Source organism: Rhodoluna sp. (genome assembly GCF_044239955.1).
Lineage (GTDB): Bacteria > Actinomycetota > Actinomycetes > Actinomycetales > Microbacteriaceae > Rhodoluna.
The window spans coordinates 1-55,438 of sequence record NZ_JBIIAL010000008.1 but is presented as its reverse complement, the minus strand read 5'-3'; the positions used below and the strand labels follow the sequence as shown (position 1 = coordinate 55,438).

Annotated in this window: 57 protein-coding genes, 2 tRNA genes and 2 pseudogenes; 16 read left to right on the top strand and 45 right to left on the bottom strand. The window is 49.6% G+C overall.

Translation table 11 applies throughout. The features are described 5' to 3' along the window. A pseudogene (locus AC9UFE_RS04300) lies at positions 1–243 on the top strand (sodium:proton antiporter); the annotation flags it as partial. A 5-nt stretch (positions 244–248) separates the two neighbouring features. Here AC9UFE_RS04300 and AC9UFE_RS04295 read toward each other — a convergent pair. Beyond that, a complete protein-coding gene (locus AC9UFE_RS04295; protein ID WP_509545971.1) occupies positions 249–707 on the bottom strand; it encodes a hypothetical protein in 459 nt (152 codons plus the stop codon). Next, positions 700–888, bottom strand: coding sequence for a helix-turn-helix transcriptional regulator (locus AC9UFE_RS04290; protein WP_509545969.1), 189 nt, complete (start codon positions 886–888; stop codon positions 700–702). Before AC9UFE_RS04290 ends, AC9UFE_RS04295 begins: the two co-directional genes overlap by 8 nt. A gap of 128 nt (positions 889–1,016) precedes the next feature. Here AC9UFE_RS04290 and AC9UFE_RS04285 point away from each other — a divergent pair, with 128 nt between their 5' ends. Continuing rightward, positions 1,017–2,537 (top strand): succinic semialdehyde dehydrogenase, encoded by a 1,521-nt coding sequence (locus tag AC9UFE_RS04285; protein ID WP_509545967.1) that lies wholly within the window; start codon positions 1,017–1,019, stop codon positions 2,535–2,537. Here the strand turns inward: AC9UFE_RS04285 and AC9UFE_RS04280 are convergent. Beyond that, positions 2,534–2,878 carry a twin-arginine translocase TatA/TatE family subunit gene (locus AC9UFE_RS04280; protein WP_509545965.1) on the bottom strand — a complete coding sequence of 115 codons (345 nt, stop codon included), beginning with the start codon at positions 2,876–2,878 and terminating at the stop codon, positions 2,534–2,536. The two genes, AC9UFE_RS04285 and AC9UFE_RS04280, sit on opposite strands and share 4 nt — an antisense overlap. Positions 2,879–2,950: 72 nt before the next feature. Between AC9UFE_RS04280 and AC9UFE_RS04275 the strand changes: the two genes are divergently transcribed. After that, the gene (locus tag AC9UFE_RS04275; RefSeq protein WP_509545963.1) at positions 2,951–3,589 is read left to right on the top strand and encodes an O-methyltransferase; all 639 of its coding nucleotides are present in this window, start codon (positions 2,951–2,953) and stop codon (positions 3,587–3,589) included. Here AC9UFE_RS04275 and AC9UFE_RS04270 read toward each other — a convergent pair whose 3' ends face one another. Continuing rightward, positions 3,590–3,796: a DUF3117 domain-containing protein gene (locus AC9UFE_RS04270; RefSeq protein WP_509545961.1), complete on the bottom strand. Its 207-nt coding sequence runs from the start codon at positions 3,794–3,796 to the stop codon at positions 3,590–3,592. It lies immediately after the preceding gene. A gap of 47 nt (positions 3,797–3,843) precedes the next feature. After that, a complete protein-coding gene (dapE, locus tag AC9UFE_RS04265) occupies positions 3,844–4,929 on the bottom strand; it encodes a succinyl-diaminopimelate desuccinylase (RefSeq protein WP_509545959.1) in 1,086 nt (361 codons plus the stop codon). Positions 4,930–4,959: 30 nt separating this feature from the next. Here dapE and dapD point away from each other — a divergent pair, with 30 nt between their 5' ends. Continuing rightward, complete coding sequence (gene dapD, locus AC9UFE_RS04260; RefSeq protein ID WP_509545957.1) at positions 4,960–5,904, top strand: 2,3,4,5-tetrahydropyridine-2,6-dicarboxylate N-succinyltransferase; 945 nt, start codon at positions 4,960–4,962, stop codon at positions 5,902–5,904. Position 5,905: 1 nt separating this feature from the next. Here dapD and AC9UFE_RS04255 read toward each other — a convergent pair whose 3' ends face one another. After that, a complete protein-coding gene (locus AC9UFE_RS04255; protein ID WP_509545955.1) occupies positions 5,906–6,877 on the bottom strand; it encodes a thiamine-phosphate kinase in 972 nt (323 codons plus the stop codon). Positions 6,878–6,901: 24 nt separating this feature from the next. Between AC9UFE_RS04255 and AC9UFE_RS04250 the strand changes: the two genes are divergently transcribed. After that, on the top strand, positions 6,902–7,354 hold the full coding sequence (locus AC9UFE_RS04250; protein WP_509545953.1) for a DUF3515 family protein: 453 nt from the start codon (positions 6,902–6,904) through the stop codon (positions 7,352–7,354). On the opposite strand, the gene AC9UFE_RS04245 is transcribed toward AC9UFE_RS04250, so the two are convergent. From AC9UFE_RS04245 to leuC, 7 genes are read right to left on the bottom strand one after another with little or no spacing between them, the layout of a single operon-like run. Then, positions 7,351–8,886: a Mur ligase family protein gene (locus AC9UFE_RS04245; RefSeq protein ID WP_509545951.1), complete on the bottom strand. Its 1,536-nt coding sequence runs from the start codon at positions 8,884–8,886 to the stop codon at positions 7,351–7,353. The genes AC9UFE_RS04250 and AC9UFE_RS04245 overlap by 4 nt on opposite strands. Positions 8,887–8,944: 58 nt before the next feature. Continuing rightward, a complete protein-coding gene (locus AC9UFE_RS04240) occupies positions 8,945–10,036 on the bottom strand; it encodes a D-alanine--D-alanine ligase family protein (protein ID WP_509545948.1) in 1,092 nt (363 codons plus the stop codon). A gap of 4 nt (positions 10,037–10,040) precedes the next feature. Next, complete coding sequence (locus tag AC9UFE_RS04235; protein WP_509545946.1) at positions 10,041–11,039, bottom strand: NAD(P)H-dependent glycerol-3-phosphate dehydrogenase; 999 nt, start codon at positions 11,037–11,039, stop codon at positions 10,041–10,043. Continuing rightward, positions 11,036–11,836 carry a lysophospholipid acyltransferase family protein gene (locus AC9UFE_RS04230; RefSeq protein WP_509545944.1) on the bottom strand — a complete coding sequence of 267 codons (801 nt, stop codon included), beginning with the start codon at positions 11,834–11,836 and terminating at the stop codon, positions 11,036–11,038. Before AC9UFE_RS04230 ends, AC9UFE_RS04235 begins: the two co-directional genes overlap by 4 nt. Positions 11,837–11,838: 2 nt before the next feature. Then, positions 11,839–13,152: a UDP-N-acetylglucosamine 1-carboxyvinyltransferase gene (gene murA / locus AC9UFE_RS04225; protein ID WP_509545942.1), complete on the bottom strand. Its 1,314-nt coding sequence runs from the start codon at positions 13,150–13,152 to the stop codon at positions 11,839–11,841. Continuing rightward, a complete protein-coding gene (gene leuD, locus AC9UFE_RS04220; protein ID WP_509545940.1) occupies positions 13,152–13,754 on the bottom strand; it encodes a 3-isopropylmalate dehydratase small subunit in 603 nt (200 codons plus the stop codon). The genes murA and leuD overlap by 1 nt, the downstream gene beginning before the upstream one ends. After that, positions 13,754–15,181, bottom strand: a complete 1,428-nt coding sequence (gene leuC, locus AC9UFE_RS04215; protein ID WP_509545938.1) for a 3-isopropylmalate dehydratase large subunit — start codon at positions 15,179–15,181, stop codon at positions 13,754–13,756. The genes leuD and leuC overlap by 1 nt, the downstream gene beginning before the upstream one ends. A 57-nt stretch (positions 15,182–15,238) precedes the next feature. Between leuC and AC9UFE_RS04210 the strand changes: the two genes are divergently transcribed. Next, complete coding sequence (locus AC9UFE_RS04210) at positions 15,239–16,519, top strand: MFS transporter (RefSeq protein ID WP_509545936.1); 1,281 nt, start codon at positions 15,239–15,241, stop codon at positions 16,517–16,519. A 56-nt stretch (positions 16,520–16,575) separates the two neighbouring features. Here AC9UFE_RS04210 and AC9UFE_RS04205 read toward each other — a convergent pair. Then, positions 16,576–16,648 (bottom strand) — tRNA-Glu (locus AC9UFE_RS04205). Between the two features lie 48 nt (positions 16,649–16,696). Continuing rightward, positions 16,697–17,593 carry a diacylglycerol/lipid kinase family protein gene (locus AC9UFE_RS04200; protein ID WP_509545934.1) on the bottom strand — a complete coding sequence of 299 codons (897 nt, stop codon included), beginning with the start codon at positions 17,591–17,593 and terminating at the stop codon, positions 16,697–16,699. A gap of 90 nt (positions 17,594–17,683) precedes the next feature. Here AC9UFE_RS04200 and AC9UFE_RS04195 point away from each other — a divergent pair, with 90 nt between their 5' ends. Continuing rightward, a complete protein-coding gene (locus AC9UFE_RS04195) occupies positions 17,684–18,319 on the top strand; it encodes an MBL fold metallo-hydrolase (RefSeq protein WP_509545932.1) in 636 nt (211 codons plus the stop codon). A gap of 4 nt (positions 18,320–18,323) precedes the next feature. Here AC9UFE_RS04195 and AC9UFE_RS04190 read toward each other — a convergent pair. The 6 genes from AC9UFE_RS04190 to AC9UFE_RS04165 form a co-directional block, all read right to left on the bottom strand. Next, positions 18,324–18,395 (bottom strand) — tRNA-Gln (locus AC9UFE_RS04190). A gap of 47 nt (positions 18,396–18,442) precedes the next feature. After that, positions 18,443–19,948 carry a glutamate--tRNA ligase gene (gene gltX / locus AC9UFE_RS04185; protein WP_509545930.1) on the bottom strand — a complete coding sequence of 502 codons (1,506 nt, stop codon included), beginning with the start codon at positions 19,946–19,948 and terminating at the stop codon, positions 18,443–18,445. Between the two features lie 12 nt (positions 19,949–19,960). Beyond that, on the bottom strand, positions 19,961–20,716 hold the full coding sequence (locus AC9UFE_RS04180; RefSeq protein WP_509545928.1) for a fumarylacetoacetate hydrolase family protein: 756 nt from the start codon (positions 20,714–20,716) through the stop codon (positions 19,961–19,963). Beyond that, a complete protein-coding gene (locus AC9UFE_RS04175; RefSeq protein WP_509545926.1) occupies positions 20,713–21,804 on the bottom strand; it encodes a branched-chain amino acid aminotransferase in 1,092 nt (363 codons plus the stop codon). The genes AC9UFE_RS04180 and AC9UFE_RS04175 overlap by 4 nt, the downstream gene beginning before the upstream one ends. A gap of 2 nt (positions 21,805–21,806) precedes the next feature. Beyond that, positions 21,807–22,835, bottom strand: coding sequence for a 3-isopropylmalate dehydrogenase (locus AC9UFE_RS04170; protein ID WP_509545973.1), 1,029 nt, complete (start codon positions 22,833–22,835; stop codon positions 21,807–21,809). Positions 22,836–22,900: 65 nt separating this feature from the next. Then, positions 22,901–23,161 (bottom strand): helix-hairpin-helix domain-containing protein, encoded by a 261-nt coding sequence (locus AC9UFE_RS04165; RefSeq protein ID WP_509545924.1) that lies wholly within the window; start codon positions 23,159–23,161, stop codon positions 22,901–22,903. 152 nt (positions 23,162–23,313) lie between these two features. Between AC9UFE_RS04165 and AC9UFE_RS04160 the strand changes: the two genes are divergently transcribed. Next, a complete protein-coding gene (locus AC9UFE_RS04160) occupies positions 23,314–23,883 on the top strand; it encodes a hypothetical protein (protein ID WP_509545922.1) in 570 nt (189 codons plus the stop codon). Between the two features lie 108 nt (positions 23,884–23,991). On the opposite strand, the gene AC9UFE_RS04155 is transcribed toward AC9UFE_RS04160, so the two are convergent. From AC9UFE_RS04155 to AC9UFE_RS04130, 6 genes are all read right to left on the bottom strand, one after another. Beyond that, a complete protein-coding gene (locus tag AC9UFE_RS04155) occupies positions 23,992–24,816 on the bottom strand; it encodes a S1C family serine protease (RefSeq protein ID WP_509545920.1) in 825 nt (274 codons plus the stop codon). 18 nt (positions 24,817–24,834) lie between these two features. Then, a complete protein-coding gene (locus AC9UFE_RS04150; protein WP_509545918.1) occupies positions 24,835–26,067 on the bottom strand; it encodes an OmpA family protein in 1,233 nt (410 codons plus the stop codon). An 8-nt stretch (positions 26,068–26,075) separates the two neighbouring features. Continuing rightward, complete coding sequence (locus AC9UFE_RS04145; protein ID WP_509545916.1) at positions 26,076–27,377, bottom strand: hypothetical protein; 1,302 nt, start codon at positions 27,375–27,377, stop codon at positions 26,076–26,078. After that, on the bottom strand, positions 27,374–27,829 hold the full coding sequence (locus AC9UFE_RS04140; protein WP_509545914.1) for a hypothetical protein: 456 nt from the start codon (positions 27,827–27,829) through the stop codon (positions 27,374–27,376). The genes AC9UFE_RS04145 and AC9UFE_RS04140 overlap by 4 nt, the downstream gene beginning before the upstream one ends. 273 nt (positions 27,830–28,102) lie before the next feature. Continuing rightward, positions 28,103–28,711 carry a class I SAM-dependent methyltransferase gene (locus tag AC9UFE_RS04135; RefSeq protein WP_509545912.1) on the bottom strand — a complete coding sequence of 203 codons (609 nt, stop codon included), beginning with the start codon at positions 28,709–28,711 and terminating at the stop codon, positions 28,103–28,105. A 28-nt stretch (positions 28,712–28,739) separates the two neighbouring features. Continuing rightward, complete coding sequence (locus AC9UFE_RS04130; protein ID WP_509545910.1) at positions 28,740–29,111, bottom strand: rhodanese-like domain-containing protein; 372 nt, start codon at positions 29,109–29,111, stop codon at positions 28,740–28,742. 71 nt (positions 29,112–29,182) lie between these two features. On the opposite strand from AC9UFE_RS04130, the gene AC9UFE_RS04125 reads away from it, so the two are divergent. Both AC9UFE_RS04125 and AC9UFE_RS04120 read left to right on the top strand, forming a co-directional pair. Beyond that, positions 29,183–29,440, top strand: a complete 258-nt coding sequence (locus AC9UFE_RS04125) for a metal-sensitive transcriptional regulator (RefSeq protein WP_509545908.1) — start codon at positions 29,183–29,185, stop codon at positions 29,438–29,440. 43 nt (positions 29,441–29,483) lie between these two features. After that, a complete protein-coding gene (locus tag AC9UFE_RS04120; protein WP_509545906.1) occupies positions 29,484–31,127 on the top strand; it encodes an FAD-dependent oxidoreductase in 1,644 nt (547 codons plus the stop codon). An 18-nt stretch (positions 31,128–31,145) separates the two neighbouring features. On the opposite strand, the gene AC9UFE_RS04115 is transcribed toward AC9UFE_RS04120, so the two are convergent. The 3 genes from AC9UFE_RS04115 to serA all read right to left on the bottom strand — a co-directional run bounded on the left by AC9UFE_RS04115 (position 31,146) and on the right by serA (position 33,565). Continuing rightward, a complete protein-coding gene (locus tag AC9UFE_RS04115; RefSeq protein WP_509545904.1) occupies positions 31,146–31,529 on the bottom strand; it encodes a type II toxin-antitoxin system VapC family toxin in 384 nt (127 codons plus the stop codon). After that, the gene (locus AC9UFE_RS04110) at positions 31,529–31,888 is read right to left on the bottom strand and encodes a type II toxin-antitoxin system Phd/YefM family antitoxin (protein WP_509545902.1); all 360 of its coding nucleotides are present in this window, start codon (positions 31,886–31,888) and stop codon (positions 31,529–31,531) included. The genes AC9UFE_RS04115 and AC9UFE_RS04110 overlap by 1 nt, the downstream gene beginning before the upstream one ends. Before the next feature lie 84 nt (positions 31,889–31,972). Next, entirely contained in the window at positions 31,973–33,565 is a 1,593-nt protein-coding gene (serA, locus tag AC9UFE_RS04105; RefSeq protein WP_509545900.1) for a phosphoglycerate dehydrogenase, read from the bottom strand. A gap of 133 nt (positions 33,566–33,698) precedes the next feature. Between serA and AC9UFE_RS04100 the strand changes: the two genes are divergently transcribed. After that, complete coding sequence (locus AC9UFE_RS04100; protein ID WP_509545898.1) at positions 33,699–35,099, top strand: cytochrome P450; 1,401 nt, start codon at positions 33,699–33,701, stop codon at positions 35,097–35,099. Positions 35,100–35,130: 31 nt separating this feature from the next. On the opposite strand, the gene AC9UFE_RS04095 is transcribed toward AC9UFE_RS04100, so the two are convergent. Further along, entirely contained in the window at positions 35,131–35,250 is a 120-nt protein-coding gene (locus AC9UFE_RS04095) for a DUF8730 family Cys-rich protein (protein WP_509523397.1), read from the bottom strand. A 362-nt stretch (positions 35,251–35,612) separates the two neighbouring features. Here AC9UFE_RS04095 and AC9UFE_RS04090 point away from each other — a divergent pair, with 362 nt between their 5' ends. Together AC9UFE_RS04090 and AC9UFE_RS04085 are read left to right on the top strand one after the other, a co-directional pair. Further along, positions 35,613–36,323, top strand: a complete 711-nt coding sequence (locus AC9UFE_RS04090; RefSeq protein WP_509545896.1) for a hypothetical protein — start codon at positions 35,613–35,615, stop codon at positions 36,321–36,323. A 296-nt stretch (positions 36,324–36,619) separates the two neighbouring features. Then, positions 36,620–37,522 (top strand): ion transporter, encoded by a 903-nt coding sequence (locus AC9UFE_RS04085; protein WP_509545894.1) that lies wholly within the window; start codon positions 36,620–36,622, stop codon positions 37,520–37,522. 127 nt (positions 37,523–37,649) lie between these two features. On the opposite strand, the gene AC9UFE_RS04080 is transcribed toward AC9UFE_RS04085, so the two are convergent. Then, positions 37,650–37,895, bottom strand: a complete 246-nt coding sequence (locus tag AC9UFE_RS04080) for a hypothetical protein (protein WP_509545892.1) — start codon at positions 37,893–37,895, stop codon at positions 37,650–37,652. A 316-nt stretch (positions 37,896–38,211) separates the two neighbouring features. On the opposite strand from AC9UFE_RS04080, the gene AC9UFE_RS04075 reads away from it, so the two are divergent. Further along, the gene (locus AC9UFE_RS04075) at positions 38,212–38,550 is read left to right on the top strand and encodes a hypothetical protein (RefSeq protein ID WP_509545890.1); all 339 of its coding nucleotides are present in this window, start codon (positions 38,212–38,214) and stop codon (positions 38,548–38,550) included. Between the two features lie 161 nt (positions 38,551–38,711). On the opposite strand, the gene iolD is transcribed toward AC9UFE_RS04075, so the two are convergent. The 6 genes from iolD to AC9UFE_RS04045 are packed head-to-tail and all read right to left on the bottom strand — an operon-like array spanning position 38,712 to position 45,374. Next, positions 38,712–40,562: a 3D-(3,5/4)-trihydroxycyclohexane-1,2-dione acylhydrolase (decyclizing) gene (iolD, locus tag AC9UFE_RS04070; protein WP_509545888.1), complete on the bottom strand. Its 1,851-nt coding sequence runs from the start codon at positions 40,560–40,562 to the stop codon at positions 38,712–38,714. After that, positions 40,563–41,738, bottom strand: coding sequence for a Gfo/Idh/MocA family protein (locus AC9UFE_RS04065; RefSeq protein WP_509545886.1), 1,176 nt, complete (start codon positions 41,736–41,738; stop codon positions 40,563–40,565). Positions 41,739–41,741: 3 nt separating this feature from the next. Next, positions 41,742–42,629, bottom strand: coding sequence for a 5-deoxy-glucuronate isomerase (iolB, locus tag AC9UFE_RS04060; RefSeq protein ID WP_509545884.1), 888 nt, complete (start codon positions 42,627–42,629; stop codon positions 41,742–41,744). Further along, positions 42,629–43,534, bottom strand: a complete 906-nt coding sequence (locus AC9UFE_RS04055; protein ID WP_509545882.1) for a Cgl0159 family (beta/alpha)8-fold protein — start codon at positions 43,532–43,534, stop codon at positions 42,629–42,631. Before AC9UFE_RS04055 ends, iolB begins: the two co-directional genes overlap by 1 nt. Further along, a complete protein-coding gene (gene iolC, locus AC9UFE_RS04050) occupies positions 43,531–44,463 on the bottom strand; it encodes a 5-dehydro-2-deoxygluconokinase (protein ID WP_509545880.1) in 933 nt (310 codons plus the stop codon). The genes AC9UFE_RS04055 and iolC overlap by 4 nt, the downstream gene beginning before the upstream one ends. Positions 44,464–44,471: 8 nt before the next feature. Beyond that, the gene (locus AC9UFE_RS04045; RefSeq protein ID WP_509545878.1) at positions 44,472–45,374 is read right to left on the bottom strand and encodes a TIM barrel protein; all 903 of its coding nucleotides are present in this window, start codon (positions 45,372–45,374) and stop codon (positions 44,472–44,474) included. Positions 45,375–45,462: 88 nt separating this feature from the next. Here AC9UFE_RS04045 and AC9UFE_RS04040 point away from each other — a divergent pair, with 88 nt between their 5' ends. Together AC9UFE_RS04040 and AC9UFE_RS04035 are read left to right on the top strand one after the other, a co-directional pair. Next, the gene (locus AC9UFE_RS04040) at positions 45,463–46,455 is read left to right on the top strand and encodes a Gfo/Idh/MocA family protein (protein ID WP_509545876.1); all 993 of its coding nucleotides are present in this window, start codon (positions 45,463–45,465) and stop codon (positions 46,453–46,455) included. Between the two features lie 5 nt (positions 46,456–46,460). After that, positions 46,461–47,459 (top strand): LacI family DNA-binding transcriptional regulator, encoded by a 999-nt coding sequence (locus AC9UFE_RS04035; protein ID WP_509545874.1) that lies wholly within the window; start codon positions 46,461–46,463, stop codon positions 47,457–47,459. A 2-nt stretch (positions 47,460–47,461) separates the two neighbouring features. On the opposite strand, the gene AC9UFE_RS04030 is transcribed toward AC9UFE_RS04035, so the two are convergent. The 7 genes and pseudogenes from AC9UFE_RS04030 to ilvD all read right to left on the bottom strand — a co-directional run bounded on the left by AC9UFE_RS04030 (position 47,462) and on the right by ilvD (position 55,343). Beyond that, positions 47,462–49,315, bottom strand: coding sequence for an acetoacetate--CoA ligase (locus AC9UFE_RS04030; RefSeq protein WP_509545872.1), 1,854 nt, complete (start codon positions 49,313–49,315; stop codon positions 47,462–47,464). Between the two features lie 129 nt (positions 49,316–49,444). Beyond that, complete coding sequence (locus tag AC9UFE_RS04025) at positions 49,445–49,738, bottom strand: DUF2752 domain-containing protein (RefSeq protein WP_509545870.1); 294 nt, start codon at positions 49,736–49,738, stop codon at positions 49,445–49,447. 40 nt (positions 49,739–49,778) lie between these two features. Further along, positions 49,779–50,156 carry a TM2 domain-containing protein gene (locus tag AC9UFE_RS04020; protein ID WP_509545868.1) on the bottom strand — a complete coding sequence of 126 codons (378 nt, stop codon included), beginning with the start codon at positions 50,154–50,156 and terminating at the stop codon, positions 49,779–49,781. Positions 50,157–50,236: 80 nt separating this feature from the next. Further along, positions 50,237–51,292, bottom strand: a pseudogene (gene ilvC, locus AC9UFE_RS04015) (ketol-acid reductoisomerase); the annotation flags it as partial. A gap of 17 nt (positions 51,293–51,309) precedes the next feature. Further along, positions 51,310–51,816 carry an acetolactate synthase small subunit gene (ilvN, locus tag AC9UFE_RS04010; protein WP_509523375.1) on the bottom strand — a complete coding sequence of 169 codons (507 nt, stop codon included), beginning with the start codon at positions 51,814–51,816 and terminating at the stop codon, positions 51,310–51,312. Positions 51,817–51,818: 2 nt separating this feature from the next. Beyond that, the gene (locus AC9UFE_RS04005; protein ID WP_509545866.1) at positions 51,819–53,567 is read right to left on the bottom strand and encodes an acetolactate synthase large subunit; all 1,749 of its coding nucleotides are present in this window, start codon (positions 53,565–53,567) and stop codon (positions 51,819–51,821) included. 84 nt (positions 53,568–53,651) lie between these two features. Beyond that, positions 53,652–55,343 (bottom strand): dihydroxy-acid dehydratase, encoded by a 1,692-nt coding sequence (ilvD, locus tag AC9UFE_RS04000; RefSeq protein ID WP_509545864.1) that lies wholly within the window; start codon positions 55,341–55,343, stop codon positions 53,652–53,654. Positions 55,344–55,438: the final 95 nt, after the last annotated feature.

Here is a 55,438-nt window from a genome sequence, read left to right as displayed (position 1 = left end):
TTTGGCAAGGGTGGCGGCGAGCTAGTTGCTAAGTCCTTGAGTGAGCTTTCTGGAGTCAACGTTCCCTTGATTGGTCAAGTGCCGATTTCGGTAGCTCTTAGAGAAGGATCTGACGCAGGAAAACCACTGTTGGCACAAAAATCCTTAGACGCAGCCAGCATAACAATTGAGCACATTGCTTTGAAGATTGCTGCTGAGAGTAGGGGTCTGGTAGGAAAGAAGCTTCCTTTCTCTACTTCGTAGAGACCCTAGTCTCTGTTACTCGCCCAGCTTAGAAAACCCGCAGAAGTTGTGTACACCGCAAGAATTGCCCAGAGCGAAACAAATGCGCCAACTAGTAAACCAAAAGCCAGCTCCGTACTTAGCCCAAAAAGATTTAGCGAGCCAGACAAGAATCCGGTCAGTGCTAAGGCGCAAATCACTCCTGAGAGCACGCTGAACTTGATTGCTATTGTGGAGGACCTCCGCAAGATAAGAAGCTCCCTTTCATCCCCTGGCTCGAACTCTGACAGCCGGTCAAACTCTGTTGCAGACCTACCTTTCGAGAATGCATAGATGAGCAATAGAACAAGACTTACGGACGCAAGAATAGATGCGATGATTGCATCTCCTGCTAACAGAAATAGGCCGCTAGCTGCTAGGCAGATTCCTAAAATTGTGTAGTTGAATCCAGAAAGCCTAAAGTTCAGTAATTTCTTGTTATTCATAAAAGAGCTCCTCAATTCTTAGGTTAAATATTTTTGCCAACCGAAAAGCAAGTTCCAATGAAGCTGAGTATCTTCCCACTTCAAGCGAGTTGATGGTTTGGCGAGAGACTTCAGCAAGTTCGGCAAGTTCGGCTTGACTTATTCCCTTTGCTAATCGTTCTCGACGCAGGTTACTTTTCATACTGTAAAGCTAACTTGACATACAATTTTTGTCAAGTTAGCTTTACACGTGATTTTTCGCGTCCCACTCGGCGCTTTGCCAGACAAGACGTGCAGGCCCAAGCTAACTAGTTTCGTAGACTGATTAGCATGAGCGAATACAGCATCCCGAGCCTTTTATCCCACCTTCCGGAATCTTCCGATCAGGTCACAATTGTGAACCCGGCAACCGGCAAAAAAATCTACGACCTGCCGCAACTTAGCGTTGGCCAGGTAGCAAAGGCAGTTGCCGACGCGAAACTTGCTCAGCCATCATTTGCCGCTATGCCAGTAAAAGAACGTGCTGCAGCGCTTTTTAGATTGCACGATTTGCTTCTAAACAACCAAGACAAGTTGATGGATCTATTGCAGCTTGAAACCGGCAAGGCAAGATCTCACGCCTTCGAGGAAGTTGCTGGTTCTCTCGGATCGACTCGTTACTTTGCCAAGATTGCTCCCAAGGTTCTAAAAAAGACGACCACCAACTCAGGTGTCCCATTTGTTACAAGGTCCTATGTCACTTACTCTCCAGTTGGAGTCGTTGGAGTCATTACCCCGTGGAACTACCCGCTCGCCCTTCAGATGCTAGATGTCTTACCGGCTCTTGCAGCAGGTAACACCGTGGTGCAAAAAGCTGATAACCAAACTGCACTAGTTTCGCTCTATGCCAGAAAGCTAGCTATTGAAGCAGGTTTTCCAGAAAGCGCCTGGACCATCGTGGTTGGCGATGGCGCGAGTGTTGGCAATGCCATCACTGACTCGGTTGACTACGTTGCCTTCACGGGCTCTACTAAGACCGGAAAGATAGTTGCTGAGCGAGCTGCGAAAAGACTCATTGGTTACTCACTTGAACTTGGTGGCAAGAACCCGCTAATTATTCTTCCAGGTGCAAAACTTGGCGACGCTGCCGAAAAGGTAATTGCTGGAGCCTTTGGAAACTCTGGCCAGCTTTGCGTTTCTATTGAGCGCGTCTATGTTCCAAACAGCCAAAAGGCTGCTTTCGAGGCTGAGCTTGCAACCCGCGTGAACTCACTCCAAATTGGTAAAAGCGATAACTTCCAGATGGATATGGGAACCCTCACTGGTGTAAACCAACTAAAGCGCGTCGAAGAATATGTCTCAGACGCAGTAAGCAAGGGAGCCAAAGTACTAGCTGGCGCAAAGTCGCTTCCAGAGCTTGGTCCTTACTTCTACGCACCAACAGTTATGACCAACATCAAGCCCGAAATGAGATTAGCTCGCGAAGAAGTATTCGGTCCCTTTATTGCAGTTGTCGGTTACGACAGCATTGATGAAGCGGTTGAGCTAGCAAATGACACAGAGTTCGGTCTGAACGCTTCGGTAGTAGGGCCAGTGAAACTTGCAGAGAAGGTTGCCAATCGCTTGATGGCGGGATCGGTCAACATCAACGAGGGTTTCCGAGCCTCGATGGCATCGATTGATTCGCCCATGGGTGGCATGAAGCAATCCGGTGTTGGAAGAAGAAATGGCCACTACGGTTTGCTTCGCTTCACCGAAGCTAGAACCGTTGGAATTGCTACCGGTTTGTTGAATTTCCCATCGAGGGCCAAGCAATACAACAAGATGGCGCCTTTGATGAACGCTCTGGCGAAAGTGATGAAGAAGCTCTAGGTCGCTTCTGAATCAAAGGGGGCAACTTCGCCCGCAGCTAACCTTGGCTGCACGCGGGTAATTGGCTTATTCAAAGTCGCAATTGGGCTTGGGGTGTCGGTTTCCGCTAGGGCTTCCCGAATGATTCTTCGAGGATCGTATTTTCTTGGATCGAGTTTTTTCCAGTCGAGCTCTTCACCGATTTCAGCTTGCAACTGACCTTTGGCACCATCGGCCATTTTCTTTAAAGACTTAATGAAGTTCGCCAACTGTTTGGCGTAGTGTGGCAATTTTTCTGGGCCCAGCACAAAAACTGCTATCAACCCAAGAATTAATAGCTTTTCGCCCGATAGTCCAAACACCCATATAGGCTACCTCGTTGGCTGCGTCTATTTCAGCCCTGGCAGCTCTAAGCTTTGAGATTAGGAGAGAACATGGTCGACAAGATATCAAGCTGGAAGTTCACCGAAGACTTTGTTTCGGAGTCGCCAGCCATTATCGAAGCTCGGGCCAGGGCCGAAGAATTAGGAATTGAGTGCGTAACTCCTAGCGTTGGTTCTCACCTAGCCTTGATTGCCTCGGCTCTTGGAGCCAAAGCGATCGTTGAGGCCGGAACCGGTGCCGGGGTTTCGGGATTGTGGATCTTGAGCGCCTCAGAGGATTCGGTTTTAGCAACCATTGATTCTCACCCAGAGTTTCAGCTAGCGGCCAAGATGGCTTTCAAGGATGCCAGAATTTCACCTCTTCGAACCAGAGTTATCTCCGGTAAGGCAACCGAGGTTATGTCCAACATGGCCGATGCGGCCTATGACCTTGTTTTCTTGGACGCCGAAAGAGGTGACCTGGAAGATCAACTAAGGCAAGCGTCGCGCCTGCTTCGCCCAGGTGGTGTGGTGGCAATTTCTCATGCGCTTTGGCGAGATCGGGTTCCAGATCCTGCGATGCGCGATGAGGCGACAATTATTTATCGCGATATCTTGAGATTCTTTTCTACCCAGCAGGATTTCATATCTGCTTTATCGCCGGTAGGCGATGGCTTGATGATGGCAAGCAAAAGGGTTACTTCTTCTTAACTACGCCTTCGAGGACTCTGTGGAGGCTCTTGGCTTTTTCTTAACTACGCCTTCGAGGACTCTGTGGAGGCTCTTGGCTTCTTCTTCGTTTACCGAAACAACTAAACGTCCGCCACCTTCTAGAGGAACCCTCAAGATAATTAGACCGCGAGGTTCACGTTCTGCTTCCATTGGTCCATCGCCGGTGCGAGGCTTCATTGCTGCCATTTTTACTCCTTGAAATACTTTGGCCGGTGGGCCAAGTTTCAAGTTTATCAAAGATTTGAGGTCAGAAAATTTCTCAGTCCACTCTCACAGGCGTATATCTGGCTAGCTGGCAGGGATTCGTCATCGGCGTGAGCTTTGTTGGGGTCTCCAGGTCCGTAATTCACCGCTGGAATGCCCAGCTCACTGAATCTGGCAACATCAGTCCAGCCATACTTTGGGTGCACTGATTTGCCAACTGCAGCGACAAATGCCTTGGCCTCGGGGCTTTGTAGTCCTGGTCGTGCACCCGGTGCACTATCAACAACGTTAATCTCGCAACCAGTAAACAGGCTCTTTACGTATTCACCTGCTTGGGTCTCAGACTTTGAAGGTGCGAAGCGGTAGTTCACCGTCAAAGTTGCTTTATCCGCAATCACGTTTGTGGCGATACCCCCGTTCACCAAAACAGCATTCAAGCTCTCCTTGTATACCAAGCCATCAACTTCCACTTCTGAAGGTTCAAAACTCGATAAAAACTCCAAAGCGGCCCCAAGCTTATGGATAGCATTTTCACCCATCCAGGGTCTTGCAGAATGCGCCTTCTTACCAGAAAAGACCAGCTCAGCACGCAAGGTTCCATTGCAGCCACCCTCGACAATCGAACCAGTAGGCTCGCACAGCACCGCAAAGCCACCCTTGATCAAATCCGGATGATTTCGAACTAGCCTTCCAAGGCCATTCTTGGAAGCCTCAACTTCTTCATTGTCGTAAAACACCCAAGTGACATCAACAGCTGGTTCAGCTACGGTCGCGGCGAGCTTGAGCATAACTGCAACGCCTGCTTTCATGTCAACCGAGCCACGACCCCAGATAACCTGCTCGCGCTCAAAAGACATCAGTTTGGTTGGAAGGATATTAGCTACCGGAACCGTGTCGATGTGTCCTGCAATAATCACTCTTTTGGATCTACCGAGATTGGTGGAAGCTACCAACGCGTCGCCGTCTCTAACCACGCTCAGGTGGCCAAAAGATCTAAGGGCCGCTTCGATTGCGTCAGCAATCTCGCGCTCATTACCCGAAACCGATTCGATATCACACAGCTCGCGAGTGAGCTCGGCAACGTCAGAATTGAGATTTAGGTTCGCGCTGGACACAATCCAGAGCCTAGCTTGTAATCTTGGATGATGAGCGAAGAAATCACCAGGGCATGGGGCCATGGCCTGGCAACCAAAGATGCCGAAGGAAACATCTTGGATGTTTGGTTTCCAGACCCAAAACTCGGCCCCGCTCCAAAAACCGATGAACTCTGGGTTGTGCCAAAAGAACTTGATGCTCTGGTCGGATCTGACCCCAGAAGAGAAATCGAAACCCAGGTTGTTAGAACTGAGATTGACCTCTCCCAGCCTGTTAGCTCAACCGAGGATGCGTATCTCAGACTTCACCTGCTGTCTCACCTGCTGGTAAAACCAAACACCATAAGCCTTGAAGGTCTCATTGGCGCTATGCCAATTGTTGCCTTCACCTCGATTGGATCGGTCGCGCTAAACGATCTAGACAGGTTGCGCCCCGCGCTAACTAAAGCGGGGGTGGTTATCCACGCGATCGATAAGTTCCCAAGGCTCGTTGATTACGTAACCCCGAATAAGGTAAGAATTGCCGATGCCTCCAGGGTACGGTTAGGCGCTTACCTTTCTCCCGGGACTACCGTTATGCACGAAGGCTTTGTGAACTTTAACGCGGGGACCCTAGGTGCATCGATGGTCGAGGGAAGAATCTCCCAAGGGGTGGTGGTTGGCGATGGATCTGACATTGGAGGCGGAGCCTCGATTATGGGAACGCTTTCTGGTGGAGGAAAACAACTTGTTAGCATCGGAAAGCGTGCCCTGCTCGGGGCAAACTCTGGAATTGGAATCTCAATCGGTAACGACTGCGTTGTAGAAGCGGGTCTTTATGTAACCGCGGGCACTAAGTTGACACTTATTGTCGAAGGCAAAGAACAAGATCTAAAAGCTGTTGAGCTTTCCGGTATTGACAATTTGTTGTTCAGGCGAAACTCCATGACCGGAAGAGTTGAGGCTCTTGTTCGATCAGGAGCTGGAGTAGAGCTAAACAAGGATCTGCATCCATAAGCTATTTGCCAGTAATCGAATCCCAGCCCTTTGCTTCGAGTGGCACACCATCTAGATAAAGCTTGGCTTCACCAGCTCTAACAACCCCGATGGCCTTGAAAGCTCTTGGCAAAACTGCATCGTTAGAAAAAGTTGCAACCAGCGCGTGATCTTCACCGCCGTGTAAGACCCAAGTCTTTGGGTCCACAGCTAATCCCAATGCTGGAAGCTCAAGCATGGCTTCGAAGCCTTGAAGCTCTTTTGCAGAAAGCTCGATAGCAACATTTGATGCTTTACATATGCGAAGCAGGTCCACACTTAGCCCGTCAGAAAGATCAAGCATGCTGGTAGCACCAGCAATCGAAGCCTCGATGCCCTGTTGGATTGGTGGCTCTGGTCGCAGGTGATACGAAACCCAGTCATCGTAAGAATTAATCAGGTCTTTGTTTTCTGATTGCAGTAGCGCCAAACCACAGGAGGATTTTCCCAGCGTGCCGGCCACTGCAACAATGTCGCCAGCCTTGGCACCCGATCTAAGCACCGGGCTTCTACCTTCCATGCTGCCGTGCACGGTTACCGAAACAACTACCTGGTCTCCTGCGGCAAGATCGCCGCCAACTACTCCGGCTCCTGGAGCTAGCTGCTTGCAGGCAGCATCCAGCCCATCGGCAAAGCCTTCTAACCAGGAGATCTTGGTGGTTTTTGGAACCACGAGGGCAACAACCAAGGCGGTTGGCTTGGCTCCCATGGCGGCGATGTCAGCCAGATTGGTAGCTACGGCTTTGTATCCAAGATCAAAAGAGCTTGACCAATCCAATCTGAAGTCATGATTTTCAATCAAGGTGTCGGTGGAGACTACAAATGATTGATCGGCAACAATAACGGCCGCGTCATCTCCGGATCCAACCAAGACGTGGGTACTCGGGGTTAGGCGCGCCACTGTGCGCCTAAGGCTTTCTAGCTCGCCGAGCTCTTCTAAAGTTTGGTCGCTCACAAATCAAAGGTAGCCTTAATAGCGATGCGAAAAAACCACCTACTTCTTCTAACCGCTTCGGTGCTGGTCCTTTCAGGCTGCGCTCCGGTGGTTCCACTGGAGCCTGCGGAGCAGGCTAATAATCCTGAGTGTGCAGAGATTATTGTTCGCTTGCCCGATGAGCTAGCGGGATTAGACAAAAGAAGAGTCAACGCCCAATCTACCGCTGCCTGGGGTGAGCCGGCAGCTGTGATCTTGCGCTGCGGGTTAGAGCCGGTTGAGGTAAGTGCTCTGATTTGCGTAACCGCGTCAGACATCGACTGGTTACTGGATGAATCAGAAGCTCCAAATTACCGTTTCATTAGCTACGCGAGATCTCCAGCAACCGAGGTAATTGTTGATTCAACTGTTGTTGCCGGGGTTACAGTTTTGGATGAGCTAGCAGCATCTATCGGCGTCCTGGATGCAACCAAGCGCTGCACCGAAGTAACTAACTAGGACCAGCCGTGCTCTTTTAGAGCTTCCCTTGCTTGCTGCCTGGCAGAAGAAGAAACTCGAGTTCCATTTACTTCCCTATAGTCCTGATGACCAGGTCCCGCCCATAAAATCGCATCTCCGCTAGTTGCAAGCGATACCGCTTTTCTAATGGCCGCCTCTGGTGGCGAGATGTTGTAAAGCTCTCGCTTTGGGTAAGCAGTCCTGGCAAAGCCTTCAAGCGAGGCCCTAATCGAATCTGGGTCTTCGTCTCTTGAGTGATAGTCGGTGATCACTACGATGTCTGACCCGGCAGCGGCGATTTCGGCCATGGATTGTCTTTTTGTGGTGTCACGATTACCGGCGGCACCAAAGACCATAATCAATTTGCCGTCGGTGACTTTTCTAACGGCTTCCAAAGTTTGCAAGAATGCATCGGGGCTGTGACCAAAGTCAACATACAAAGTTGGCCCGGTATCGCCACCAACTCTTTCAATTCGGCCAGGAAGATAAGCATCGATGCCATTCGCTATTGCCTTGGCAATCCTTCCGGCATCAAAGCCTGCTTCAACAAGCATCACAATAGCTAGAGCTGCGTTAGCGACCATGTGCTTTCCAAGTAGTGGCACGCGGGAACGAATAGTCACTCCATCTGGTCCTGCCAAAACAAAAGAAGTAAACATCGGGTTTTCTGCTGTGACCGCAACGTGCCAGTTTGCCTCCACTCCCAGTTCGCTGGTGAGAGTAACAGTTGGCACCTCAGATTTTTCAACAACTTCCTTGCCAAATATGGAATCTAGACAAATTACAGCCTTCTTGGCGCGCTGCTTGGTGAATAGATCAGCCTTGGCGGCTAGGTAGCGCTGCATGTCCCCGTAGTCATCTAGGTGATCGTGACTCAAGTTAGTAAAGCCCGCAACATCAAATACCAAGCCATCGACCCGGTGGTGAGTCAGTGCTTGTGCGGAAACTTCGATGCCGGCGGCAGTAACTTTTCTTTCGCGCATCCTTGCCAGTAGCGCATGCATCTCGGTAGCTTCTGGGGTGGTCAGCTTGCTAGTAATTACCTCACCCGCGATGTGACGCTCGGCTGTGGAAGAAAAACCTGTAGTTTCCCCAAGCTGCCTCAAGATCGCATCCAGTAGGTAGGTGGTGGATGTCTTGCCGTTAGTACCGGTTGTTCCAAAAAGAATAGGCATCTTGTCAGGTTGGTTTCCATACACAAAGGCAGCTAATTCACCCAAGCGAATCCTCGGGTTTTCAACTAGTAACACCGGAACTGATAGGTCTTTGGTGTGAGTAAGTCCTGCGGTATCCGTTGCGATTGCAACTGCGCCTAGGGAAATCGCTTTGGAGATGTATTCTGCTCCGTGAGTTTTGGCCCCAGGCATCGCAACGAACAAATCACCTGGCTGGCAGTCAGCTGTATTCATGGTGATGCCGGTCAAGCTAACATCTTCCGAAGGTGTGGCCAAACCAAAGTGATTAGCTAAGGCGGAGAGTGAAACAGGCGCGTTGTTTTCTGGCCGGAGAGTTTTTGGCAGTTGCTGATTCACTTGCCTAATTTACCATTGCAAAGAATTAGCAGGAGGGATTTGATTGAAAGACCTAGCTCTAGTGAGCTGGATCTATCAGGGCAAGTGAAATCAGCTCATCAATTAGATCCTTATAGGAAAGACCTGACTCCTGCCAGCACCTAGGGAACATAGAGATTGATGTAAAGCCAGGCATGGTGTTGATTTCATTCACCATAAATCCCTTCTCGGTCAAAAAGAAATCAACCCTAGCTAGTCCCTTGCAACCCAAAGCCTTGAAGGCTTTTCTTGCCAGCTGCTGCATCTTGGCTAGCTCTTCAGAAGAAATATCGGCTGGGCAAATCAAGGTGGCTGCATCGCTATCTACATACTTGGCCTCGAAGTCATAAAACTCTCGACCCCGAACTTTGATTTCACCGGCAACCGAAACCCTAAGGGCTCCGCCATCCAAAGAATCCAGCACACCGCACTCGATCTCGCGGCCAGCTACGCCGACTTCAATAATCACTTTGTCGTCGTGCTTGAATGCTTCGGTAAGGGCTGCTGGAACATCTTTCATCGAATCCACTTTGCTGATTCCAACCGAGGAACCAGATCTAGCCGGCTTCACAAAATACGGCAGCTTGCCTAAATCTTTAATGCGAGCAAGTGCAGACTCAGGGTTATTGACCATGTCCGCTGCGGTGACAACAGCGTAATCAGGGCTTGGGATGCCAGCGGCTTTGAATAGCGCTTTACTGAATTCCTTGTCCATCGCAGCCGCAGAGCCTAGAACACCATTACCAACATATGGAACACCAACTAGTTCCAAAAATCCCTGCATCGTGCCATCTTCACCGAAGGGTCCATGAAGAAGTGGCATCACAACATCAATTACCCCAAGAGATGATTCTTTGCCCGATGAATCTGCTTCAAATAGCTCACAAGAACCATCCATTGCAAATCGAATGGTTGAGCCTTCAGGCTCAATTGTCTTTAGCCCGTTGGTAAGACTCAGCGACGAAGGGTCGCCAGTAAAGGGCACAAATACGCCATCTCGAGTAATGCCCACTGGAACAACTTCATACTTTGAAGAATCAATAGCGCTTAAAACTCCAGAAGCCGTTGCCACCGAGATCGAGTGCTCGTTGGACTTACCGCCAAACAAGACAGCAACGCGAATTTTTGCCATGCTCTTATTCTCCCTGTGGGGTGTCGCTCATGTGAGTTAGGTGGGGTGCGATGTCCTTCGGGTCCATCTTGCCCTCAATTACAAGCTCCACCTGCTCAACAATTGGCATGGCGATGTTCTTTGCCCTTGCTAGTTCCAGAACGGTGGAAACTGAAACCAGAGCCTCTGCTGTTTGAGAAAGCTTTTCCATAACTTCCTTCTTGGAAAAACCCTGCCCCAGCATTTCGCCGGCCTTGTGGTTTCTAGACAAAGGAGACTCGCTGGTTGCAATTAGGTCTCCGAGGCCTGCAAGACCCACCATGGTCTCAGGCTTTGCCCCGAAGGCTGAAGCAAATCTTGAAATCTCCGACAAACCTCTGGTCATAATCGAAGCCTTGGTGTTTTGCCCGTAGCCAACCCCGTTGACGATTCCAATTGCAACAGCAATCAAGTTCTTCAATATTCCACCGAACTCGGTTCCAATCACGTCGTTGTTCGTAAATGTAGTGAAGTAAGAATTTGTGGAAGCTTTGGCTACCGCCATAGCGGAGGCTGCAGAACTAGAAGCCGCCACTGAAGCCGCTGGCTGCTCGGCCGCGATCTCTAGCGCCAAGTTAGGACCCGAGACCACAACTACGCGATCTTCGCTAATACCGCATTCTTCTATTACCTGACTCATCCGATAACCAGTTTTTTGCTCGACGCCCTTCATTAAAGAAACCACAATCGCATCATGGGGGATGAACTTCCCCCATTGCTCTAAGTTCGCTCGCAAGCTCTGCGATGGAACAGAGATGTAAACCTGGCTAGCACCAGATAAAACAAGCTCAACGTTAGTTGAAGCAATAATGCTTGCTGGCAGGTTCACACCAGGCAGGTAAGCATTGTTTCGGTGCGAGCTATTGATTTCTGAAGCTAGCTCTTCACGTCTTGACCACAGCATCACCTCAGAGCCGCCGTCGGCGAGCACTTTAGAAAAAGTTGTCCCCCAACTTCCAGCTCCAATTACGGCTATCTTGGTCACGGCTTTGATGCCTTCTTAGCTGCCTTTTCAAAGTTTCCAGTTACGGTTTGCCCCATAGCTACAGGATCCCAAAGTGTTGCTGGTGCTTTTTCGCCACGCAGCCGCTCGACTAAAGAAGTAATTCTTCGCATTACATGTTCGGTGGCTTCCAAAAGCTCCTCTGGAGATAAGTCTGGTTTCCGGTATTTGGCTAGATCGATTTCGTCCCCAACGAGGATCTGAACTTTCTTCCAAAAACCAGGACGGAACTTGCTGCTGTACCGACCCATGATTTGCTCGCTACCCCAGTGAGCAATTGGATACACCGGCACACCGCTATCAAGAGCTAGCCGAATCGCTCCGGTCTTACCTCGCATTGGCCAAAGATTTGGCTCTCTAGTCAGAGTTCCCTCAGGGTAAATACAAATGGTGTGACCTGCTTGCAAGTACATATTGGCAATTTTGAATGAGTCATCGTTTCGCTGACCGCCTTTTCTAAACACAGGAATCTGGCCACCGGCCAACAGTACCTTTCCAACTAGTGGAATTTTAAAAAGTGCCTCCTTGGCAAAAAAGTGCGGTCCACGCTTCAAGATTATGTAAATGAAATACGCAACTGCCAAACCATCAACATTGGTGGCGTGATTTGGGGTCAGAATGTAAGCACCCTTTTTTGGTAGCTTCTCCATGCCAGTTACCTCAACCTTGAAAATCAGGCGAAGAATTGGTGCTAGAAAAAAAGCAATTATCCGAATAGTTAGGGTGTTCTCATTCGAAGTTACCTTCGGCATCGGAATCAGCTTTTGCTTTTTGGCCATGCCTACTCCGCGTAACTAAAGTCGGCCCCAAGATCTGAGAGCTTGTCAATAAAGTGCTCGTAACCACGTGAAATAAGTTGCGCGTTGCTCACATTGGAAACCCCCTTTGCGGTCAAAGCTGCAACCATGTGGCTAAAGCCACCGCGTAGATCCGGTACCACGATGTCCGCGCCGTGCAAAGAAGTTGGTCCTGAAACAACGGCCGAGTGGTAAAAGTTCATCTGACCAAAACGGCAGGGGTTACCGCCAAGGCACTCCCTGTAAATCTGAATCTGGGCACCCATCTTCACCAGAGCATCGGTGAAACCAAAACGGTTCTCGTACACAGTCTCGTGAACAATCGAAAGACCTTTAGCTTGGGTAAGGGCAACGACAAGAGGTTGCTGCCAGTCAGTCATAAAACCTGGGTGAACATCGGTTTCAATAACTACCGGGTGAAGATCTGCTCCCTTTTGGTAGAAACGAATTCCGTCGTCTTCGATGTCAAAACCACCGCCAACTTTCCTAAACACGTTTAGGAAAGTTGTCATTTCAATCTGCCTTGCTCCACCGACAAAAATATTGCCTCCGGTGGTCAATGCCGCAGCTGCCCAAGAGGCGGCTTCATTGCGATCAAAAAGTGCGCGGTGGGTGTAGCCACTTAGGCTCTCGACTCCCTCAATGCGGATAGTTCTATCGGTATCAACCGAGATGATGGCACCCATCTTCTGCAAGATGGCAATTAGGTCCATAATCTCTGGCTCAATAGCAGCGCCGGATAACTCAGTTAGGCCCTTAGCTCGAACCGAAGTTAGTAACACCTGCTCGGTAGCTCCAACACTCGGGTAGGGAAGCGATAACTTAGCTCCGTGCAGCCCGTTAGGGGCGCTCAACCTGGTTCCGTTTTGAGACTTTTCGATTACCGCACCGAAGCTGCGCAATACATCCAAATGGAAATCAACTGGGCGGTCACCGATGTGACATCCACCAAGGTCTGGAATAAAGGCTTCGCCTAACTGGTGTAGTAGCGGACCACAAAACAAGATTGGGATACGAGATGATCCTGCGTGGGCATCGATGTCGACCATGCGAGCTTGCTTGACGCCTCTTGGATCCAATTCCATAACTCCGGCGTCATTGAAGTTGATTGATACGCCATGCAGTTCAAGCAATCTTGAAACAACTTCAACGTCGCTGATCTTTGGAACATCTTTTAGAACGCTTGGGGAATCCGCTAGCAGGGCTGCAACCATCGCCTTGGTAACCAGGTTCTTAGCTCCCTTAAGGTCGACTCGACCCGAGAGCGGCTTTCCGCCGTTTACGGTTATGACGCTCATTAGATTCCCTTGGCTGGCAAAGTTAGTGGTTTCCACGCCTCGCGTGAGGACTCGTAGGAAGTGATTGCTCCCTCGTCCCTCAAACTTAGTGCAATGTCGTCTAGCCCTTCCATTAATCGCCACTTGGTATAGGCGTCAATGGCAAAAGAAACAGTCAAATCCCCAACAGACAGCGTCTGATTCGGCAAATCCACACTGGCCGATACTCCAGGATCAGTATCAATCAAGTCCCAAATTTGCTTGGTCTCGTCCTCGGTTATAACCCCAGTAATCAGCCCTTGCTTACCACTGTTACCTGTAAATATGTCGGCAAACTTTGCCGAGAATACCGCCTTGAATCCCCAATCGCGGAGCGCCCAGACGGCGTGCTCTCTAGAAGATCCAGTTCCAAAATCAGGCCCCGCAATCAAAACCTCACCATTTTGAAAAACAGGCTGGTTCAAAACAAAATCAGGCTCAGCTTTCCAAGAAGCAAACAGAGCATCTTCAAAACCGGTTTTGGTAATGCGCTTCAAATAGCTTGCCGGAATGATCTGATCCGTATCAACATTGGATCGCTTCAGTGGAACTGCAACACCAGAAAAAGTAGAAATCTTTTCCATTAGGCCATCACCTCGAGATCTGCAGGAGAAGATAGCGTCCCGCGAATAGCGGTAGCTGCAGCAACAAGTGGTGAAACAAGGTGAGTTCTAGCACCTTTACCCTGGCGACCTTCAAAGTTACGATTCGAAGTCGAAGCGGCCCGCTCGCCTGCGGCGAGCTGGTCTGGGTTCATACCCAAACACATAGAACAACCAGCAAAGCGCCACTCGGCACCAAAGTCTTTGAATATCTTGTCAAGGCCCTCTTCTTCGGCCTGGATACGAACCTTTTGTGATCCAGGGACCACCATCATGCGAATGCCATCGGCTTTTTTCTTACCCTCAATGATTGCTGCTGCGGCACGAAGGTCCTCGATTCGAGAGTTGGTGCAAGAGCCCAAAAATACAGTGTCGACTCGGATATCTTTCATCTTGGTTCCAGGCTTTAGATCCATGTACTCAAGTGCTCTAAGCGCTGCTGCCTTTTCATTCGGGTCCAAGATGTCTTCTGGATTAGGAACGCTATCCAGCAATGAAACGCCTTGACCTGGGTTTGTTCCCCAGGTAACAAAAGGATCCAGCGTATCCGCGTCCAAGAATACTTCCGCATCAAACTTGGCTCCCTCATCGGTAGGCAAAGTCTTCCAGTAAGAAACCGCATCGTCCCAGTCTTTTCCGGTTGGAGCGTGTGGGCGGCCCTTTAGATACGCAAACGTTGTTTCATCCGGAGCCACCATGCCTGCTCTAGCTCCTGCCTCGATAGACATGTTGCAGATGGTCATGCGAGCTTCCATAGAAAGCGCTCTGATTGCACTGCCGCGATACTCAAGCACATAGCCTTGGCCACCACCGGTTGAGATCTTGGCGATAACGGCCAAGATGATGTCCTTGGAGGTAACCCCAGGACGTAAGGTTCCCTCAACGTTGATTGCCATAGTTTTGAATGGCTTCAAAGGGAGGGTCTGGGTGGCAAGCACGTGCTCTACCTCGCTGGTTCCAATACCCATCGCGAGCGCCCCGAAAGCGCCATGGGTAGAAGTATGAGAGTCACCACAAACCACCGTGATACCCGGCATGGTCAAACCAAGCTGGGGGCCAACCACGTGAACTATGCCCTGGTTCTTATCCCCCAGTGAATGCAACCTGATGCCGAATTCGGCAGCGTTTTTGCGTAATGCCTCGATCTGGGTGCGAGATGTGAGGTCCGCAATTGGCTTGTCGATGTCGATAGTTGGCGTGTTGTGATCTTCGGTGGCAATGGTGAGATCTGGCCTTCTTACCTTCCGGCCAGCAAGGCGTAAACCATCAAAAGCCTGTGGAGAGGTAACTTCGTGCACCAAATGCAGGTCTATATAAAGAAGGTCTGGCGCACCATCTTCGCCCTTGGCGACAAGATGGCTGTTCCAAAGCTTTTCCGCCAATGTAAGCGGTGTGGAATTACCCGACATGCCTCACCTTTGATTTGTTGAAGCTCCAGTTTACCTTTGAGCAGGTAGATTGGGCAGGTGAGTATTTCAGGCCTAGATGACCTGCAAAAACGCACCGTTAGGACCTTAGCCCTAGGCCAAATACTCAGCGGATTCGGCCTCGGATCAACGCTTTCTATTGGCGCCCTACTAGCCGCTGAGCTATCTGGCACTGTGGCTTGGTCGGGGGCAGCTGCGACCTTCTCGACGCTTGGAACGGCCATCTGGGCTATACCTTTATCTCGGATCGCTTTTGCTAAAGGTAGAAGATATTCCCTTGGTCTTGGAGCTGCGCTCGCGATCACCGGAGCGACACTTATTATTACTGCTACCAGCTTGAAACTCTTCCCGCTACTTCTTGTTGCGTTGTTTTTTATGGGTGCAGGTTCTGCCGCGAGCTTGCAAGCTCGCTTTGCAGCAACCGATATTCCAGTTGATAAAAAAGTCGGTAAGGACCTCTCGCTAGTTGTTTGGGCTACCACTATTGGTGCCGTGACTGGGCCAAATTTGTTTGGCCCCGGAGAAGTAGTTGGCCAGTGGCTCGGGCTACCGGAGCTAACCGGGCCTTTTGTCTTCACCATCATTGCCCAGATGTCAGCTACCGCCGTGTTCTGGTTCGGCCTTCGGCCAGATCCACTACTGGTTGCAAAACAAATTGACGCTCAAAACGTGAAAAAGCGCCCCAAGCTTTCTATTGCCAGCGCACTTGGCACCTTGGCTAAGTTCCCAGTTGCTGGCTACGCAATTGTTTCAATTGCCCTATCTCACATGACCATGGTGGCGGTGATGAGCATGACCCCGGTCCATGTCACCAGCCACGGTGGCTCTTTGGTCTTTGTTGGCTTTGTAATTAGCCTTCACATTTTGGGCATGTATGCCTTTGCACCACTGTTTGGAATCTTGAGCGACAAGATTGGGCCAACCAGAACTATCTTGGCTGGCCAGGTCATCTTTGTTGCAGCGCTACTGATTGCAGGTCTTGGCTCCGAACAAGAGCACCTGGTAACAATTGGGCTGTTCCTTTTGGGTCTTGGCTGGTCCGCCGCCACGGTCGCAGGTTCTGCGCTTTTGGTAGTTAGTGTTCCAACAGATCAAAAGACCAACGTTCAAGGTCTTAGCGACTCGATACAGAATCTTGCCGGTGCTACCGGCGGAGCAGTAGCTGGCTCGATTGTTGCCCTGTCTTTGTTTACTGGCTTGAACATGGCTGCCTTGGCGCCAGTTGCCCTTATTGTTGTGCTCTCAGTCTGGATAACCCGCTACCGAACCAAGCACCCGGAAACTCAAGGAACACACCAGCTTCCAATTCCTTTGGATTAATTCATCCAGAAATGGAGAATTCGCCCCCGAGATTTTGTCATCAGAGGCGAATTTCGTGACCCCAGCGGGATTCGAACCCGCGCCGCTGCCGTGAGAGGGCAGTGTCCTAGGCCGCTAAACGATGGGGCCGTAAGCAACCTTTCGATTATGCCACACCATACCTTGAGGCAACAGTCCCTATAAAGCGGGAGCAATCACCATTAGCGCTGCTGGCACCAAGGTCGCCGTGAATGGAGCCTGCCCAACATACTCACCATCGGAATAGATAGGCATTCCATCAGCAGCAATTTCAACTTTTGTTGCCTCTAGTAGCTCAACTGCAGGGTCAGTAACGTGTGTTCCTTTATAAACCCGAGGGAAAATCTTTACCAGCTTGAAGCGGGTGATTTTGTTCAAGATCAATAAATCCAACTTGGCATCAGTTACCGATGCTTCTGGGACCACCAACATTCCCCCACCAAAGACTCCGGAGTTACTAACCACACAAAGCATCGCTTCGAAATCCTTTGCAACGCCATCAATCTTTGAGCGATACTTAATCGCCTTGAAGCTAGCCAGTTCCAGCAGCATAGCTAGGTAATACTTCATCGGTCCCGCAGGCCAGCTCATGCGGTTAGCCCTCGCGTTGACCAGTGCATCAAAGCCCGCCGAGGCTGAACCAATAGCCCAGGTCTTTCCTAGGCTGTGTTCAATCTCGATGGCATCGATGGGCTTTGGGTAAAAAAGATTATCCAGAATCAACCTCGTGCTTCCAGCTGGATCATCCATCGACATGCCAAAGATGCCAGCTGAGTCATTGCCGGTTCCGGCAGGAACAATCGCCATAGGAACTTTAGTATTTGCACACACATTCACCCCAAGGTGAGCCATGCCATCGCCACCAACTAAAACAAGTAAGTCAATTACCCCATTGGCAATTGCCACCTTTATTCCTTGCTTGGCTGCCTCGTAACTTTCAGCAGATAGGTCGATTACTTCGTGCGAGGAGGTAGCTAGAACAGTCCGAACACTCTCACCAGCCACAGCACCCTTATTGCCTCCGGCTGTTGGATTGATAACCAATCCCACTCGCATAAAACACCTTTGTTAGTCGGCAAAATAGCCGATAGAGCGAAAGCTTAGCGACAAGTTCCTCCTTTCCGGCAACGCCATACAATAAACAACATGAAGATCACCAAGCACGGCCACGCCTGCCTCGAGGTTGAGATCGACTCCCAAACCCTAGTCATTGACCCAGGTTCTTATACCGAGGAGCTAACAGGTCTTGGCAATGTGGTTGCTGTCGTGATTACCCATAAACATGACGACCACTGCGACGAGGCCAAGATAGCCAAAATCAAAAAAGAGAACCCTGATGTCCAGATCTTTGGAACCAGCGAGGTTGCCGCAAGTCTAGAGGGATTGAAGGTAACAACCGTCTATCACGGCGATTACTACGAGGTTGGATCTTTCAAGCTGGAGTTCTTTGGTGACATGCACCAGATCATCCACCAAAGCATTCCACTAATTCAAAATACGGCAGTCTTGGTCAACGGAGATCTCTACTACGCAGGAGATAGCTATACCCCGCCAGATGTAAAGGTAAAAGTACTTGCCTGCCCAACCAGCGCACCCTGGCTAAAAATCGGTGACGTGATGGATTACATCAAAGAAGTAAAGCCTGCTATTTGTTTTCCAACCCATAATGCTCTTTTGAGCCAATTGGGCCACGACCTAAATAACTCGCGAGTAAAGCAAGTCACTGAAGAAAATGGTGGGGAGTTCAAATACTTGGAGCTTGGCCAAAGCCTAGAAATCTAACTTGCTGGGGTACCTGGACTCGAACCAAGAACAAATGAACCAGAATCATCCGTGTTGCCAATTACACCATACCCCAAGGGATTTACGTGGGCCCTGGCCCAGATTCCAATACTAGCTTGCGCTCTAGCTGCGGGCAAATAGTTCTAAACGAGCAAGGGTTTCAGCCTTGCCAAGAATCTCCATCGACTCAAATAGTGGTGGAGAAACTTTTCTTCCAGAAATTGCGGTTCTAAGAGGTCCAAAAGCGTTTCTCGGTTTTTCACCCATCGATTCAACTAGAACTTGAGTCATCAAATCGTGAAGTGCATCAGTAGTAAAACTCTCAAGGACCTGCAGCGCTTCTAGCGCTGCAGCAACTATCGCCTTGGCGTTCTCAGGCAACGCTTTTTTGGCATCTTCTTCAATTTCAATATTGCTGCTTGGCACAAACAAGAAAGAAAGCATGTCAACGGATTCACCCAAGACTGTTATGCGCTCTTGAATCAGCGGCGCCGCCTTGGCAAGAATTGCTAGCTCAGCTTCGGTTGCAGGATTAGAAAGCACGTTACCAGCCTGCAAATAAGGAACCAGACGCCTCTGGAAGTCTTCAGGTGAAAGCTGCCTGATGTGGGTTGCGTTTATGGCCTCTGCTTTTTTGAGATCAAACCTGGCTGGGTTTGGGTTCACATCAACAACATCAAACGCCTTGGCCATTTCAGCGAGGCTAAAGATGTCCTCATCAGCCGAGATACCCCAACCAAGTAGGGCTAGGTAGTTGAGCAGTCCTTCGGGGATAAAGCCGCGGTCTTTGTGGTGGAACAGATTGCTTTCTGGATCGCGCTTGGAAAGCTTTTTGTTTCCCTCCCCCATCACATAAGGCAAGTGACCAAATTGTGGGATGAAAGTTGTGATTCCAGCTGCGACCATCGCGTTGTAAAGAGCGATTTGTCTCGGAGTTGAAGACAGCAAGTCTTCACCGCGAAGCACATGGGTCACACCCATCAGCGCATCATCAACCGGGTTCACCAGTGTGTAAAGGGCTTGGCCGTTTGGGCGAACTACAACAAAGTCGGGAAAAGATCCTGCTGGGAAAGTGATCTCCCCTCGAACCAGGTCGGTAAAAGAAATATCCGTATCTGGAACCCTAAGTCTTAGAGCGGGGGTTCTTCCCTCAGCCAAATACTTGTCTTTGGTGGCCTGATCTAGATCACGCTCTGAGTTGTCGTAGCCAAGCTGCTTGGCTCTGCCGGCAGCTTCGTTGCGGGCATCAATTTCTTCGCCGGTTAGAAAGCTCTCGTAAAGATGCTCGGCGTCCTTGAGCTTTTGAATTACTTCTAGGTAGATCTCAGTTCTTTGGGACTGGCGATACGGTTCGTTGGGTCCACCAACATTTACACCCTCGTCCCAGTCCAGTCCTAACCAGGAAAGTGCGGCGAGTAGCTGCTCGAAGCTTTCTTCGCTGTCTCTTTCTTGATCGGTGTCTTCAATGCGGAAAATTAGCTTGCCACCGGTGTGACGAGCGTAGGCCCAATTAAATAGCGCTGTTCGAATAAGCCCCACGTGAGGAGTACCTGTTGGAGAAGGGCAAAACCTAACCCGCACGTTGCTGCCCGTGGCATCAGAAAACGGGGCGGTAATCAAAGAAGTCATTATGTAATAAGTCTAGGCAACAGGGTTAGAGAGGATGCCAATTCCCTCAATTTCACACTCGATCATATCCCCAGCGTTTATAACGCTGATTCCAGCAGGAGAACCGGTCAAGATGATGTCCCCTGGTAGCAACGACATGTTTCTGGAAACGTAGGAAATGATGGCGGGAATCTTATGAACCATCTCAGAAATAGCTACGTTTTGTCTTACTTCACCATTGATTCTGGACTCAATGATCTGGCCATCTGGCACAAACTCAGTTTCAACCCATGGACCCAGCGGGCAGAAAGAATCGAAGCCTTTGGATCTAGCCCACTGGCCATCGCCAAACTGGAGATCCCTTGCGGTCACATCGTTAGCGATTGTGACTCCCCAGAGATATTCCAAGGCATTGTCCTCGTTTACGTTTTTGGCAAGTTTGCCAATAACTAGGCATAGTTCAGCTTCGAGCTCAACTTGCTTGCTCTGGGGTGGAATAACAATGGCATCGCCATGACCAATAATCGAACTCGAGGGCTTAAAGAATATAAGCGGTTCTAGCGTTACCTCTTCGCCGATCTCGGCGGCATGGTCGGCAAAGTTCTTACCAATGCAAACGATCTTGGAGGGGATTGTTGGGGCTAGAAGCTTTAGCTCTTTAAGAGGTATCCGCTCACCGGTGGTTTGGTAGCCGGCAACCAAAGGGTGGCCTTTTAGAACTACAAGTTCTGGTCCGTCAACGATGCCAAATCTTGGTTCGGCACCGTTACTAAATCTTGCTACCTTCACTCTGAGAGTCTATACATCCAACCGTGCTTGTCTTCGACTCGCCCGTATTGAATGCCGGTTAGTTGCTCTCGAAGGGAAACAGTTAGCTCCCCTGGCTTACTATCAGCGCTACCTATTTCCTCATTTTTGGACTTTAGTAAGCCAATTGGGGTAATAACAGCTGCAGTTCCACAAGCAAAGATCTCTGTTATGGCGCCAGAGTTGACCCCCTCACGGATCTCGTCCAGCGTAATCTTTCGTTCTTGAACCTCGTGACCGCGGTCCTTGAGCAAAGTGATAATCGAGTTTCTGGTAATTCCACGAAGAATGGTTCCATCAAGACCTGGAGTAATCACCTTTCCATCAGCAAATACGAAAAATAGGTTCATGCCACCGAGTTCTTCGATGTATGTACCTGATTCAGCATCAAGGAACAAAACTTGTGAACAGCCATTTTCGTAACCCTCGTTTTGTGCCATCAAAGAAGCCGCGTAGTTACCACCGGTTTTTGCTTCACCGGTTCCATACTTTCCAGCACGAGCCGAATCAAGAGCTATCCAAATCGAAACTGGCTTGACTCCTCCGGTGAAATATGGCCCTACCGGAGAAGCAATAACTCGATACTCGGCGCGGTGTGCTGCGCGGACTCCTAGGAAGTTTTCGGCGGCAATCTCGAAAGGGCGAAAATAAAGTGTCTTTTCATTCTCCGGTGCTGGCACCCAATCGCCATCGACGGCAATCAATTGACGCAAAGATTCGATGAATACTTCGGTTGGCAATTCAGGAAGAGCCATGCGCTTCGCGGAGCGCTGCATTCTGGCAGCATTCTCTTCTGGTCTAAAGGTCCAGATCGATCCATCGTCGTGACGATATGCCTTAATGCCTTCAAAGATTTCCTGGCCGTAGTGCAAAACAGCACTAGATGGATCCATCAGGATTGGGCCATATGGCTCCACGCGTGCTGAGTGCCAACCCTTGTCTTTTTCCCAAACCACTACAACTTGGTGATCGGTGAAGTGAGTACCAAAAGTTGGGTTAGCAATAATCGCATCACGATCAGCTTTAGAAACCGGGTTAGGGTTTTTGATCTGCTCAAACTTTAGGCTCATGTCTACAAACCCTCGAAGATGCTTCTAGCTATTTGCTCGGTAGATAATCCTGTTGCTGCCTTAGCCAAATGCGTAGCAATTGCAGACTCAAGCTTGTTGGCCGCATCTTCTTCATCGATGTGACGAAGAAGCATCGCAGCCGATGCGATAGCAGCGGTTGGATCAGCCATGGCTTTTCCTGCAATGTCAGGAGCAGAACCATGAACTGGTTCAAACATGGAAGGGAAAGCCCCGCTTGGGTTCAAGTTGCCACTGGCAGCCAAGCCAATACCGCCGCTGATAGCAGCAGCCAGGTCAGTCAAAATGTCGCCGAAAAGGTTATCGGTCACAATTACATCGAACCTGGAAGGTTCGGTGACCATAAAAATGGTTGCTGCATCGACATGTAAATAGTCGTGATCCACACCTGGATACTCTTTGGCTACTTCGTTGACGATCCGCTGATACAGCGCACCCGAGTGAACAAGCACGTTGTGCTTGTGGACAAGAGTTAGCTTTTTTCTGGCTCTGGAAGCTGCGAGCTTGAAGGCGTATCGAACTACCCGCTCAACACCGTAAGCGGTGTTTACTGAAACCTCATTGGCCACCTCGTCGGGGGTTCCTTGGCGAATCGATCCACCGTTACCGACATACGGGCCTTCGGTGCCTTCGCGAACTACAACAAAGTCAACATCTCCAGGATTTGCAAGCTTGGAAGAAACACCTGGGCATAACTTTGTTGGACGCAGGTTCACGTAATGATCAAAACCAAAGCGCAGCTTTAGAAGTAGTCCTCGCTCCAAGATTCCGGAGGGAACATTCGGATCTCCGATAGCTCCAAGAAGCAATACATCTTGGGTAGCAAGGGATTCCATCTCGGCGTCAGTGATTACAGTTCCGGTAGCCAGATACCTTCTAGCGCCAAAGTTAAACTCAGTTTTTTCGAAATTGAGTCTGGGGGCAGCCTGCTCTAACGCAGCCACGGCGTGGCGAATGACCTCTGGACCGATGCCATCGCCAGGAATAACCCCAAGCTTTACTGATTTAGCCAATTGTTCTCCGCTCAATAGAACAACTTTACTTGTTTTGAGCCCCGGGGCAGCGGGCGAGTTTTTGGCTAGGGAAGAAAGGTTAGCTTCTTAGCCTTCATAAGGACCTTTAGTCTCGAAACTGCAGATTTCCCCATGCCGTGCAAAGAAGTTAGCTTCTCGAGCGAAATTTTTCGAAGATCCGAGACCTTATACAACTTGGCATCAACCAAAGCCCGTCTCGCGGGACCAGAAAGACCAATCTTTCGCCACTCCCCATCAAAGGCTTCGTAGCTCGCGGGGTCTTCGGGGTTTGGTTTTAAGGGAGCGCTCTTGCCAGGTTTTGCCATATGGCCAGTTTAGATAGCTAGCGCCTCACAGCTAGGGGAATGGGGGTGATTGAAGACTGGAATCCTTACGGGGTCTGACCTATCTTGTCCCCGTCAATTTGGGCTCGGACCTGTATTCTCCAAGTATCAATTTCTAAGTATTTGGGGGAACAATGGCTACAGATAAGCCGCTCTACCAGCGAACCTGGTTCATCGTATTTGTGGCTTTCGTTGCATTTTCGATCTTGGCCACTGCACTTAATAGTGGAAGTGATAGCGAATCCCCCTCGACTAGCCAGCAGGAGACCAAAACACCAACAACAACGCCGACGGAATCGGAATCCGAATCGTCGGAGCCGAGCCCGGAGGCCTCGACAGATCCAGACTCTGCGTATAACATTTCCTACTTCATCTACAGTTCAAATGGTCAATTCATTGACTTGGACAAAGATATCAATGATGCGATTGGCAGAGCTGAGAATGATCAAACGATTCGCCTGCTTGGAAACATTGTCGAGTTCGCATTCAACTATGGTCAATTAAACGCCTTAGACGCCCCAACTGCGGTCGCTGAGCAGTGGGCCGATGGACTAGCTGCGCTTGATGCTGCGATTGAGTTATCTTCCGATGGGTCAGCTGACTTTACATCTGGAGACATAACCACATCCGAAATGATCAATCTTCTCTATGGGGTGCAGTCGCAAGTTGACAACTTGCGTTCAATAGTCGCAACTTTGGAGTAGTTGGCCTGTGGGTCAGCAGTAATCCGTGGCCGACCAACTCTTGGAAGAGATCTTCAGAGAAGATTTATGCGTCACACTAATTTCAGTGTCTCGAGTGACGGGCTTAGATCAATCCGTGAATGGGCAAGCTGCTGAGGGGAATAAGGTGCCGCAGGCTTGTGACAATCTCATCACTTGGACCATCCCATCAGCCGCGACAAGACCCCCATCGACACCCTCTTTTAGCCAATAGGAGGATACGATCCCAAGCACTCGACCTTTGCTGTCTACCATGGGGCCTCCAGAGTTTCCCTCGTTCGCTGCAGCATCGGTTTCGTAATACCTGTCATTCACGGCCGAGATAATACCTAGAGTCGCATAATTAGTTCTGTCTAGTGGATTTCCAACAATAATTGCCCAATCCCCCATGTTTGCCTTGGGAGCAGGCTGTAGCGGTGGGATATAGTATCGAAGGTCAATTCGGGCCAGGTCAGTGGTGTTGCCGGGATCTGCTTTAGGATCCCAAACGTCTGGCTCTTTTGCTACTAGCACCCCATTCAGTTCACGGCCTTCGTACTCAACGACAACAATCGAGTTCTCCTCACAGTCATCGAAAATGTGAGCTGCGCTAATGATTGTCGACTTTATCCCGTCTGGCCTAGCAATATCAATCGCAACTCCAGTTCCTTGACTTGATTTGCAATAAACCAATACGGTCGATTCTTGGACCATGGCGGTTACTTCAGGCGTGTTCGGCTGCGCCTCAATAGTGACATAAAGGAAATATCCCAAAACGGCAGCAAGCGAAGTCATGAAAATTGAGGTGAGTAGAAAAACCCATCTCGAAAGGGATCTCCGAAACCACCGGTTAGTATCCTCCGCTTCAAGTGCAGACAGATCTCCCCAAATTGCGTTTGAGTCCTGCCTTTTGCGAAGCAACCTTCTCTTATTCATAACACTCCCTACTCAGCATCACTGCTGAGTGATAACTACAATTCTGTTCTTTTTGCCAAGCTCTTCGACAAAATTTCCATCCTCATCCCAGTCAATTTCGGGACCTTTGTCTCCACCGATTGATTCGATTTCGACTGTTACCCCAGCCTGCACCAATAACTCCGCAAACGCATCAGCTCTTTGTTTACTTAAAACCAAGTTGTCTCCGACTTTGAACATATCCCTACTCACACCGGATGCTGTGTACCCGACAACGGTTATCCCGCCTGTGCAATCAGGCTTTTCGGCTAGCTCGTCGGCGATCTTCTCGGCAGCTTCTTGAGCTTGATTTAGATCAATGAAAATCGCAGTATCTGGTTTGAAATTGAAGCCACTTTCAGAAGTTAGAGTCATCTGGATGCAAGCATCAGGAAGTGCAGTTATTTGAGTCACAGGAATAGAGCCTTCTCGTGGTGTTCCAGAAGCCACCTCAAGCTGAAAAGTCCCTATTCGTCCATTGCTGGCAACTATCAACGCTTCCCAGAATGCCACCAGGGAGTCCTGAGATTGTTGATTCAACTTCTCTTGGGCAACACCATCTGTTTGCCCAAGCCCTACCCAGTCAACCCGCGCCCCTTGAAGGTCTGGTAACACACCGCCAGTCTTGAGAGCCTCGATTATTACCGGGATTGCGTCGAGAGTTGGTATTCCGTCTTCGGTGAAATTGATTTGCCCAACACTTTGGATGCCATTACCGACGACAATGACAATTTTTTCCGAACCAGACGCCTTAACGTCAAAAGCTCTGGCCGCAACAGTCAAACCTTGTAAGAAGTCGGTTTCGGGGGTAATCGTGTAACCGCCGCTATATTGCAATTCTGGATCCTGGACCGCACATTCATATACGGAAGTCAATTGATTAGTGTTCTGCGAGGCTAAAATTTCACCATCATTCTGGTTGTCCCGCTTTTCTATCAAGACTGATTTTTTTATTTCGGGAGCGCCGTCTGCTAGGACAGTTGAAAGGCGCGAACCCTCCCAGCCCAAGGTTTTAGCCAAATCTGATTGGGCGACGTCCAAGGCAATTTGGAAGTCCGTGAAGTTCTGCGATGGCGCAAGCACCGCCACAACGTCTACTTTAATTGTTGGGTCGTTTTCGGCCTGGCTAGGATCACAGTTGATCGTTGCCTCAGGAAAAATGCTACAGCCTGAGAGAAGGACTGCAGAAATCAAAGCTATAGATACTGGCTTAAGTGTCTGTCTGATTTTCATTTTAATGATTACTCCGATTTCTTCAGTTCTGCTTTTGTGGCGCCAATTTTTTTTGTTTGGCTGACTTCGTCCTTATCTTCTGAACGCTGACGAGGCGTTTTGCGCCACTCCTTGTCCTTAGCTGCTACGTCTGCCTTTGCCCTCCTGGCCTCTCTGCCCGGAGAGGGTTTGGAGTTTTTTCCAATGTAGGCCGAAGTGAAATCCACCTCTCCTAATTGGTTAACGAGAGAACGTCGGTATACGCTTTTAGCCGCTTCTCCAAGCTCAGCACGGGCTGCCTGCACTGAGTCTTCAAAGCTTTTCTCCGCCACCTCAAGGCTGGCCTCTAAGGCTGGAACGAGTGTGCTTGACTTGGAAATCTTCATTCTGTTTTTCTCAAGTGCCCGCTGAACCCGATGCTTGGAGAACAGGAGTCGAGCGTATTTAGTCTCATGTGGGTTGTGCCTGATCTCGTTCACCATAAGCCACAGTCCCAAACCAAGCAGCATGAATAAGAGGCTGAAGAACAAAGCTTCTCTTGAATCTTGCACGACTTTGTTTGTTTCTTGTCCGTCGGTTATGAACAGCACTCTTAGGTACGTGAGAAAAAATGCAAAAGTCAACCAAATAGAAAACATAACTACAATCTCGATCCAGTAAACGAGAACTTTGGCCGGTTTTCTTAGGAGTACCCCTATGCGATTTCCCACAAAGTGAGGGAAAGCGATCTGCACTCCCACGGCAGGAATTGTTAGCAAAATAGACTCGTTAGTGTTGGCCAGGATTGCGTTAAAAGCGGCAAATATAAGTCCAATATCTACAGCCGCTACAAGTATGAAAACCAAATAACGAGCAGAAATGCGCATCCACCCATTCAGCAGAGATGTCTGAACCGGTATTGCCCCTGGCCAAAAAAGATTGGATTTCCCAGTTTTCTCCCCTTCTAGTATTTCCGATTGCTTGGCAAGCTTTTCATCCCGGTCGAGTAGTTCAGCGCTAAGAGAGTCCTCTCGTCGAAGATGCTTTACGACAGCTGATTCAGCATCTAGTAGTTTTAGCTTTTCAACCAAAACCGACCGTCGACCTCTGTCAACAAGCCTCATTTCAACAAGAGCAAGGTGATCTTCAATCGCTCGTTCCCACGGCATCTGTGCCAGACCGTCTTCGGAGAACAAGAACTCATCGTAGGCACCAGAGATGATGTCCATCTCTGCAGCCTTAGACGCAGAAGCAAGGTACCAGTTGTCGTTTACTCCATCGGGCAGTTCTGGAATATTTGAGGGGGTTCGCTTGCTGGAATTCTTCTTAAGGATGTTCTTTATAGCGTTCATGCCCTTGCCTCTATCTTGGTTTTCGTCACTTGTGATTCGAGGCTATGAATTTCCACAAGATCAATGGACTCCAGCTCAGGTACTTCCGCTTGGACGCTCGAAACATCAACTTTCATTTTAGCTGCGCGAGCACGCGTGTAGATACTGGCCATTTGTTCGTAGTAATGAACCCAGGATTCAAGTGCCTGTTCGGCTTGCAGTAGGTAGGTTTGAGCTCGAGTGAGATTTGATTCATATTGAGCCGCAAAATTTCTACGTTGATTCTCCAAATATCTGATTTGCTTTAGAAGTAACTTTTGCTTTCTACCACTGGAGTCACCTTGGCTGGCTAGATCGGCGAGAATTTCCTTGAGGGATTCCAACTTCACGATTGTTCTGGCATTGCCCGCTTGAAGGGGGTCTATAGCTTCGATAACCCATTGATTAACTTTTCTTTGCCCAGCTCTTGCCACGTTTTGGGCTACTAGAAGAGCGTGCGTTCTCGTAAAGTCTTTTATGCCTTTATTACTCTTAGCGTCTGATCGTCCCTGCCGCCTCAATCTAAGCGACAACCGAAATGACACGGTCATTGGGGCAGTGACCGACTTTATTGAATCAGAAATAGTGCCCCCCTTGATGTTTCTGCATTCGAGCTGATTAGAATCCTACATCACCGTTGACTTGGCTAAATTTTGGTTGATGGTGCCTGACGCTTCCAGTGCTAAGCGAAGGCCCAGTCCAGATATCTAGAGACTTCTAGCTAGGGCAGTGAGAGTTATGGAGGGCTTGATTCCTTGCTTAGTTTGGACCTGCCCGTCCTGGTTGGTGATGAACTCCACCCTTAGGGGAAGCTCCCCCAAAATATTTTTCATTGACTCAACGCTCGGCAAGACATCAGGGTTCTGAGGCCCCCCAAAGCCATCCTTGAGATTCTCGAGTGCATGCCAAACCCCAAAAAATATCCCGCCAGGGACAATGCGGTCAACCAATCTGGCAATCCCAGCTTTTAGGTGCTCGTGATTGATTTGCATGTAGGCAATTACTCCAAGATCAACTGGAGCTAGTTTTGATTCGAAATCTAGAGCGGAAGCCTGGTTTGTGAAGACCCGGTCAGAAACACCTCTTTCGGCGGCAAGCCTTTCACACTTGGCTAAACCAACGCTAGACAGATCAATGTTTTCTGCCTGCCAGCCCTTCTCGGCAAAAAAGACAGAGTTGCGACCTTCACCCCCGGCAAGATCAATCATCTTGCCTGGGGTGAGGTGCGCTAGGTATTGTTTGACAAAGCGATTGACTTTAGTTGTGTAGACGTAGTCTTCATCCGCGTACTTCTGATCCCAGAACGCTTTGTCCATTTGGCTTTTGATCCAAGCCCTTTTCCTGCTACTTGACTACCTCGAGCCCTGTTTCAGCAGCAGCATTTCCTAATGCTCCACCGTTACGAAGTTCTCCTGTGAAACCATTGGCCTTCATGGTCTCTATAGCTGCACCTGAGCGGTTACCGCTTCGGCAGTAGATGTAGTAGTTTGCTGACTTATCTAAAGTCTCAAGGTTGGCCATGAAGGCTGCATCTTGAACATCAAATAGCAGCGCACCTTTTAGGTGACCGGCTGATGTTTCTTCAGGTGTGCGAACGTCGATAACAGCTGCATATGTGCTCATGTCCATGGGCTCCTCAGCACTGCAACCAACTAGTCCAGTAACAGCGAACGCTGCGATAAAGCTAGCAGCAATAAATTTGTAAAACTTCTTCAATTGGTGGTCCTTTCTTATACCCCCTAGGGTATACTAAAAACAACACAATCGCAAACTCTTTAGGAGTCAAAATGCAAATAGAGCCTCAAGATCTCAAAAAAGCCAGAGACCGCCTCGTTCGCGCTCAGGGCCAAATAGCAGGAGTAGTAAAGATGCTCGATGAGGGCAGAGACTGCACCGACATCTTGACCCAGCTCTCGGCTGCTAACTCAGCTCTTACCAAGGCAGGCTTTGCAATCATAGCCACCGGCATGGCCCAGTGTGGCAATGATGCCGCAGGAACCAAAGATCGAGCCACGCTCGAAAAAGCCTTTATGTCTTTGGCTTAAATCTCATACCTCTTTATAGCAATCCACTAACCCAAGGAATCAAATGAAAACAGTAATCATCGGTGGTGTAGCTGGCGGAATGTCCGCTGCGACAAGACTAAGAAGATTGCAAGAAGATGCAGAAATTATCATCTTCGAGCAAGGTAAGAACGTCTCCTACGCCAACTGCGGTCTTCCCTACCACGTGGGTGAGATCATCAAAAATGAGTCCGAGTTGCTCCTACAAACCCCAAAGAGCCTAAACGACCGCTTCAACCTAGATGTCAGGGTCAACTCCAGAGTCACCAAGATTGATCCCGCCAACAAGACCGTCACGGTATTGAACCTGATCGATAACCAAAGCTACGAAGAGTCTTACGACAAGCTAGTTATTTCAACCGGAGCAAAGCCCAGAGCCCTACCCACACCAGGCATCGAAAGAACCCACGTCCTCAGAGACGTAGAGGACGCGGCAGGAATTAAGGCATTGGTTGACTCCGGCAAGATCAAATCAGCTGCTGTCCTTGGAGCAGGCTTTATCGGTATTGAACTTGCCGAGAACTTTATTCACCGCGGGGTCAAGACCACGGTAGTTGAGATGAGTAAGTCGATCCTCCCCCAGTTCGATGCCGAGATCATCGAACCCTTCCAGGCTCACCTGGTAGCAAACGGCATCGAACTAGCACTTGGCGTCACAGCGGCAACCATAAACGAGCAAACCATTACTCTTTCCGATGGCAGAGAAATCGAAGCGGATCTGGTTGTTTCAGCTGCTGGTGTAGTTCCAGATCACCACCTAGCGGTTGAAGCAGGCCTAACAATTGGTGAATCAGTTGGAATCTGGGTTGATAACCACCAAAGAACTTCCAACGAGCACATCTTCGCCATAGGCGATGCCGCTGAGAAAACCAGTGCGTTTTCGGGTAAGGGTCAGCAGATATGGCTGGCCAACCTAGCTAACCGTCACGGAAGGCTTGTAGCAGACGTTATTGCAGGCGAAAAAGTTGAAGTCAAAAAAGCCATCGGAACAGGAATCATCGGTGCCTTCGGAATGGCCGTTTCGCTAACAGGTCTTACCGAAGGCCTAGCTAAGAAGTTGGGTATCACTGCCGAAATCATCCACCTTCACCCAAGCTCCCACGCTGGTTACTACCCAGGAGCTGAAAGAGTCTCGCTCAAAGTTCTATTTGACCCAACCTCCGGCAAATTACTTGGGGCTCAAGCTGTTGGGCTCGATGGCATCGACAAGAGAATCGATGTAATCGCAACTGCTATCTATGCAGGGCTAACCGTGCAGGATCTAATGAACCTAGAACTTGCCTACGCACCAGCTTTTGGCTCAGCCAAAGACGCCATCAACCAAACCGGTTACGTTGGCGATAACGTCTTTACCAGCAAGACCGAAAACGTTCAGTGGCACGAAATTGAAGCCTTGCAGGCCTCTGGAACAGTGTTGGTTGACGTTCGTGACCGAAGCGAGAACCAAGCCGGAGCTATTCCTGGTTCGCTATTGATTCCTGTAAACGATCTACGTGCTCGCCTGGATGAAATCAAAGGCAACGACATCGTGGTGCACTGCGCCGTTGGTCAGCGCGGACACACCGCTGTTCAGCTACTAAAGGGGCATGGCATAAAGGCAAAGAACCTCTCCGGTGGATACACCACATGGCGAGCTGGGATGGATTCCAGAGCTAGGGCTTCGACCTAAGGAGAAGTCCGTCTGGGATCACTTGTGCGAGTCGATAATCCAGTCGAAGCCCAGCTCCAGCATTTTCCGGTCCGAGGTAATCAACTTAGCTCCATTAGCTTTCACGGTTGCAAGAATCATGCGATCAAACGGTTCATGCCTTGAAAGACTCTGGAGCGAGTAGGTTTCGAGGGCCTCTTTAACACTAAATGGCACACTCTTTAGCTTTGGAGTATCTAGCAACTTCAGTAGTGGTATTGAAAGATTGAGCTTGCCCAGCATGTTCTTGATAGCAATCTCAAACACTGAAATCGAAGAGTAATAGAGGATCTCTGTGCTGGCAACAAGCTTGGTGGTTTTTGAACCTAGTATTTTGGGTCGCGTTAGAATCGCAAGCAATGCATTGGTGTCTATGACCAGCACTAGTCCATGTATCCAAACTTGCGCCAAATCTTATGCATCTCTTCGTCTAACCGATCCCACTCATCCCAGTCAAAATCCTTGAATTCATCGGCGTACTTACCGAGGATCCAATTACCTCTTCTTGTCGTGTATTCCGTTACCTCTTCCGAACTGAGTGGGGCCAGTTTCATTGTCGGCTTGCCTGATCTGAAAACAATGATTTCTTCACCTAATACGACGTCATCGGCAAGTTTGGACAGATTAGTTTTGGCTTCGCTAATGTTCACTGACCTAGTCATGGCTTTAGCATAACTTGGCGCCATTGCAGCTGACAAGAGGTCGACTGGAAGTGTTTCAGAATAGCTAGAAATTTTGTTCATGTGAAAAAGCTAGCTCAAACGTAATGAGCTGTTTGAGATTCGTAAGCAAGTTGTGGATAAGTCTCCAAGCAAGACTCTGGGTATCTAGCCAACAGAGATAGTAATAGCCTTCATGGTCGAAGCGTCTATGTCCTTCTTTAGCTTCTCAAGTACCGAAGGTTCAATTGGTGAGTCAACAGTGATAACCGAAAGGGCCTTGCCGCCCTTTTGCTGCCTTGCAATCTGCATGGCAGCAATGTTGACATTGGCGTCGGCAAAGGCCTTTCCATAGACCGCGACAATACCTGGGCGGTCGGTATAAACCATTAGGACCATGTGCTCGGCAAAAGCCAGCTCAACTTCGTAACCGTTGATGCCGGTGATCTTCTCGTGGCGCTTTGGGCCAATTACTGTTCCAGACACCGAAATAACATTGCCATCAGATAACACCGCACGAATGGTAGTCATGTTGCGATACTCTTCCGAAACCCGATCGGTCGTTAGCTTCACATCAACCCCACGGGCTTCAGCAAGTAGCGGCGCATTGACATAGCTAACCTGATCAGTAACAGCGTTCTGGAAGATACCCTTCAATGCAGCCAGCTTTAAAACCGAGACATCGTGCACGACAATCTCGCCCCGAACCTCAACTTCAATAGAAACCAAAGAAGCATCAGCCATACCAAACAAGACCTGACCTAACTTTTCGGCCATAGCAATACCAGGCTTTACCGAGTCGTCAATGTTGCCACCTGCGACATTGACCGCATCTGGAACTAGATCCCCAGCCAGGGCCAGCCTTACCGACTTAGCAACCGAGATACCTGCTTTTTCCTGAGCTTCATCAGTTGAAGCTCCAAGGTGTGGGGTGACAAGAATATTTGGCAGAGACAACAAAGGCGAGCCCTTAGGGGGCTCGTTGTTGAAAACATCTAGGCCGGCGCCAGCAATCCGGCCAGAGGAAAGCGCCTCAAGTAAAGCGCCCTCATCGATGATTCCACCGCGCGAGCAATTAACAATTCTGAGTTCTTTCTTGGCAATAGCAAATTGGGCAGTACTGATTAGCCCAGTAGTTTCTGGAGTCTTAGGAATGTGTATCGTAATGAAATCAGATTGCTGCATAAGCTCATCAAGGGTTGCAAGGCTCACTCCCATCTGCTCAGCTCTCGCTGGCGTGACATAAGGGTCATACCCAATAAGCCTTGCTCCAAAGCCAGCTAGGCGCTCTGCAACAAGTGAGCCAATTCTTCCAAGACCAACAATTCCTATTGTCTTGTCGTATAGCTCAACGCCGGTGAACTTGTTTCTTTCCCACTTGTCTTGCTTTAGCGAAGCATTAGCATCTGGAATGTGACGAGCCAAAGAAAGAATGTGTCCGATGGCTAACTCAGCAGCTGAAATCACGTTTGAAGTAGGAGCATTAACAACCATCACCCCAGCACTGGTAGCTGCCTTGATGTCAACGTTGTCTAGCCCAACACCAGCTCTTGCAATAACCTTCAGTTGCTTTGCCGCTCCGATTGCCTCAGCATCTACCTGGGTAGCAGAACGAACCAAAATAGCCGAAGCAGTTGCGATAGCAGATAGCAAGACGGCACGATCAGTGCCGTCAATGTTCTTGATCTCAAAATCAGGACCCAAAGCCGATACCGTGGCAGGCGAAAGCTCTTCGGCGATAAGAACTATTGGCTTAGTCAATGGCAAATCCTTGGGCAATTAGAGGGAAAGCTGCGACATCGAAGCTGAGTCCCTCAATTCTAGCCAGTTGCGGGGAATGGAGCCTATTTGATTCTGCAAAAACCCATTACACTCAACGCTAAGGGAGGCCCAGATGGCAAGACCATATACCGCAGAGCGCCCAGTCGAATACCCCGCTAAACCCAAAGCCATCAGATCTAAAAAAGGTCTAACCAATCTCCCTAAAGGTCCAAACTCCCTTGGAGGACTATTAACCCTCAGGTTTCTAAGCGACACCCCTAAGTTCTTACTAGATCTTCAAAACAAGTACGGAGACACCGCCTCCTTCTTTCTTGGAGGCGAGCTGTTCATTGCCTTCTTTGGCCCCGAAGGAGTAACCGACGTCCTTGTAAAAAAGCAGCACTCCTTCGTCAAAGGAGTGGGCTTTGAGCGCATGCATAAGGTCCTAGGCAAAGGCTTACTAACAAACGAAGAGCCGGTGCATCTTCGGCACCGCCGAATGATGCAACCGCCCTTTCACCACGGGCAACTAAATGACTATGCGCTAAACATGAGATCTATTACCAAAGATCACATCGCCAACTGGCAACTGGGCCAACAAGTCTCAGCCAACGAAGAAATGATGAGACTTACCTTCCAGATCGTGGCACGATTGCTGTTTTCAACCGATATAGATAAGTACGCCGAAGGCGTGCAACACCACATGGGTGTTGCCATCGACCGCATCGAGCGAACAATGCTGCCAGGTCTCGACCGGTTCGATGAGAGCCCACTTCCCTACTTCAAAAAGTTCAAGGAATCAGCCGAGTATCTAGCTGATGTGGCTGAAGACATCATCTCGGAGCGGGTAGCAAGTGGTACCCACGGCACAGATTTACTGGGCCTATTACTTGACGCCCGAGACGATGAAAACCAAGCCCTTAGCCACGACGATGTAAGGGATGAAACCCTAACCCTTATTCTTTCTGGCCACGAAACAACAGCCAACGTAATGACCTGGGCCCTTTCCTACCTTCGAGACCGCGATGATCTCTGGGAGAAACTAAAGCAAGAAGCTGAGCAATACCTTCCAGATAACTCACCTCCAGAAATACGACAGATCCTTTCAGCCCCAACCGCCAAAGCCATCTTCCAAGAAGCCCTAAGACTTGCCCCACCGGTATGGGTCTCCCCGAGACGTGCCATCGAAGATGTTGAGGTCGCAGGAGTTAAAGTTCCCAAAGGAGCACACGTTCTGGTTAGCCAATACGCCAGCCACAGAAACAACAAGTTCTTCCCAAACCCAGCGAAGTTCCAACCAGAACGCTGGAAAGACGATCTAGAAGATAACCTCCCAAGAGGTGCTTACTTTCCCTTCCTAGCCGGAACCAGAAAGTGCTTAGGAGATCAGTTCGCGCTTCTCGAAGCGCACATCATCTTGCTCGAGATGGCAAGAACCAAAAGACCAAAGCCAATAGATGCCAAGCTCCCCATTGCAGAACCAAGAGCAACCTTTAGACCCAAAGGCGGGGTTCCATCCATTGTTGTTGGCTAAAGCCAACAACAAACAAAAACACTAAAAAGAACTATTTGTTGCAGGTGCAAAGCTGCTCTGCTGGGTATCCAGCTAGAGCTTCTTCGATGTGCTGTCCACAACCAGACCAGGTGATCTTGTTGCAGCTAGAGCAAAGAGCTGGTGAACACATAAGCGCCTCCTAGAAGTTGAATATTTACCTAGCTCTAGCTTATACCCTGGGGGGTATAAGAGGCAAGTGAGTCAAGGTCTCCATCAAAGACCACGACCTCACATCCCTGGTGCTGCTCCAAGAGTGGCCTGGCTCAAGTAGCTCAGCAGCTTCAATGGAAATACTCTTAGCAAGGTTCCCAGCGGTGTGGAACTGCTGCCAATTTCTTTCAGTTACAAACTGTCGCAATGCAACCAGTATTTTTTCATTCCCCATGACATAAGCGTACAAGCGTGTCTGGTATCGGATGGGGCTATATCGATGAAGTCAGCTTTCCTTTTTCAAGGTGAGCTGACGCTAGAGTATGAGTATTAGGGGGAAATATGAAAATCAAGTCTCTGTTGGGTGTGCTACTAGTCATAGCTATGGCTACTGGTTGTACGCAGCCTTTACAATACTCTCAGAAGTCAACTGATTCAGGGTCCTCTGGTTCTTCAGGCTCCTCTGGTTCTTCAGGCTCCTCTGGTTCCTCTTCCTCAAGTGCAACTCTTCTAGAGGACTGTCAGGCGTACCAAGCTGAAATTAGCTCAGTCAAGTACGACGTCTTTTTGGAACAAGAGTGGCTAGCCGTCACATCTGGAGGAACTACAACTTTTGAGTCCAGTGATTTCTCTGAATTGTGGACTGAGATTCAGACTGGTGACTTCCCCACTTGGGATGATGTCTACTATGTTGTCTGGAATTTGTGCGCATATGGTGCTGATTTTGAACTTTCAACAACCACTGACGAGGATGAGTATTACTTTCCCAGTGCCTTTAGCGTGAAGGAAGGAATGGTTGTGGCTCTGGCGTATTACTGCGACAATCCCGACGGATCTGCGCTCAGCGAGTCAAATTGGACCGTTACGTCTCCTGTGGCCGTGAATGGGTTCTTTTCTGTCTACGGAGTTTTCGTAAATCAGGGTATTGCTACGTTTGACATGGATGTTTCGATTCCAGGAGAGTCATACATTACGCCTGCAGATTCTGTTGCAGAGGACATGCTTGACTCTTACGGGTGTTCATGGCCGATGAAGATTCTAGTTTCTGACTAGATTCCGTTACTGATTAGCAAAGTAACTAGACGCCTACCCCATCCCTGCAGATTTCTTGAAAACATAATCGAAGAGCCTCCTTAGCTGGCGCAAGAGACCGAACAAGGCGTCTATCAGAAGAAGTAGGGCGCTAACCAGGGTTCGGCCGATACGAAGAGTGGAGTTCTCAGCCACCTGGTGAGTTTAAGTATCGACGCATTATATAGGGTTGATATATATGAGTGACAGCCACTAGCCTGATAAAAATCTTGCTTTGGCTGTTACCGAGCTTAGGTAATTGGGGACCCGGGGGAGTTATGAAAAAAATCGAACAGACGATCGTTAATGCTTACGGGGGCGTGGAATACCTGCCGACCTACCGGATAAAATGGATGGCTCGATTGGTTTACAGCAGATGGTTTGAATTCTTTATTGCTGCCGTTATTCTTACAAACGCCATAGCCCTGGGCATTTTGACCCTACCGGGGCTCAGTAGCGAGGCCGAGCAAGCTGCAATACAAATAGATGCGATTGCCTTTTGGATCTATGTCGTTGAGTTGGGCCTCAGGCTGGCCTCGTATGGAACCAAACCCTGGATGTTCTTCACAAGAGGTTGGAACATTTTCGACTTCCTGGTTATTGGGCTTGCGCCATTCTTCCAAGGTCAGTCAGCAGTTCTAAGGCTTCTCAGGCTCTTTCGTTTACTTAGAATCTTCCGCTTCTTGCCCGAAGTTAGGATCCTCTCGACTTCTATCTTGAAGAGTATCCCGCCGCTTCTTAGCATGAGCGTTCTGATCACCTTGTTGCTCTACTTATATGGAATGGCTGGGGTGTACCTATTCGGACAAGAAGCGCCTATCGCCTGGGGGGATATCGGTGCCAGCATGAAGAGCCTATTTATCCTGTTGACTCTAGAAAACTTTCCTCTATACCTAGAAGAGGGGCTTTTGATCAGCCCTCTAGCTCTGCCATTTTTTCTGTCTTATGTATTCCTAATTGTGTTTACCGTGTTGAACGTACTTATTGGAATCGTGTTGAATGCTATGGATGAAGCAAGACAAGAAGATAAGTCTGCAAACAAAGAGCACACCCAGTTATCCAAGATCGTCTCATCGCTTGAGAGAGTAATTGCCGATGGCAAGACCTCTCAAACTGAGCTTGATTTTCTCAAGGGAGAACTTGCAAAGCTCAAGCAAATGAGAGAACCCAAACCCGATTAGGGGTTTGGGTTCTACCCCAAAGCGTCGTTTGTTTACTTGACCGCAGGTCCTTACTTGTTTTCAGCGAAATAGACGAAAGCCACTCTCCCCATTTACGGAGAGAGTGGCTTTCGAAGGAAAAACCTTATTACAGGCCAAGCATTGCCGCTGCGATAATAGCTCCGAGGGCCATGCCGAGAACCGTTCCCAAAATACCTATCGTTAGGCCGATTGGGGCAAGACGCTCTTTTTTGACGAGGGCTACCACGCCAAGAATGATTGCTGCAGGACCAAGAAGTATTGGGAAGATAAGCAAAGAAATTGCCCCCAGGACTATGGCCAATATTGAAAATGTGTTGGACTGATTTGCGTTTGACTGATTTGCGTTTGTCATTTTTTCCCCTCAAGGTAATTGGTGTTGCTGTCAATTGACACAAAGTTACTACAAAACGAAGCCTTGTCAAGGAGCCACCCGGATGGCATTTTCCCAGGTGAAGGTCGTAAGGAGACTGTCTCAGCCGGGTCCCTGTGGTCCCGCTCCAGGTAGGCAGCGCCAGTGGACTCTGTTCCTAGACACACATGTCTCTTAAGGTCTCGATCTTGCTTCTCTTTCAGCTCCTATGCCTTGACGAAGCGGTCGATAAGGTTGATTGCATCAGCTAGGTAGCAATGGCTAGTATTAGGCCACAAAACAATTGGGGGAATAGAAATTGAGTATAGGAATTGAGATCCACACTTTGGATCCTGGAAAGAATTACGAGAGCCTAGGCCAGGTTAAGGCCCGAGTTGGGGCTGCTACGGCATTATCAAAAACACCGACTCTTGAAGATGTCAACTATAAGTTGCAAGAAGAGGTCGCAAGGCGTGGCGGAAATGGCGTGATCAATGTGAGGTACGAGCGCGGCGTTTCCATGACTTCCTGGAAGGCACTTACCGCCTACGGTGAAGCCGTGATATTCGAGTCGGACGAGAAGGTGTGCCCCTCTTGCGCTGAAACGATCAAGGCAGCGGCTACTAAGTGCCGTTACTGCCAGACCGAACTCAAATAACGTGCATTCGGTCTTCTCTAATCTTTGCTAGCTAGAAGATGATCTCTTGCAGTCTTCGTAAAATACAGAATTTATTTTTTAAAAGTTGTTAGTGACATTCTGATAAAGCGGGTTCTCAGGGAAGCCGATTTTGCGCGAATAACAAAAACGGTGGTTTTTAGCTAAACCCCGGGTCTTTGATCCTTTAGGCCCATGTCCATTTTTGCTCTAGCTGCAGTAACCTGTGATCTTTCGGAAACCTCAGGAACTCCAACCTGCCAGAAGGCTCCGCCTTCTGTGAAGTCGGCAGCTCTTACCTTGGTGACAATAACTGCTGTTCTATCGGCAGCTCTTGCCTTGACTAGCGCTTCGGAGAACTCACTTAGTGTGTTTATCTCGAAAGTTACTGCTCCCATGGATTCAGCGTGAGCTTTGAAGTTCACGCGGATGTCAGAACCTGTTCCAACAGAGTCTTTGAGCATGTTGTTATAAGACGCTCCACCTTGGCCAACTTGTAATCTTTCAATAACTGCGTAGCCTTCGTTGTCGCAGACCACAAGGATCATCTTGTGTCCAGAAAGCAAAGAGGCATAGATGTCTGAGTTCATCATCAAATATGAGCCGTCTCCAACCATCGCGTAGACCTCGTTATTGGGCCTTGCCATAGCTGCTCCCCAGGCGCCAGAGATCTCGTAGCCCATGCAGGAAAAGCCATACTCGCAGTCAAAGGTGGCAACACCCTTGCTCATCCAGTTGATGTTTAGCTCCCCTGGTAGTCCTCCGGCTGCAGTCAAGATGTAATCCTCGGCAGTAGCCGACTCGTGAACTAGTCCAACAAGCTGAGCGTAGCTAGGCGGCCAAACACCGTCGTCGGCAGTTCTGCCGTCGACAAAGGCCTGCAGGTCTCCCCTTAGTTCGCGAGATTTCTTGGTCCAAGATTCCTCTGCGCTCCAGCCAGCTAGTTCTGATGTTAGCTCGGTCAGGCTCTCTCTGGCATCGCCAACAAGTGGAAGTGACTGATGTTTGATGGCATCAAAGCGTGCAGCGTTGATGCCAACAAACTTGGTTTCAGGATCGAATAGTGTCCAAGATCCAGTAGTAAAGTCTTCCAATCTGGTCCCTACCGCTAGAACTACATCTGCACCGCTAACTACTTTGTTGGCAGCTTCGGCACCGGTAACTCCAAGTGGTCCTGAATACAAAGGGTGTGATGCTACAAGCGAAGACTTACCAGCAACAGTTTCAACAACTGGAATGCCAAACTTCTCAGCAAAACCAGCAAGTTCTTTTTCGGCTCTGGAGTAGTGCACTCCGCCACCGGCAATAATGACGGGTTTCTTTGCCGAGCGAATTAGCTTGACTGCTGCCTGGAGCTGACCAAGATCAGGTCTTGGTCTTGCGATTTCGTGAATTTTGGTTTCGAAGAATGCAACCGGGTAGTCATATGCTTCTGCGGTTACATCCTGAGGCAGTCCAATAAATGCTGGTCCACAGTCAGCTGGGTCCAGCAACGTGGAAACTGCCTGTGGCAGAGATGAAAGAATCTGTGCTGGGTGAGTAATTCTGTCCCAAAAACGGGTCACTGGTTTGAATGAATCATTTACAGTTACGCTCGGCATTCCAAAGTGCTCAACTTGCTGCAGCACTGGATCTGGAAGGCGAGAGGTAAAAGTATCTCCAGAGATAAACAAAACAGGAAGTCGGTTAGCCATCGCAACCCCTGCTGCTGTCACCATGTTGGTGGCTCCTGGTCCAACAGAAGAGGTAGCAACAAGAATCTGCTGGCGGCGGCTTGCTTTAGCAAAAGCTGCTGCAGCAAGGCCCATGCCTTGCTCGTTTTGGCCTCGATATGTTGGCAGTTCATCGCGGTGCATCTCTAGGGCGTGGCCCAGGCTGGTCACGTTGCCGTGACCGAAGATTCCCATGACTCCAGGAAACAGTGGCACGTTTTTACCATCGACCATGATGCGCTGGGCAATTAGGTATCTAACGATGGCTTCGGCGGTAGTAATTCTTATTGTCTTGATTGCCATTTACTTTGCCTCCCCTAGGTCTTTGACGCTCTCCCATGTTCTTGAGGACCAAGAATCGATCAAGGCCTGCTGAACACTCACTACATCCACTGCTTCTTTAAAGCTTGGGCTAAAGGACTTACCCGTTGCCATAGCTTCCAAGAAGGAGTAGTCCTCTATGGCAACAAAGTCCTCCAGGCCGATGGAATTGGCCTGGCCTGGTACGAAGTTGGCGTGGAATGGGAAACGATCGCCTCCATATATAGTTGTGTATCCAGAACTTAGGTCGTCGGTTAGCTTGTAGTACTGCATCTCGTTTAGCTTCTCTAGGTTCCAAGAAATAGATCCTTTGGTTCCGTAAATTTCAAAAGCGTTCTGGCTTTCAGGACCAACAACAGTTCGGCTTACCTCAAAGGTTCCGGTTGCCCCGTTTTTGAACCGGCAGAGCATCGAAGCGAAGTCTTCGTTTTCGACGTCTCCCTTTGGGTCTTCTGGCTTACCGCGGCCATAGTGACCGGTGGTTCCTGATGGTAGGGGACGCTTCTTAATTGTGGTGTTTTCCATACCGATTACCTCGGCGATGTCTCCAACCAAGAACTGTGCCATGGAAACCGAGTGGCTAAGGATATCGCTTGTGACACCGTAGCCGGCCTGGTCCATGAGGAATCTCCAGGTAAGTAGCCCCATCTCGTCACTTCCATACATCGAGAAGAAGCGGCCACGGTAGTGAGTGATCTCACCTAGGTCACCAGAGGCAATTAGGTTCTTGGCGTGCAGTACTAGAGGCGCCCAGAGGTAGTTATAACCAACACCAGAAGCAACTCCTGCTTTTTTTGCTGCGTGATACGCAGTTACAGTTTGTTCTGGCTTACCGCCGATTGGCTTTTCGCTAAAGACTGCTTTGCCGGCGGCAGTTGCTGCCTCAATCATTGGAACGTGAAGCATGTTCGGAGCTGTGACCCAAACAGCGTCAACATCTGGAGAGTTGACGGCGTCTTGCCAGTTCTCAACTGCTCGCTCAAAGCCAAAGTCGTTTACTGCGCGGTCTCTTCTAGAGGCTTCAGTATCCGCACACACCACAAGCTTCGGGTCGAAAGAGCGCTTTGGGAACAGTGATGGGATGCGAAGCATGGATCTGGAGTGTGATTCACCCATCCAGCCAAGGCCTAGGACGGCAATACCAATACGTTGGTTCATGATTTATCTCTTTCTAGGTGTTGCGGAGCTCCAAGGAAGTCTTGGGTCTTGGGTTTGGGTGTTCCAGTTCTCGCGAATCCAGTGCTTATCTGGGTCATCGCAAAAAGCCATGGTGCGGGTTTCGGCAGGACCTGCCAGCACATTCAAGAAATACATTGGGTACTCAGGGGTTGCGCTAGTTGGACCGTGATATCCCTCGGGAACTATGTATAGATCGCCATCTTTGATTGAAACGGTTTCATCTACTGAGCCGGACACTGTGTATACGTGGAGCAGGCCTAAGCCTTCCGAGCTTCCGTGGACCGAGTCAATTTTACCAATGCGGAAGTAGTAGATCTCTTCATTGTTGGTGGCGCAGCCTTCGATGCCATCGTGGCGGTGCGGTGGCCAAGAAGATACGTTACCGCCTGGAGTAATAACTTCACAGATGTTGATCTTGTGAGCTCCCTTGAATGAATCTGGGGTTGCGATGTTGGTTACCTGCCTCGAAGCAAAGCCAGATCCTCTTACCTCAACTTGAACATCTTTAGCTGCGGTGTGAACTATAGGAAACACTTCAGTTGCTCTTGCAGTACAAATCGCAACCTCACCCGAAGCGGCTCTTAGGGTGATCTTTGAGCCAACCGGTGCATAGATCCAGTCAGACACCTGATCAAATACTCCGGCACGTCCTGCCAGTTGAAATTCTTGGCCGTCTAAGGTCACTGTCACATCTTTTGCAGAAAGCGGAAGGATCACCGCCTCCTCGCCGGTTAGCTCAAGTTCAAAAGTGTTGCCATTAGCCAGATTTGCAATCTGCATGCCGCTGTATTGCCAACCGGCTTGTTCTGGGGATAAAGAGACATCGGTAGTTGCAGTAGCAAGAGATCCATTTGGATAGTGCCAGCTCATTAGTTTCCTCCAGTTGGATTTTGTCTTACTATTTGCCCTGCACGTCTTACAGCACCCTCGGAATCTCCATTCAGTGGATAAAGCAAACTTCTTCCGGCAACCAGTCCTCGAACATTTGGCTCTTTCATTCCAGCCACCCAGCGGTTGAATAGCTCATCGGAGTTAGCTTCTGGTTCGCCGCCAAGCATCAAAACCGGCAACGAGGTTGCGCCCGCTACCTCTGACATGCTTGGGCTAGCTGGAACTTTTAGCCAAGAGTAAGCCGAGCTAGAACCAAGACCAGAGGCTATCGCTACTACCTTTATTAGAGCCTCGTCCGACTCATCCAAAATGGCCATGCCTTCGGCGTTCTTTTTGTAAGGCAGCGGCTCAATCATGGCCATGAGCTTTCTATCAGCTAGCTGGGTGGTTAGCGCTGCCACGGTTTCGATAGTTCTAGCTACCGATGGGTCGTGGTAGTCGATCCGAATTAGGGTCTTACCACCATCGAGTCCCATGGACTCGATGTGATCGGCGTCATAAGAAGTGAGCCTGTCGTCTAGTTCCCACTTAGCCCCAATGATGCCACCGCGGTTCATGGTGCCAATAGCTAGCTTGTTTTCTAGCGCTCCAAGAAAAGCAAGCTCCTCCAAGATATCTGCACTGGCTAGAACTCCATCAACCTCAGGAAGCGCTAGGCACCTGGTTAGGCGATCCAAAAGTGTGTATCTGTCGGACATCGCAATTGGATCAAGACCCAAAGAAATCTTTCCGCGTGCCGTGTGATCGGCTGCCAAAATCAGTAGGTTGCCATCGGTAGTTTTCTTTGCTCTGCGAGTGCGGCTAGTTAGCGCGTTAGTTATGCTCGCAGGTTCAAAAACTCTGGCATCAAGCAGTGCTTGGTATTTGGTTCTATCTAGACTCATGAGGCACCCTCCAGAATCAAATCTAGCTCGCTAAGTGTTGGCATCGCATCTGCACAAGTCAACCTGGTCGAAACCAGTGCTCCGGCTGCATTAGCAAAGCGTCCCATTTGTTCTAAATCCCAGCCCTGCAGAATTCCGTAGCAAAGAGCTCCCCCAAATGCGTCGCCTGCGCCAAGGCCGCAGACTACCTCTACTGGGGTAGGTGCAATTCGAACTCGCTCTGTTGGGGTTGCAAGTAACACTCCAGCGGCGCCTAATTTGATGACCGCCAGTTTTACGCCTAGTCCTAGTAGCGCATCGGCCGCTTCATTTTCATCTTGGCTCCCAAGAGCAACTTCACATTCCTGCAAATTGCCAACCACGATTGTTGCAAGCTTCATAGACTCTTGAGCTTTTGCTCTGGCTGCACCCTTGTTCACCCAAAGAGATGCCCGGTAGTCCAAATCAACAATGGTGTGTTGGGAAGACTCTCTTAGCTGCATCCAAGAAATTGCTGCCTCTGCAGTTTCACCAACCGCTAGGGCGCTTTGGCTGATCCAGAGGATCTTTACTTCTTTTATGGCACTTTCTGGAATATCAATGGACTGCAGCGTGGTGTCTGGGGCTTGGTTTCGGTAGAAGGCGATTGTTGGGGTTTCCGGTGGAGTCAGGGCCGCAAAGGCCAGTGGGGTCTGGGCTCCAGCCTGGGTAAAGACATAATCGGTGGCTACACCAAAGCCAGTTAGCTTGTTTCGGACATACTCACCAAAGCCATCCTCGCCAACCTTGGTGGCGAGGGCGGAAGCGAGCCCAAGCCTTGCTGCGGCAACAGCCACATTGGTTGGTGAACCACCGATAGATTTTTGAAAGGTTTGCTGGCCATCGAAACCGATGTTTGCTTCCTGAGCGTAGAGATCAACACTCACCCGACCTACGCTCAGAACATCCATTTGGATACTTAGTTCTTAGCCAAAGTTGGCGCAACAACTTCAGTTAGGTAATCAAGAGAAGTCTTAACATCCTCAACTGGACCCTCACCTTCTGCTGGCATGCCAGCAGTAATTGCAGTGTCTTGCTCGATGACATACCAACCCTGGTAGCCCTGACCCTCAAGCCCTTGGATGACACCCTTGATGTCAACATCACCTTGGCCAAGTGAAGTAAATAGTCCTGCTTGAGTTGCATTCATCAATGAAATCTCACGGCTCATAACTTTTGGAACCATCGATAGGTTGACGTCTTTGAGGTGAACGTGGCCGACACGATCAAAAGCATCCTTGGCAAATTCAACAGGGTCTTGGCCACCGATAGCCATGTGACCGGTGTCAAGACACCAGCGAACATCGCAAGAATCTAGCACGCGGTGCATATCGTCTCTGGTTTCAACCAGAGTCTGCACGTGCGGATGAAGAACTTGGTCTAGGCCGTGCTCTGCGCAGATGTCGTCGATAACTTTAAACATCTCGGTCATGTGAGTTTTTTCAGAATCTGAAAGTTCTCTCGGGTTGGACCAGTCCATATCCTGCACTACTGCCGAAACAAACTTGGTGGCTCCTGCGCGCTGGAACACTTTGGCAGTAGCGGTAGCACTTTCGATAGTTGCCTGTCGTGCTGACTTGTCGTGCAGCACAACAGGAGTGAAGCCGCCAAGCAAACTAAGCCCAAAGCTATCTAGCTTGTCGTAAACGCCCTCTGGGTCATCGGGCAAAAAGCCAGGTGCTCCAAGTTCAGTTGCGGTAAGACCAAGGCTTCTCATCTCACCTAAAACTCGATCAGTAGGGAGCATGGCTCCCCAGCCTGGAACCTCACAAATACCCCAAGAAATGGGGGCCGAAGCCACACGGGAAAGAAAGTCGGACAATTTGGTTCCTTTCGTTGGAGCGTTCCAAAAATTATGACAGACTAGTGGCAGTTTAGCAATTCAAGTCCCAGTTAGAAGGCGGTCAGAGATGAAGGTTCTAGTTATTGGCGCAGGGCGCATGGGCGCTATCCGGGTAGAAGACCTGGTTGCCGACAAGCGGGTGACCGAGGTACTGATTGCAAACCGCAACGAGGCCAAAGCCAGATCTCTTGCTTCAAGCTTTGGGGCGAGTGTGCTGCCCTGGTCCGAGATTGAAACCGCCGAAGTTGATGCGGTTGTGGTCGCCGTTGGAACCAGCGCCCACCAAGAAGTATTAGAAATGGTTGCACCTAAGACCTTGGCGATCTTGTGCGAAAAGCCAATTGCTCCAACAATTGCTGGAACCTTAGAAGCAATCGAACTAGTTGAGAAAAATGGCTCTTCGTTGCAAATTGGTTTCCAGCGTAGATTCGATGAGCCAATCAAAGCGATGCAGCAAAAGGTAGCTGGTGGTGAAGTAGGAATCATCTACGCCCTAAACATGACAGCCCATGACAAGACTCCAAGCGAGAAAGAGTTCATGGCCGGAAGTGGTGGAATCTTCCGCGACATGCACGTGCATGATTTCGATCTAGTGCGCTGGATCACAGGTAGCGAAGTGGAAAGCGTTTACGCCACAAAGGAAGTTCGCTATCAGATGGACTACAAGGAATTTGATGATGCGGATGTCACTGCAATAAACATCAAAACCGTAAACGGTGTTCAAGTCGTCATTACCGGAACTAGGCATGGAGCACTCGGCCACGATGTTCGGATGGAAATTTTTGGTTCTAAAGATGCACTCTCTGCCGGACTAAACACCAGAACCCCACTACATGATCTTGAAGGTCAGCTGGAGCTAAACATCAATCCCTACGGCGGCTTTGTTGATCGATTTAGAGATGCCTTTAGAAATGAAACCGGTAGCTTTGTGTCTTTTGCTCTAGGTGAAATTGAAAACCCATGCCCACCAGATTCCGCTCTAGAGAGTCTTAGAATTGCCATTGCCTGCGAGCAATCAATTGCTACTGGCAGTGCAGTGATGGTCAAGGACATTAGCTAGCAACTATGTCTAGCTCTAGACCCACCATCATGGACGTTGCCGCCAAATCCGGCATGTCTAAATCCTTAGTTTCCCTGGCGCTATCTGGCTCCCCCAAGGTAAGCGATTCCAGCAAAAAGAAGATCCTAAAAGCCGCCAAAGAGCTGGGCTATCGCCCAAATGCTGCGGCCAGGAGCCTGGCCGCAAGGAGAAGTAAGACCCTCGGGGTCTTGATACTTGACCTACACAACCCAGTCTCGGCAGAGATTTGGGATGGGGTCCAGTCCGAGCTTCGCGAGTATGGCTATAGCTTGATGCTCGTTACAGGTGGTGATGATCCACTTCTTGAGAAAACCGAAATCGACACCCTGCTGCAGTTCCAGATCGAAGGGCTGATTCTTATCTCTCACCGCCTAAGCGCCGAGGATCTAAAGGAGATAGCAGCGGAGGTGCCTACAGTTACCGTTACCCGAGAAGATATTGCCGTATCTCAAATGGACACTGTCTGTAACGACGACGTCGCTGGAGCTCAGCTAGCTGTTGATCACCTGGTTGAGCTTGGGCATTCCAAGATTGTTTGTCTAAGTGGTGGCGATAACCCAGTTTCTATTTTGAGAACTACTGGTTACACACAAGCCATGAAGCGTCACGGACTCGAACAGCACACGCAGGTTGTTGCAGGAGGCCTAACCGATACCGCCGGATACGCAGCCGCAAATAAAGCTCTTGATCTTAAGCCAACCGCGCTCGTAGTTGCCAATGACTTTGCCGCGGTTGGTGCCATTGCCGCAATTGAGGAATCAGGTCTTCAGGTTCCAGAAGATATTTCAGTAGTTGGTTATGACGGTATTCGACTTGGAGGATTGCGAAGTGTGAATTTGACTTCGGTAGCTCAGCCACTTGCCGATCTTGGAAAACTTGCAGCTAAGAGAATTATGGAACGAATCGAAAAACCCAAATTAGAATCGCAGCAGGTAAGAGTTTCTTCGAAGCTTGTGGTTCGAGGAACTACCCGAGCTATCTAGCCTTAATTAGCTGGGTTCTTAGTGGTCCAAGCTCTAAAGAACTCAAGGCTTTCTGGGTTCGCAAGCGTAGAGCTATCTCTTTCAGGCTTGCCTGAAACAATGTCTGCTACCGCTAGCTCGTTGAGCTTGCCGTTTCTGGTTCTTGGAAGATCAGGGGCCTTAGCAATCACATCTGGAACATGGCGAGGGCTTGCCTGATTGCGCAGGGTAGTGCGGATTTCCTGAGACAGATTTTCTGTTAGCTCCCCCTCGCAAACCACAAAAAGCACAATTCGGGTGTCGTTTCCTTCCGGCTGAGCCACAGCTAGGGCGCCGGTGATTCCAGTAATTGTCAGCACAACGCGGTAAATCTCAGCCGTTCCGATTCGAACTCCCTTGGAATTCAAGGTGGCATCTAACCTGCCAAGGATCTCAAAGCCGCCAGAAGGAGTTCTTCTGGCGTGATCGCCATGAGCCCAGATGCCTTCGAAGCGATCAAAGTAAGCTGCTTGGATTTTGCTGCGGTTATCGTCTCCCCAGAAACCAAGGGGAACAGTTGGAAAAGGTGTTCGGCAGACAAGTTCACCATCTTCTAGTGGATCGGCCTCCGAGCCATCCGCCCGAACTACCACTACATCCAAACCGAGAGCTGGACCCTGGATTTCACCCCGTGGGACTTTCTCGGTTGGTACACCAAGCACTAGACAGCCACAAAGATCAGTTCCACCAGCAATTGAGACAACCGAGACTTGACTTCCAACGGATTCTTCAACCCAATCAAAACCCGAAGCCGCCAGCGGTGAACCGGTTGATGCAATGGTTCGAAGCGAGTCAAGTTCGTACTTTTTCTTTGGCTCTAATTTCTGTTGACGCCAAACATCAATTAGGGCAGCTGACACTCCAAGAAAGCTCAGCTTCTCATCGTTGGTGATTTGCCAAAGCCGCTCAATGTCTGGATGTCCTGGGCTACCGTCGACAAGAACAATTGTTGCACCTCGGCCTAAACCAAAAACCAACCAGTTCCACATCATCCAGCCACAAGTAGTTGAATAAAGCACTCGATCAGATTCTCTAATGTCCATGTGATAGCCCTGTTCACTCAGGACCTTTAGCAATACCCCTGCCGCCGAGTGAATAATGCACTTAGGCTTCCCAGTTGTCCCGCTAGAGAACAAAATGAATCCTGGCTGATCAAAACCAAATAGTTCCGGTGCAAACTCAGCTCCGCGATGCGGAGCCAGCCATGAATCGAAACTTTGGCCGGGGCCCTCTGCACCGACAACAATCAGGGTCTTCACCGTAGGAAGTTCTTTTGCTACCTGTTCTAGCTTGTCAAGCAGAGAGTGTTGCTTGCCACCATAGGAATAGGTAGAAGCAGAAAGCAGCAACACAGGCTCGATCTGACCAAAGCGATCAACCAGTGCAGCGGGGCCAAAGTCTGTGGAGGCAGTGCTGACAACAGCGCCTACTGATAAGGCTCCTAGAGCGAAAATGACACTCTCGACCGAGTTGGTCATCCACGCAGCTACGCGGTCGTTTTGATTTACGCCAGCTGCTTTCAACGCAGCAGCACAAGCAGCAACTTCCTGTTTTAGTTCCCCGCGGGTGAAAGCCACCCTAGGGCCTGCTTCTGAGTAAGCAACCAAAACCTCTTTGCTTTGATCTCCTGCCAAAAGGGTGTTAACAACATTCAGCTTGGCTTCTGGAAACCACCTGCTTTCTGAAAAGCCAGACCCTGAGAAGTCGATGGCCCCGCTGTCGCCAACTATGCCGAGATCCAGCCAGGCCTGACGCCAGAATTTGCCTGGGTTTGCTACCGACCAGCTGTGTAGCTCGCGAAAATCATCGCAGCCAGCTTTGGCGATCAGGGTTTGCATCAACACAGGTTCAGCGTAGTCCGAATGTTTGCCGAATCTTTGGCTAAAAAACTGTGAGAAATTGTTGGAGGATATTTGGGGCTCCTGGGTGTGAAATGCTAGCAAGCCTGCAATCGTTTGCGTTAGAGCCTAGCTCCAGGAAGGTGGGTACAGGACCCGATACACACCGTAGACAACGACAGTGATTATCGCGAGAGCTATTGACAGTGCTTTCAGTCCCCTGGTGGGTCTGAAGAAATTAATGATAATCGGCAAAAAAATTAGCGGTGCCAGAAAAAGTAACTGACTAAAGTTCCAGGCAGTCTCAAAATCAAATCTTGTTAATGACAGAACTGCCCTTGTCATTCCGCAGCCTGGGCAAACATGACCAGTTACGAAATAAAAAGGGCAGTTCCAATCAAAAACAATTGCAACAGCTGGCACTAAGGCAAACTGTGCAGAAAGTTTTAATCTTCTCTCAAATTTAGGAGAGTGGGTTGCCGTCCGAATCTGTAACCTTTCGAGTTGCAATCAGAATTAGATCGATAAGTGCCCAAAGTCCACAGCCACCTGCTGTTAGAAGTTTTCCAATTCCCAAGCCAACGTGACCGGTGTAGAACCTGTCAATTCCAAAAACTCCTACAAGGAATGAAAGGATGAGTGTGGTTGTCCAGCTCTTGTCAGAGAAAACGCCTGGAATTTGGTTCGCCGGAAATGTGGCTCCAGTTGAGAGTTCCTTAACTAGAGTGTTGGGCTTCAGTCTTCCTGCACGAGCCCAGCCCTGAAGTGTTGCAGTGTCAACCTGTGGGTCCGGGATGCCCGGGATCATTATTTCCCATTTTGCTGAACTTGATTTTGCCATTTGTACTTTCCCCTTATTGGTGAGTGTAATTTTTACAAGATAACCCTACCGGTTGGTGAGGGCATTGGAAGCTCTTTGGGCTACCTCGCAGCCTTACCCTCTTCGTAGTCGTCAGAGTTTTTCAGCCAAGAAAATAGCTTTCTTAGCTTCCTTCCTACCTCTTCGATTGGGTGAGCTTCGCCCTTTGCGCGTAGCGCTAGGAACTCTGGGCCTCCAGCGTCCTGGTCAGCTACGAATCTCTTAGCAAAAGTTCCATCCTGGATGTCGGTAAGGACTTCTTTCATACGAACCTTCACCTCTGGGCCAATAACCCTTGGGCCTGAGATGTAATCGCCGTACTCAGCGGTGTCTGAAACAGACCATCTTTGCTTAGCGATTCCACCTTCATACATCAGATCAACAATTAGCTTTAGTTCGTGAAGGACCTCGAAGTAAGCAACCTCTGGCTGGTAACCAGCTTCAGTCAAAGTCTCAAAACCGTACTGAACCAACTGGGATGCTCCACCACAAAGTACTGCCTGCTCACCGAACAAGTCTGTCTCTGCTTCTTCGGCAAAGGTGGTTTTGATTGTTCCAGCACGGGTACCACCAATTGCCTTCGAGTAGCTAAGCGCTAGCTCCATCGCCTTGCCGGTGGCGTCCTGCTCAACTGCAACTAGGTTTGGTACACCTCGGCCATCAACGTATTCGCGACGAACGATGTGACCAGGTCCCTTTGGTGCAACTAGGAATACATCGATGCCAGCTGGTGGCTTGATGTATCCAAAGCGAATAGCAAAGCCGTGACCGAAAACAATTGCGTTTCCTGGCTCTAGGTTTGGCTCGATTGACTCGGTGTATAGATCGCGCTGACGTGGGTCCGGCGCTAGCACCACGATTACATCTGCCCACTTGGAAGCTTCGGCAGGAGTAAGAACCTTGAGACCCTGCTCTTCGGCCTTAGCTTTGGACTTAGAGCCCGCTTGTAAACCAACTACCACGTCAACGCCTGAGTCTTTTAGGTTCAGTGAGTGAGCGTGACCTTGCGAACCAAAGCCAATAACGGCAACTTTGCGTCCCTGGATGATTGCTAGATCGGCATCCTTGTCGTAAAAGATCTCTGCCATTTGTGTTTCTCCTTTTATTTGGTGTTTAGAAAGTTGAAGCCTTTGTGCTACTTGGAAACCTTGTCGCTAATTGCCTTGGAGCCTCGGCCCATAGCCAAGATGCCCGACTGAACAAGCTCTTTTACTCCAAATGGCTCTAGGACCTTGATAAAGGCCTGGCACTTGGAGGAATCACCGGTGATTTCAATAATCAAAGTGTCTGAAACCACATCGATGACTCTCGCACGGAACAAATCAGCTGCCTCAAGTACCTGAGAGCGGTTACTGGCATCGGTTTTTACCTTGACCAGAATGTGATCACGCTGAACGGCTAGGTCTGGCTCGAGCTCAACAACCTTGATTACGTTTATGAGCTTATTCAGCTGCTTGGTGACCTGCTCCAGGGCGTGGCCCTCTACCTGGACGACCACGGTGATTCTGGAAAGACCCTCTACTTCGCTGGTTCCTACCGCAAGGGATTCAATATTGAAGCCTCTTCTTGCAAACAAACCCGCTACGCGGGTAAGTAGACCTGGCTTGTCTTCAACCAGCAGGGAAAGTACATGTCTAGACATCTTTACTCATCACCGTCCCAAACTGGAGCTGCGTCTTTAGCAAACTGAACTTCGTCGTTTGATAGTCCTGCCGGAACCATCGGCCAAACCATTGCATCTTTACCAACTACGAAGTCGATAACAACCGGACGGTCATTGGTTTCGATGGCTAGCTTGATGGCGGCGTCAACGTCTTCTTTTTTCTCAACTCGGATGCCAAGGCATCCGTAGGCATCCGCTAGCTTCACAAAATCTGGAATCATCAGTGAGTCTGAACCGGTGTGCAAATCTGTGTTGGAGTAGCGGCTGTTGTAGAAAAGCGACTGCCACTGCCGCACCATTCCAAGAGAAGAGTTATTGATAACGGCAACCTTGATTGGAATCTTGTTGATGGTGCAGGTAGCAAGTTCCTGGTTGGTCATCTGGAAACAGCCATCGCCATCGATTGCCCAAACAAGTCTTTCTGGTTGAGCAACCTTGGCACCCATAGCTGCGGGAACCGAGTAACCCATGGTTCCGGCTCCGCCGGAATTTAGCCAGCTGTTTGGTCTTTCATATTTGATGAACTGAGCAGACCACATCTGGTGCTGTCCTACTCCTGCTGCAAAGACCGCTTCTGGACCAGAAATGTCACCGATGCGCTGAATTACATACTGCGGTGACAACATGCCATCTTCTGGCTCGGTGTATCCAAGCGGGTAACGAGTTCTTAGACCCTCGATGAATTTCCACCACTCGGCTAGGTCTGGCTTCTTGTTTCTTTGCTCTAGCTCAGCGTTTAGCTCGATCAGTACTTCTTTCAGATCGCCCACAATCGGCACATCAGCGAAGCGGATCTTGCCGATTTCGGCTGGGTCAATGTCGATGTGAATAACCTTGGCTTCTCTTGCAAAACTCTTCACGTCTCCAGTAACGCGGTCATCAAATCTGGCACCGAGGGTAATAAGAAGGTCTGATTTCTGCAGTGCGGTAACGGCAGGAACAGTTCCGTGCATACCTGGCATACCAAGGTTTTGCGGGTGAGAATCAGGCAATGCTCCCCTGGCCATCAGGGTTGTTACTGCTGGTGCACCAGTCAAAGCAGCAATCTTTAGAAGCTCTGGGCTAGCGCCAGATCTAATGCTTCCGCCACCGATGTAAAGAACTGGCTTTTTGGAAGAAAGAATCAAATCAGCCGCCGCGGCAACTTGCTTTCCGCGCGCCTTGGTTACTGGGTTGTACCCCGGTAGGTCAATCTTTGGTGGCCAAGAAAAATCAAACTTCTGGTTTTGTGCATCTTTGGCTACGTCAACTAGAACTGGTCCAGGTCTACCGGTAGTTGCAATCTGCACAGCAGCTGCAATCACGCCTGGGATATCTTCTGCTTTGGTAACTAGGTAGCTGTGTTTGGTTATTGGCATTGTTATTCCAACAATGTCTGCCTCTTGGAAAGCATCGGTTCCAATGTGAGTCGATGCGACCTGACCGGTAATTGCAAGAAGTGGAACGGAGTCCATGTAAGCATCAGCGATTGCGGTTACTAAGTTGGTAGCTCCAGGGCCGGAAGTTGCAATACAAACGCCAAGCTTTCCTGAAGCGGAGGCGTAGCCTTCGGCGGCGTGACCGGCACCTTGTTCGTGTCGGACAAGAATGTGACGAATCTTGGTGGAGTCCATAAGTGGGTCATAGGTAGGCAAAATTGCTCCACCTGGAAGACCAAAAATTGTGTCTATGCCAAGTAGCTCTAGCGAGCGCACGATTGCTTGGGCTCCTGAAAGAACCTCAGTTGACATTTGAACACATCCTTATTGCTAGTCTCGTTGTCGCTGGTCTAATTGAGCTAACTGATCCCATATAGAAGTAGTTGTGAACCGCGATTATCCGCAGTAGGCACCTTCCGATGAAGAGTGCACTAACTTGAGGTATTTCGCGAGAACCCCTTTGGTATAGCGTGGCGGAAGAGGCGCCCAGTTCTTGCGGCGCTTATCCAGCTCTTGCGCATCAACGAGTAGTTCCAGCGAGCGAGCTGCGATGTCGACTCGAATCAAGTCTCCATCGCGAACCAGAGCAATTGGGCCACCATCGGCCGCCTCTGGAGCAATATGTCCGATACAAAGGCCGGTTGTGCCGCCTGAGAATCGTCCGTCTGTCAATAGTAGAACATCTTTACCCAGGCCGGCACCCTTAATTGCGCCCGTTAGAGCAAGCATCTCGCGCATTCCAGGTCCACCCTTAGGTCCCTCGTAGCGAATGACCACCACGTCGCCCGAGACAATCTTGCCTTCGGTTAGAGCCTCCATAGCCGCAGCCTCGCGCTCAAAAACCTTGGCTGGTCCGGTGAATTCCGCGAGGTCAAAGCCTGCGGTCTTGACTACCGCTCCCTCTGGAGCCATCGAGCCTTTCAGGATCGAGATGCCTCCGGTTTTGTGAATTGGGTTGTTCATCGCGCGGATGATCTTGCCATCTGGATCTGGTGGGTTAATGCCTTCTAGGTTCTCGGCCATGGTCTTGCCGGTTACGGTCAAAACATCTCCGTGTAGTAGTCCAGCATCCAAGAGGGCTTTCATTAAAACAGGAACTCCACCGACCTTGTCGACATCGTTCATTACATACTGACCAAAAGGTTTTAGGTCTCCAAGGTGTGGCACACGATCCGCGATGGCGTTGAAATCATCCAAAGTTAGATCAACTTCTGCTTCTCTAGCGATGGCAAGTAGGTGCAAGATAGCGTTGGTGGAACCACCAAAAGCCATCAGAACCGAAATGGCATTTTCAAATGCCTTCTTGGTCATGATCTGTCTTGCGGTAATTCCTTTGGCAATTAGATTTACTACTGCTTCACCGCTTCGCTCAGCCCAAGTGTCTCTTCTGCGGTCAGCTGATGGCGGAGCGGCGGATCCAGGAAGGCTCATACCGATTGCTTCAGCAATTGATGCCATGGTGTTAGCGGTATACATACCGCCACAAGCACCCTCGCCCGGGCAAACTGCCTTTTCAATTCGGGTTAGATCCTCTTGGCTCATCTTGCCGCTCTTGCAGGCACCAACTGCCTCGAAGGCGTCAATGATGGTCACTTGCTTTTCAGTGCCGTCAGTTAGCTTGACCCAACCAGGAGCAATGGATCCGGCATATAGAAACACAGAAGCAAGGTCTAATCTGGCAGCTGCCATCAACATGCCAGGAAGTGACTTATCGCAACCAGCTAGCAATACCGAGCCATCTAGGGCTTCAGCCTGCATAACTACCTCAACGGAGTCGGCGATAACTTCTCTAGAAACTAGGGAAAAGTGCATACCCTCGTGGCCCATGGAGATTCCATCAGACATTGAGATGGTTCCAAACTGCATTCCAAAGCCTTGGGCTCGCTCAACGCCAACTTTGGCAGCTTTTGCTAGGCGATCAAGAGAAAGATTGCAGGGGGTTAGCTCGTTCCAGCTAGAGCCAATACCGATTTGGGGCTTATCCCAGTCATCATCACCCATGCCAATGGCGCGAAGCATTCCGCGGGCTGGAGCCTTCTCAATACCGTCAGTAACAGCGTGGCTGCGGGGTTTCATGATGTTTGCCATGCGGTTAAGTGTACCTATCTATACAGCGCCTAACGAGGGGCAGTTTTGTCCAGACAGGCGCTCAATTGGCCCAATAATAGAAGGGATGACTTCTT

Coding starts and splice junctions, on each gene's coding strand:
- AC9UFE_RS04295 (WP_509545971.1), bottom strand. CDS start 707: ATGAATAACAAGAAATTACTGAACTTTAGGCTTTCTGGATTCAACTAC.
- AC9UFE_RS04290 (WP_509545969.1), bottom strand. CDS start 888: ATGAAAAGTAACCTGCGTCGAGAACGATTAGCAAAGGGAATAAGTCAA.
- AC9UFE_RS04285 (WP_509545967.1), top strand. CDS start 1,017: ATGAGCGAATACAGCATCCCGAGCCTTTTATCCCACCTTCCGGAATCT.
- AC9UFE_RS04275 (WP_509545963.1), top strand. CDS start 2,951: ATGGTCGACAAGATATCAAGCTGGAAGTTCACCGAAGACTTTGTTTCG.
- AC9UFE_RS04270 (WP_509545961.1), bottom strand. CDS start 3,796: ATGGCAGCAATGAAGCCTCGCACCGGCGATGGACCAATGGAAGCAGAA.
- dapD (WP_509545957.1), top strand. CDS start 4,960: ATGAGCGAAGAAATCACCAGGGCATGGGGCCATGGCCTGGCAACCAAA.
- AC9UFE_RS04250 (WP_509545953.1), top strand. CDS start 6,902: ATGCGAAAAAACCACCTACTTCTTCTAACCGCTTCGGTGCTGGTCCTT.
- AC9UFE_RS04240 (WP_509545948.1), bottom strand. CDS start 10,036: ATGGCAAAAATTCGCGTTGCTGTCTTGTTTGGCGGTAAGTCCAACGAG.
- AC9UFE_RS04230 (WP_509545944.1), bottom strand. CDS start 11,836: ATGGCCAAAAAGCAAAAGCTGATTCCGATGCCGAAGGTAACTTCGAAT.
- murA (WP_509545942.1), bottom strand. CDS start 13,152: ATGAGCGTCATAACCGTAAACGGCGGAAAGCCGCTCTCGGGTCGAGTC.
- leuD (WP_509545940.1), bottom strand. CDS start 13,754: ATGGAAAAGATTTCTACTTTTTCTGGTGTTGCAGTTCCACTGAAGCGA.
- leuC (WP_509545938.1), bottom strand. CDS start 15,181: ATGTCGGGTAATTCCACACCGCTTACATTGGCGGAAAAGCTTTGGAAC.
- AC9UFE_RS04200 (WP_509545934.1), bottom strand. CDS start 17,593: ATGCGAGTGGGATTGGTTATCAATCCAACAGCCGGAGGCAATAAGGGT.
- AC9UFE_RS04195 (WP_509545932.1), top strand. CDS start 17,684: ATGAAGATCACCAAGCACGGCCACGCCTGCCTCGAGGTTGAGATCGAC.
- gltX (WP_509545930.1), bottom strand. CDS start 19,948: ATGACTTCTTTGATTACCGCCCCGTTTTCTGATGCCACGGGCAGCAAC.
- AC9UFE_RS04175 (WP_509545926.1), bottom strand. CDS start 21,804: ATGAGCCTAAAGTTTGAGCAGATCAAAAACCCTAACCCGGTTTCTAAA.
- AC9UFE_RS04165 (WP_509545924.1), bottom strand. CDS start 23,161: ATGGCAAAACCTGGCAAGAGCGCTCCCTTAAAACCAAACCCCGAAGAC.
- AC9UFE_RS04160 (WP_509545922.1), top strand. CDS start 23,314: ATGGCTACAGATAAGCCGCTCTACCAGCGAACCTGGTTCATCGTATTT.
- AC9UFE_RS04155 (WP_509545920.1), bottom strand. CDS start 24,816: ATGAATAAGAGAAGGTTGCTTCGCAAAAGGCAGGACTCAAACGCAATT.
- AC9UFE_RS04150 (WP_509545918.1), bottom strand. CDS start 26,067: ATGAAAATCAGACAGACACTTAAGCCAGTATCTATAGCTTTGATTTCT.
- AC9UFE_RS04145 (WP_509545916.1), bottom strand. CDS start 27,377: ATGAACGCTATAAAGAACATCCTTAAGAAGAATTCCAGCAAGCGAACC.
- AC9UFE_RS04135 (WP_509545912.1), bottom strand. CDS start 28,711: ATGGACAAAGCGTTCTGGGATCAGAAGTACGCGGATGAAGACTACGTC.
- AC9UFE_RS04125 (WP_509545908.1), top strand. CDS start 29,183: ATGCAAATAGAGCCTCAAGATCTCAAAAAAGCCAGAGACCGCCTCGTT.
- AC9UFE_RS04120 (WP_509545906.1), top strand. CDS start 29,484: ATGAAAACAGTAATCATCGGTGGTGTAGCTGGCGGAATGTCCGCTGCG.
- AC9UFE_RS04110 (WP_509545902.1), bottom strand. CDS start 31,888: ATGAACAAAATTTCTAGCTATTCTGAAACACTTCCAGTCGACCTCTTG.
- AC9UFE_RS04100 (WP_509545898.1), top strand. CDS start 33,699: ATGGCAAGACCATATACCGCAGAGCGCCCAGTCGAATACCCCGCTAAA.
- AC9UFE_RS04095 (WP_509523397.1), bottom strand. CDS start 35,250: ATGTGTTCACCAGCTCTTTGCTCTAGCTGCAACAAGATCACCTGGTCT.
- AC9UFE_RS04090 (WP_509545896.1), top strand. CDS start 35,613: ATGAAAATCAAGTCTCTGTTGGGTGTGCTACTAGTCATAGCTATGGCT.
- AC9UFE_RS04085 (WP_509545894.1), top strand. CDS start 36,620: ATGAAAAAAATCGAACAGACGATCGTTAATGCTTACGGGGGCGTGGAA.
- AC9UFE_RS04080 (WP_509545892.1), bottom strand. CDS start 37,895: ATGACAAACGCAAATCAGTCAAACGCAAATCAGTCCAACACATTTTCA.
- iolD (WP_509545888.1), bottom strand. CDS start 40,562: ATGGCAATCAAGACAATAAGAATTACTACCGCCGAAGCCATCGTTAGA.
- AC9UFE_RS04065 (WP_509545886.1), bottom strand. CDS start 41,738: ATGAACCAACGTATTGGTATTGCCGTCCTAGGCCTTGGCTGGATGGGT.
- iolB (WP_509545884.1), bottom strand. CDS start 42,629: ATGAGCTGGCACTATCCAAATGGATCTCTTGCTACTGCAACTACCGAT.
- AC9UFE_RS04055 (WP_509545882.1), bottom strand. CDS start 43,534: ATGAGTCTAGATAGAACCAAATACCAAGCACTGCTTGATGCCAGAGTT.
- iolC (WP_509545880.1), bottom strand. CDS start 44,463: ATGGATGTTCTGAGCGTAGGTCGGGTGAGTGTTGATCTCTACGCTCAG.
- AC9UFE_RS04040 (WP_509545876.1), top strand. CDS start 45,463: ATGAAGGTTCTAGTTATTGGCGCAGGGCGCATGGGCGCTATCCGGGTA.
- AC9UFE_RS04035 (WP_509545874.1), top strand. CDS start 46,461: ATGTCTAGCTCTAGACCCACCATCATGGACGTTGCCGCCAAATCCGGC.
- AC9UFE_RS04030 (WP_509545872.1), bottom strand. CDS start 49,315: ATGCAAACCCTGATCGCCAAAGCTGGCTGCGATGATTTTCGCGAGCTA.
- AC9UFE_RS04020 (WP_509545868.1), bottom strand. CDS start 50,156: ATGGCAAAATCAAGTTCAGCAAAATGGGAAATAATGATCCCGGGCATC.
- ilvN (WP_509523375.1), bottom strand. CDS start 51,816: ATGTCTAGACATGTACTTTCCCTGCTGGTTGAAGACAAGCCAGGTCTA.
- AC9UFE_RS04005 (WP_509545866.1), bottom strand. CDS start 53,567: ATGTCAACTGAGGTTCTTTCAGGAGCCCAAGCAATCGTGCGCTCGCTA.
- ilvD (WP_509545864.1), bottom strand. CDS start 55,343: ATGGCAAACATCATGAAACCCCGCAGCCACGCTGTTACTGACGGTATT.